Source organism: Methanobacterium spitsbergense, from assembly GCF_019931065.1.
GTDB lineage: Archaea > Methanobacteriota > Methanobacteria > Methanobacteriales > Methanobacteriaceae > Methanobacterium_B > Methanobacterium_B spitsbergense.
Map to the genome: position 1 here is coordinate 1 of NZ_JAIOUQ010000008.1, position 50534 is coordinate 50534.

The following is a 50534-nucleotide window of genomic DNA, read 5'->3' on the forward strand; positions in this document are numbered from 1 at the left end:
AATTATAGGTTAATCGAAATTTTTTTTCACAAACCCCAACACCCATTAACTTGACTGCCTCAAAAATTTTGGTCTAATTTACAAATCTTAAAATTTATAATTGTTTAAGTTTTTATTATTTAGTATTAGAATTTCTTCTTCTTCATATGTTTCTATTGTTTCTGTTTTTATTCCATTCCATATGATTAGGATTCCTTTTGGATTGTTTGAGTTGTTTATGCATTTTTCGAAGTCTTTGAGGTATCCTAGTAGTTTGTACATGCTGTCTACTATGTATTCTCGGCGTTCGGTTAGTTTTATTTCGATTATTTTATATTGTATTTTGTTCTTTTGTTCGATTTCTAGTATTATGTCGGGTAGTCTGCTTCGGACGTTTAAGGAGTATTTTTTTAGTATGTCTTTGTATTGGCTGTTTTGGGCTAAAGGGCAAGGTATTTGTTGGTAGTATATTTTGATAGTGGTTTCTGGGTCTTGGTATTGTGCTGTGTATGGCTTTTTCTGGTGGGCCATTATTAGGTTTATATCTAGTGTTGAATTGGGGGTATTTTTTTGTTTTGTTCCTAATTGGTCGATTATGTGGAATAGTGCATATATTTCGTATAGATCTTCTTCTTTGGTTGGTTTGAGTAATTGGTTTCCTATGAGGGATTTGATTGTTTCTAGTTGGTTATTGTGGAATATTTTATCGTATAGTTCGTAGCATTTGAGGATTTCGTTTCTATATATTCTGTTTCGATGTGTTCTGAGTCTTTGCAGATCTCTTGGTTTGATCCTTTTGGTTTTGGTTAGGTTTTGGATGTAAATATTGTTTAGCGCTTTTTTTATTGTATGATTACTTCCTATTATGTCGTCTTGCCAGTTATCTTTGAGATATTCTATTTCAATATTTTCTTCAGGTTTGATAAATTGAAATGTTTCTGCGATTTCTGCTATGTTAGTTAATATATATTTTAGAATTTGGTTTTCGGGAAGGTCATACATTCTTGAAGCGGGTTTGCACATGAAAATGCTTTTATCATTATATCCTGAGCCATATCTTTCTTTATATGTTAGGTTCCAATCTATTCTGCCTTTTATGATTCCTTGTGATCTTATAACCTCTTTTTGGGTAGAATGAGATAGATTACGCATAAGTTGAGGTAGAATATTTACTAAGTCTTTAACTTCTGCGCTTAAAAGAAAATGTACTCTTTTGAGGATATCTATATGTGATTCTCCGATTTCAAGATTCTCTGGATTGATTTTTAGCTTTGGGGAAGATTCTCTAAATAGGTATAGCCAAAGTCTAGGTTTTATATATTCATAAACCTCTTTTTTATCCCATTTAACATTTGATTTCATAAAAACTTTTTTCCTATTATTTTTATGTTCCCATGTTGAATCCGGTTTCTTTAAAGCGTTTAATAATTTCAGGGTCTTGTTTTAGGTATTCATCTAAGGATTTCCATATTTCTTTTATTTCTGTGAGTAATAATCCTTCTAATTGTGGAACAATGAATGAAATGAAAGCTTGAACTAATATTTCAGTGTTTATGTTGTTCTTAGAATCTGATAATTGTACTCTTGCTTTAACAAATTCACATATGTCTTTTAGGATAGCAGGTCCCATTGGACGGAAGTCATTGATTTTAAGAAGATTATCAATTAAATCTGTATATCCGTTATCGATATCGCTAGTCCATTCTTTTATTAAATTTTTGTAATCAATATCTTCGGGTAAATCAATGTATACAAATGCAAAACGTCGCATAAAAGCATAGGACATTTCAAATAAGGAATTTTTATCAAAAATATTCATTGTAGCGATAATTCTCCAATTATTACCAACAGAATATTCTGCGACTTGTAGACAAGATTTTATTTCCCCGTCATTTGGAATAATTTTTACATGTTCTTTATCTGAAATAAATGGTAATTCTACTCCTTGACCGGATAGAACTGTGAATAGTTGTCCAAATGCTTTATCTATATCCGAACGATTAATTTCATCTATTATAAGTGTTTTATTTTCTTTTATTGCTTGTAAAAATTTTCCTTCATAAAAACTAAGAGAATCATCATTTTCCTCAGGCATATAACCTCCAATGGTATCAAATGTACTCCAATCAGAAGTAGCTGTAGTTAATATATATCCTTCTGAAAACTTTTTTTCGACTATTCCATTGGCAATGTGTTTAGCTAGATCAGTTTTACCAGTACCTGGAGGGCCTGTAAGTAAAATATGTTTACCTGAATTAAGAAGAGCACAAATATTTTCTAATATTCCCTCTTTTAATTTGATATCCTTTGTATCAATATCAAGAGGATTTAAAAATAGAGGTTCCATTTGTTCAACTGAAACTATGGGGTAATTCCATCCTAATTTATCAAATAAACATTCTATTTCATTGGATTTAATCTCTCTTAAAATTCCGCCAGCACCACCAATTGCTCTACCCCATGCACTTCCATTTTTATAAGGAACATTGTTAGCATCTAATAGACATTTATGGATTTCATCAGGTTTATTATCTTCATGATAAATCGGATCAGAAATATCTACTCTAATGGGATAAGGATCATCGGACCATAATACAGAATTACCTTCAAATGTATCAGATTCTATTTTACAAAGAGTAAAGCCAAACTTTGAGGAATATATTAAAAGATAATCTCCCAGTTTTAACTTCGTTGCTTTGGTTCTGTTTTCCTCTTTTATACCCCAAACATTATTATCCATACATATTCCATAATTAGACTGTAAATCCTTACCAATAGTTACCCAATATATTTTAGGCTCATGATCAAAATGACCGACAATTATATCCCAGACTTCATCAAGTTGTAAAAGAGTTAAATCATTTTCTTTAGCTAATTTAACTAAAATTTCATTTATTCGACTATATTCCTCACCAAAACTAATATTTTTATCAAATTTAGGTTTAAAATCTGTTTTATCCATTGCTAACTCTGCTTTACTATTATACACACCATATTCAGTAGGATATACAACTGATAAAATTGGAGTCAATATCGCCCTACCTAATCCTTTAACATAATTATTACCTTTTAATGGCATAAGTTCATTAAAACGTTCATTAATAGGTTTAGACTCATCTAAAAGAATCTTTAAACCTTCTTTTAGTTTATCCATGTCCTGAGTAATAGTGGTGCTTAATCTTTGAATCCCATGCCAATGTTTGTTATTCTTAAATGAAAGAAACGACACAAAATCTTCTTTACTGAGCTTGTCAAGATTATCTGGATGAAAAATATGTCCATATTTTTCAAATACTTTTTTATCTTCTGCTTTATTATAAGATTCTTTAACACTTTTTATAGATTCTACAAATAATTTATAAGCTTCCCAATTAGCAAGACTTTTATAGTAGGGTATAATAGACTCATATGTTTCTAAAATAGCACCAATGTCCTTTTTTATATCTGAATCATTTGATAAATCATCAAATGAGTAAAACCGAGAAATAATATTTCCAGCTTCATATAATCTTGTTTTAGAACTTCTATCTTTTAGATCAATAGGGTTTTCATTGAAACCTTTAGGAATCGTTTTTAAGTTAGTTTTTAAGTTTGAGGCTCTAGATTGTAGTATTTCAAATTTATCTCCTCTAATATTTGTTACTCCTTGATTAAGAGATAGATATATTCCACTCATATCCTTTCTAAATAAATAAACAACATAAAGACCATCTTGAAAGGTAATTGAACATTCGAAATTCCTTATACCCTCCCAAGGAATAGTAGCCCATCTACCTTGTCCATGAGATATCTTAATTTCATAGTTATCAACATCTATAAACTTATCAACGTTATTTTTAAGATTATTAGTAAAATCCGACCTCATTCTCTCTGCAAATTTATTATCTTTAAAATTTTTAACTTTTTCGTTAAGATAATTATCTAAAATCAGTTTAAAATCATCACCAAACATTTCACCCTCCCCCATAGAGGATATTCTAGTTTTTTACTAATAAATTTGTCGCATAAATTAGATTAAGATAATCGATAATGATAGAGCTAAATTTTCAAGGATTTTAGATGCCAAAAGAGCTTTTTGAAGAATCTAATAAGTAAATATTACAAGTCACTAAATCTCTCATTTATTTATGTACCGAAGATTATTATCAATAATATACAATTCGAACAATTTTATAGTCAGAATAAGATTTATAGTTTTTATGAGGGGCATGAAATTATTATTGTTGGTTGATTAGATTAATTATTTAAATTTGAGTTGGATCTACTATGAAAAAGTATAATACAGATTCTATTGGAAATATGATGTCTCAGATATCTCAAAATGAAGTTTATTTACCTGCAATTCAAAGAAAATTTGTATGGAAATATGATCAGATTGAAATGCTTTTTGATTCTATCATGAGGGGTTATCCAATAGGTACTTTTCTTTTTTGGTCAGTCGTAGGTGATACCAAAGATGATTATACTTTTTACAAGTTTATTCAAGAATACCATGGACGAGATAATTTTTTTAACGAAGTGGCCCCTAAACCCGAGCTAAAAAATAAAATAATCGGAGTTCTAGACGGTCAGCAAAGATTAAGTTCAATGTATATTGCTCTTCAAGGTACTTATGCATATAAAAAAAAGCATTATCGAATTGAAAGTAAGGGAGCTTTCCCAAAGAGGGAGATGTATTTAAACCTGTTTCCAACTAAAAAACTTGATGAAAGTATAATTTACGAATTTAAATTTTTATCAAAAGAAGATTACGAAGAATTTGATAAAGATCTACTTTGGTTCAAAATCAGAGATGATCAGTTATGGTTCAAAGTTAAAGAAATTTTAAAATGGGAAAAAGATCCAGATATTGACAAATATTACGACGAATTAATAGAGACTCAACACCTGACAAATGAATTTATTAATTTAATCAAAGAAAACAAAGCTAGAATCAAAAAAATATTGAGAATTCTCCATACAAGACTCACTAATGAAGAGTTAATTAATTTCTATGAGTTAGATGAACAAAATTTAGACGAAATTTTAGATATTTTTGTTCGAGTTAATAGCGGAGGAACACAATTATCAAAATCAGATCTTCTCTTTTCAACTATTGTAGCAAGATGGGAAAAAGCTAGAGATGAAATAGATTTTTTATTGAAAAATATTAATCAAAAAGGGGAAGGATTCGAGTTTGACAATGATTTCATAATGAGAGCCTGCCTTGTGTTAACTGATGCTCCCATAGTTTTCACAGTTAAAAGCTTCAAAAAAGACAATATTTATAAGATAATGGGAAATTGGGAAGATATCAAATTATCAATTGAGAATATGGTTGATTTGTTAGTTGATTTTGGATTTAACGATAAAAATCTCACTTCTTTAAATGCAACTATCCCATTAGCCTATTATTTAATGAAAGGCGGCCAAATAACTAAGAAAACTAAACATGATCTTAAAATTTATCTGATACAAAGCTTAATTCAAAAGATCTATGGTGGTCAGGGAGATAGTGTTTTAACAAACATGAGAGATGCTTTAAGAATAAAAAGCCAAGAAGATTATATCCTTAGATATAAAAATTTTGATCTTGGCAATTTCATTCAGAATCTCGAACTAACAGGTAATAAACGCTTTAAAATTGGTGAAGACGATGTTGAAGACTTATTGGAAAATAAAAAGGGACCATATACATTCATGATACTTTCACTTTTATATCCAAACATCAAATTTGGGCTTGTAAGGTTACACCAGGATCATATCCACCCTGCAAGTTCTTTCACAAATGCAAAACTCAATAAATATGGAATACTCGAAGAAGAATGGAAACATTGGCAATTATTGAAAGACCAGCTACCTAATCTACAAATAATGGAAGGTTCTGAAAACGAAAGTAAAAATAAAACACCATTTAAAGATTGGTTAAAGGGTGAAAATGCTGATGAAATTCCAAATGTTCCAGATATTGACAAATTTTTATCGGATAATTATATCCCTATTAACACAAGTTTAGAATTCCAGGATTTTTTAAAATTCTTTGAAAGAAGAAAAGCCATATTAAGGGATGAAATCAGGAAGAGATTATTTTAATCAGGATATAACATATTTAAGAGGTGGTTAATGTGGATGATTATAATGAAGGGAAAGATCTTTATAAAAATGGAGAGTTTAATAAAGCTTTAATTAAATTCAAAACAGCACAAGATAAGAACCCTGAAAGTTTGGACTGTTTATATGCACTCGGTAGAACTTTTACATTCATTGAGAAATATGAAGAATCACTACTCTATTATAACAAGATTCTTGATATTAACGCTAACCACCTTAAGGCTTTAATTGGAAAATCTTTATCACTTTCATGTTTAAATAAAACAATAGATGCTTTAAGTATAATTGATGATAGTCTACAAAATTCTAATAATGGTTATTTATGGGCGATAAAAGGTCGTTTATTATCATTAACTCATGAAAATAATTCTGAAGTAAAAAATTGTTTTCAAAAAGCTTTTGAATTATGTGATGATACTCCTTTTTTATATTATCAAAAAGCAAAAGCTTGTCTAAATGAGTTAGATTATAAAAAAGCTTCAAATTTTTATAATAAATCAATAGAAAGTATTGAAAATTCTAAATGTGATTTAGATGAAGGAATATACGTAACAAAACTATTAATTATGTTTGATAGGGGTTGGATGTATTCTAGGATAGGCGATTACGCTGAAGCATTAAAATATTGATGAAGCATTAAAAATGAGCAAAAAATCTGTGGTTGGTTTATATTCTAAAGATTTAATGTATTATGAACTTGGTGATCCAGATCGTGCATTGGAGATTATTAATCATTTACTGTATTTGGAACCGGATGATATTTTTTCCTTAATTTTAAAACTTATTATTTATAGGAAGCAAGGGTCTCCTCAAACTGCAATGAAGATATGCAAGCGAATCATTGAAATTGATGAAAAAAATGCATTGGCATGGGCTAATATGGCATGGCTTTACTATACTGAGAATCAATATGAAAAAGTTATCGAAGCTGCAAAAAAGTCTTTAAACATTGACCCTGACAATGCAGATGCTAATGCTTATGCATTATTCTATGGATCAAAAGCTGCTAAAAAAACTGAAAATCTTAATTTGGCAAGTGAATGGGAAGAGAAGTTAAGCGATCTAAATGTGAAAAAGATAATACGTGAAAAAGATCTACAAACTAAACTTATAAAAGAACCATGGCGAATAGAAAAAGTATTAGGTAAAGATATAAAGTTTAAAGAAAAAGAATACGCTCTAAAAGACAGGAAAAGGATTGATTTACTATATAAAAGTATTATAACTGGTGATTTTATAATATTCGAACTTAAAGTTGTTCCTGCTACCAGTAAAACATATAAACAAATTACAGGATACATGGATGCTATAAAAACAATAGAACCTGAAAAAAATGTTAAGGGTATTGTACTAAGCTTAGGGTATGATAAAACCTTTAAAAATTTGATTGATAAAAATCCCCATGTTTCTCAAATGGATTTTAGAAAATTAGGATTAGAAGTTTAAAAATTATAAAAAATTACTATTCAATTCTATTGAAAGAATTAGTATTTACGGGGAAAATTTAAATAATTAATTTATCATGATTTATTTATTCTTTTAATTATATGTGTTACAACCTCAAAAAATCTATTTGTTTGTTCGTCGTTCATTTTTGTTATATCAAACCAGTAGCCATCGTTTATTTCAGTTGCAAAATCTTTTAGATCTTTGTATTCTTCTACGATTGACTCTCCATTAGAAATTTTATTTCTTATGCTGTCGACTGTGACAAAAAGTGCCTGCCCATATGCACTCAAATTGCTGTATCCTCTAATTATATTGATATTATTTTCATCTTTAACAATATTTAATGAAAATCCTTTGGGTGTCCAGAGAACTAATAATTGTTTTTCTTTAGCATAGTCTAAGAGTTTTCGGTAAAAAACTGCTGTTTTTTCATCTAACTGTTCAAAGAAAGTTGTTTCATTTAATATTTCACTTTGAGTAGGTTTCATAGCCTGATATTCAGCAGTTTTCCCCACAAGTCGTGGTATGAGTGTTTTTAATCCTTCACCTACGTATTGTTTGAGTTCGACTGCATAGACTTCTGTAGGATCCATCTGTATGTTAAGAAATTCAACAATGGTTCTGAGTTTCGTAGGTATAATATCTGCAACAAATACTAATCTTATTTTACCCGCCTGTAAGTTGGTTTTTACTTGTTCCCAGAATTCATCTGGACTTATTTCCAATCCCAGCTCCTCTTTAAGTAATTCATTTTGATCCATTGTAGGGTATGTAAAAGTTAAGCTGGATATGATTTTTTCAACAGGGATGTAAACAAGTAAATTAGAAGCATAATCCATCATCTGTCCCACCACTTCTCTTCTTAATCTACCGTCAGAGCTTCTTTTTGTCTCAACGATTGTGGGAATAGCGTCCTGGTCTAAAAATAGATGATCAATTGATAATTTTTCTGATCCCATTTCATCAACAGAATATATATCAAGTTCTCTTTGAACTAATAGCCATCTTCTCGGTATATCCACATTCATTTCATCCCCTGCTAATAAGTTAGGATACTTCGCTACTAGATCTTGTAAAATATCTTCTGAAACATACTCTTTCTCTTCCATCTCAACCAGCTCATTCCCCTCCTGAAGTAGAAAAATCTTTCCTGCCAAAATAAAACCTCCTAATTCCACCTAAAACTTAATGATTATTTATTAAACGATTACATTAATTACTATATAATAAAAGAAATATTTATTTCATATTATATTTAAATAAGGGGTTAAAAAATACGAATTTTAAATTTTTACATTTAATATTGTAGGAGTAGAAGAACCTAAGAATCGTCAATCATGGATATTAGAATTATCCAACTATTCACAGTTTGATTCTGTTTTTGATAATCTAATTTATAAAAAATTATTTATTCGATTTGATGACTTCTTTAAGTTCTTTTATTTCTGAATGAAGTTTGTCTATTTTATTGTGGAGTTCATCGGATTTGTTATCATTATTGCTTTTTACTATTGCTGATGTGATAGTAGCTGTTAAAAAGCTCATAAATCCAATTCCTGTGAACATTATAATTGCTCCTATTACCCTTCCAACATCGGTTTTAGGATAAATATCTCCATACCCTACAGTTGTTACAGTTACTAATAAATACCAAAATGCATCATCAAAGCTGTTTATATCTCCATTTACGCCATATTCCACTAAATAAAGTACCGTAGCACTACTTAATAAAATCAATAAAACAATGAAAATACCATAGTCAATTTTGGTTTTATGTAACAAATCCAATAAATGTCGTATTTCTTTCTTAAATAATGCAAGAATCTTAATAATGCGTATTAATCTAAAATAACGGAAACCAGTACTTATAGGACCAACTAATATCTCAGGGACCATACCAAGAATATCCGTCCAATTACTACGCATAAACTGTTTTTTATCATCCGCTTTCGAAAAACGGTATAAAAATTCAGGAATTAATATCAATACAACACATAGATCAAAATATACAATCATTGTATAGACTTCAGGGCTTACTGAAAAGAACAATAAAGAAGTTAACAAAAAAATATCAGAAAGCATCAATACTAAAATAATCCCCTCTACAAACAAACCTATTTTATAATTCTTCATCCTATCCAATATAACCAAATTCAATAGACTCACCCAAAACTAAATCAATTAAACTATCACTTAACATTTACTATTTTAGTTTCAATTTAATCATATGGATATCACGTTGATTCAGAGGATTAACAACTTTAATATCCATTTTCAATACTTTATATTTTATTTTGAAAGATTTGAGACTAAAGTAAAATCTTTCTATCAAAATAAAATACATCACATTTAATCTGATGCGAAACATATCAATATTATTTGCTACTAAAGAATAATCGAATAATATGCTTATATAATTGTTTTTAACTATTATTTTCAAGATTAGGGGAGAGCTAAATGAGAATTTTAAATTTCAACATTCGATTCGGTGGGGAGAAACGAACATATAAAATTGTGGATTACTTTTTGAACAATGATTTTGATATGATTGTACTCACAGAATTTATTAAAAATGATAACGGTAAAGAAATTATAGCTAAATTAGTTGAGAAAGGGTATAAAACTCAACCATCTAATGAAAATGGTGAGTTCGGTTCATTTATTGCAAGTAAAGAGGAATTTATAACCAAGAATGTTGAGGATATATGGGTTGAAGTTTATATTCCCATCATGGATTTATATGTGCTTGGAGTATATGTTCCAGACAAGTCAGGATCTCAAAAGAATTTATTTTGGAAGAAAATATTAGATTACGCTGAGAAGCAAGTTGATAATAAAGTACTGATAACAGGTGACTTTAACAGTTGCACAAAAGCAGATTCTTCAAATAAAACAGAATACAATGCCAAGGATTTGATGAAACTAGAAGAATTAGGATAATAGACTTGTGGAAGTACAATGCAAAAGAAGAGTCTAGCGGATATACTTGGTTTCACTACTCTGGAACTGGCTTCAGATTAGACTATGCATTCGTTTCATCAAAGCTTGCTGAAACATTAGAGGATGTATCTGTTTATTCAGATTCTCAAATCAGGGAATCTAAAATATCAGACCATTCACCACTGGTAGTTATCTGAATTAAAATATAAATCTTCAATATTTTTTTACTGAAAATGTATAAAATTCTATGAAATTGGCCAACAACTTCTAAATCTATTATTGTTCCTTTTCAAATTCTTCTTCAGTATTAATCATTATCATTTAATTCTGGAAAGTTTCTGGAATATACTAATAGATCAAATTTATATATTAAATATTTTATTGTTCTGGTCATTTTTCAGATAAGGAGGTTGATGGTATGGTTGCTCCACATTTTCTGCAGAATTTTGAGTCTTGATGTATTGGAGCAGAACATTCTGGGCATTTAGATTTCATGCTCACACGTCTTTTCCCAACTAATCTTTCCCATGATTGAATTAGAGATCCTATAGGATCTTCGTCTCCTTTTATCCTTTCATTCAGTTTATCTTCTTTAATGGGAGAACTCTCTACTAATGGTTTTCCACATTCCGTACAAAACTTAGAATTAGGATTATTAAGCACAGAACACCGAGGACAGGAAATATCAACATCGTTTGTAGTAGGAGAACTCTCTACTAATGGTTTTCCACATTCTCTGCAAAACTTAGAATTAGGATTATTAAGCACAGAACACCGAGGACAGGAAATATCTTCATCTTGGCTTATTGATCTATCTAAACGCTTATTTACCATTCAAACACCTCTATAAACATTAGAAAATTAAAGTCTTCCTGCATTAATATCTTGAGCAGTGATATAAGCATCATATAAATTAATGACCCAAAGTATTGGTAGTAAAATCCACCCTATTAATATGAATGTCAATAATCCAGTAACAATTGCACATATAAACAGAATTAGTCCTTTCAATATTTGTCCATTATAAACTTGACCTAGTCCCACAATTAGAAATGATAATAGTACAGCGATCCACGGATTTTTTTCCATACATTAACCCCCAAATTAATTAATATAGAATATTAATACTCAATATATTTAAAATTAACTTTTTAGACTGAAAAATTAACTCTTAGAATATTAGTACATAACAACAACATCTATCATTTATACACACTATTTATTCCCCTCCTTATTTCATTCGAGGACATGAAAGCTTTAGTTTTCTACAATAACCAAAAATGGATGGTATTTAAACAATATCTCTTAATTAATAGTAATGTATTTATCCACAATCATATCACTAATTGTTTATACTCTTATGTTTGAATATATTCATGTTCTAGAAGGGTTTTGATTAATGGAAAAAGTCCACTTCAATCCGGGGTTGAAATGATGATAGTTCGCAAATATAAGTTTAGGCGGGGTTTCTTATGGATGAAAATAAATCAAATAATCTTATAACGTGCAATAAATGTGATGCAGAAGTTCCTGAAGGAAGTAAATTTTGTGTAGAATGTGGGGTGGCCATCGGGACAGTAAATGATATTGTTACAGAATCCTCAGAGGATATTATTAATTGTCCTAATTGCAACGAGGATGTTGAAGCAAGACTTAAATTCTGCCCAGAATGTGGAACTAAAATTCAAACTAATGCTCCTAGCCCACTAAATACATGCACTTATTGTGATGCTGATGTTGAAGTAGGACTTAAATTCTGCACGGAATGTGGGAAAAAAATTAGACATTCTAAAGGAACTTTAAAGAGAGACAAGTCTAACTGGCTTGATAAATCTTTAGTAACTATTAATAAATCAAGTCAGAGTTTACTAAAAAATGTAGACAATCTTATAGATAATAATATAAAAAAATCTCGAGTACCTCCAAACGTTAAAATTGAGCAGTTTAAGCCCGTGCGAATAAAAGGAATCGATAACCCAAATCCCGGGTATTTACTATGTGATCAATGTGGTGGTGTTTATAAACTTAAATCATTTGAAAGTAGAGATGATTTCAGTGTCCATTGCGAATGTGGAGGTAAAATAACATATCTCAAAAATTTGTCAAAAACATGACAAAGTCTTTGGTTTTTAATTTATCTAATGAGTTGATAAAATATGGCCAGTGAACAACTTTTAATGCTAAATCCTAATGAGTATGAACATAAACTGGATAGAAAAGCTCTTGAAACATTAGAAAAAACTCCAGGATTAAAGAAATTCGGCATAAATCAAATGAAAGATGTGGAAAAACAAGTAAGATTAATTCATACTGGTAGCTCAATTAAAGTCACACACAATCATTTTTCTGAAATTCATGAAATATTACAAGAAGCCTGTAATAATATTTACCTTAAAAAAATTCCAGATATGTACATAAATAGCGGTTGGGATATCAATGCAAGTACTATCGGCTCAAAAGAACCAATAATAATGCTCAACTCAGGAGCGGTTGAATATTTAACTCCAGAAGAACTTTTATGTGTAATAGGGCATGAAGCAGGCCATATCAAAAGCGGTCATACAACATACAAAAATATGGTTAATACATTTTCTTATTGGAGTTCGATAATTACTGATATTACACTTGGTTTTGGTGGACTATTGCAAGAATCTTTACAGAAGGCTTTAAACTATTGGAGTCAAATGTCTGAATTTACAGCAGACAGAGCAGGATTACTAGCTTGTCAAGATATTGAAGTTGCCATACATGTTGAAATGAAATTAAGCGGTGTTCCACCAAAACTCTATGATAAAATGGACACCGATGAATTTATAAATCAAGCCAAAGAATTCATGAGCCTAGATTCAGATCTTTCATACAAAACGTATAAAACATTGTTTAATTTGGATTTAGACCATCCTTGGTCCGTTATGAGGGCATTTGAGCTTATGAAATGGGTAGAAAAAGGAAAATACCAACAACTACTTGATATTCATTGCAAAAAGAATATTGAAGATTTAGACAAAATCTGTCTAAAATGTGGGGCTGAATTTAATTGCGATCAAACCTTTTGTGGAATATGTGGATCAAAACATCATCGAACATGTACTGAATGTGGATCTAAAATAAAAGGAAAAGAAAAATTCTGTGGGGTATGTGGAAATGAATTATGGGCTCGTTAAAAGATAGAAGGATATTGACGAACTTCATGAAATCAAACGAATTTCCAGACACATTCACAAATTATTCTAACATAATATTAAAAAAAATCGAAAAAAACTATATTATTCAATTATGTGTGGTAATAAGATGAGTGAATATCCAGATAAGTTAGCTAGTTGGTTAGGAATTTGGGGCGTAATTAATCTAATTTTAGCTTTTCCATATGGAGTTTTAATATTGATTTTTGCTGTCGCAATCTATATAACAAAAAGCCCTATGATAATGAATGCATTTGGTTGGTTATGGTTAATTTTAGCAATACCTCAATTCTTCGCAGGTTTTATGTTTCCGTGGTTGTTTATATTAGCTATAATCAATGCAATATTTGCAATTGGCGTAATTTCAGAAACAAAAAAATATGAAAAGGGGAAAGTTGTAGCTAAGAGTAAATCAGGATATCAAAAAAATTTAAATTTAGATAATAAGAGCAATATGGAAAGTTTATCAAATAATTACTGTTCTGAATGTAATTATAAATTAAATAAAAAGGATAAATTTTGTCCTGATTGTGGTAACAAAGTTTATAGTAATATTTATTAATAATAAAATATTGGGGTAACATGAAAATAAAATGTTCAAACTGCGGACACGAAAGTGAGAAAAACAAAATTTTTTGTACTGAATGTGGAACAAAGATAGAACAAATATCAGAACTTATTGAGTCTAAACAAGTAATAAATTGTCCTAAATGTTCTATAGAATTACCGGCTAATACTAAATTTTGCACAGACTGCGGTACAAAAATTGATCAACAGATAGTTTTAGATCAAGAAATAATATGTCCCAAATGTTCTAAAAAACTTCCCGCCAATAGTAAGTTCTGTAAAGAGTGTGGAACGAAAATTGGATTTGATAATAAATCTCTTAATGAATTTGTAAGTGATGAAACAATTGATTCTATAAAGGAAAGGGGAAAAGATATCAGGAAAGAAGCCGAAAGTTTATTTAAAAAATTAAGAGAATAAAAATATTATACTATAACTCAAATTCAGTGGGGGGATTAAATGGGGTATTTAATTTGTAATAAATGTGGCGGCTATTATGAGCTCAAAAAAGGCGAATCAATAGATGATTTTGATATTTGTGAATGTGGTGGAAAATTTACTTTTATTGAAGAAATTGAAGGATTAACAAAATCGTCAGTTTTAATGATAAAATGTCCTTCTTGTGGAAATAATAATCCCGAAGATTCTAAATACTGTTTATCTTGTGGGGAATATATGAAGCCTATCAAAGGCCGGGAAAATCTTTTAGATTTTTTAGATTTTCCTGCACTTTTCATTATTTCGATTTTAGCAGTGATTATATTCATTTTAAGCTCAATTATCTTCGGTGATCTTGGGAACAACTCTATTTTATTTATTGATAATAATCAACCGGATAATAATCTTCCAAAGGGCATTTATCTAATACTTATTATCTTTATTGGTATATGTGCTGGTCTTTTAGTAAAAGGAAACTATAAAAAAAATGCGTTACATGGAGCACTAGTTTTAATGCCTTCAGTAATATTTGGTGTGGTTTCATTTTACTCTGAAATGAATACTTTATTACAATACATTGCTTCTCCTAATCCAATAATTAGTTTAATGATAGGCAGTTTATCAATTGTATTGTTAATATTAATGATATTAGCATACTCACTTCTTGGTGGAATAGGTGGTCTAATTGGTTCAATCATTCATAACAAGTTTAAATTAGACGATAATAAATTATGGAAACGACTAACGGAAAAAATATACCATAATAAAAAAATTAACATCAAAGAGTTAAGATTTGGTTATTTTTCATTCTTATTGACTATTTTGTTAGTAACTCTTTGGAGTGTATTCGGTTAATGTTAATCTATTATTATTTTTTATAAGTTTTCAATTATATTCACAAGAGTCTGATGCAGTGTAACAAGTCAATAAACAAAAATGGAAATCACAGTTCGGAATTGGACAATGCACTATTCCTTCTTTCACAATTCATCTTCACATCTTAGAGGATTCATCTTCTTAAAAGAATAATCTATTAATCCAATAATTAGTCCTAAATATTATATAATTCGAAATAGTTACGGTAGAATACTCGTTTCAAAAAATATAACGATCTATATTAATACTGAAGTTTTACTTCGGAGAAGTATCACGAAGTTGTAAAATAATATTAGTTTTTCACTTTGATATTTCTTAATTATTCATCATTAATATTAGAAAATATAATACAATAATTGATATACACAGAATCCTAGTAAATCCTTCTTATAAATATGATGTGGATACTATAATCAATTCATTAACTAATAAAAAAAGCACCTGCAGATATAACTTCAAAGACACTATTCTATGAGATGAACCATCAAAATAATTCATCATGAGATAATGAAATCATTTGCGATATATTCAAATTGGATAATTGGATATAACACTATAAAAATAATGTTATGTGTAATGGATTTCTTTGGAGGTTTAAGTGATGTCAGATGAAAATATCGTATACATTGGAAATAAACCAGTAATGAACTATGTATTAGCTGTAGTAACTCAGATGAATACCGGAGTCCCCGAAGTAATGTTGAAAGCAAGAGGAAGAGCAATCAGCAGAGCAGTTGATGTTGCAGAGATTGTAAGGAACAGATTTATGACCGATTTAGAAGTAGGTTCCATAGATATCAGCACAGAAGAAATGACCAGCAGAGAAGGATCAAACAGTAATGTTTCAGCCATTGAAATAAAACTCTGCAAGACAGAATAAATAAGAAATCCATTCAATCCACTTTTCATTTTATGAAGGAGAAACTTCGCTGAATAAAATAAATAATATTACTTTTATAATTTAAAGTATTAAAAAACTTCAGAAAATCAAACACTATATTTTTACAATAGTTGACAATGGTCAAAGTATCTCTACGATTGCTTCCTTTCCATTTTTAATGGTATAAAAGCGTTCAAGCGAGCAAATAATTAATGAATCTTAGAATAGAAGAACGTATGTTGCCTGCATACTTCATTAGTATTCTCAGGAAATTTAGATTTGTAATATTTAGACCATTGGGCTAACAATAAAGAAGTTTAAAGAAGTTATAATTCTAGTTATTTATTTTGGAATTTTTATTCAAATTTAAAATCCAAAATTACCATACAATCCTAACGATTTAATCAAACTAGAAGAATTAGGAATATTGACCTATGGAAGTATAATTCAAATGAGGACTCAGATAGATATACTTGGTATCATAATACCGGAATTGGGTTCAGAATAGACTATGCCTTCGTTTCACCGAAGCTTGGTGAAACTTTAGAGGATGTATCAGTTTACCAATAAAATTAGTAGAAAAAGACTCAAATGTGAGATTGGAATTGAATTTGAAACTTACTTTTCACTATTTTGATTAGTTTGTATAATAGGAAGTTTAAAGGGTAAATGTTTTTTCCTTGGGGAATATGAATAATTATAAATGAAATCTATTTTAAGCCATATTGATCTGTTTAAAAATAAAATAATGGGTATTGTATACGAAATAACCTGAAATATTATTGGTTAACTATAAGATTGATTGAAATTTGTATATTATTAATATAGAATTAATGCCATATTGTTTTATGGAAATTAAAAAAAATTAAATCACGAGAAATTTTATCATGATAACAGTTAAAATAAAAGGAGGTCTTGGAAATCAATTATTCCAATATGCTTTTGGTCGTTCATTATCCTATGATTTAAATACTGAACTATCATTTGATTTATCCTATTTTGATACAGAATATTCTAAATCTTTGAGGCATTCCATTTATGGTCTAAAACTTTTCAATATTAAAGAAAACATTGAAACGATTAACTTTTCAAATGAGATAGATGAAGAATCATCAAAACATAAATATTATCAAGAAGCTTCTTTCAATGAAATAACTGGTTTTCCGTCTTTAAATAATTTCAATAACATACAACTTCCAGCATATTTTGATGGATATTGGCAATCTGAAAAATATTTCATACACAATGAAAACATAATTAGAAATGAGTTAGAATTTAAGATTCCTCTTAATGGAAAAAATAAAATAATTGCTGAAGATATCTTAGATCATAACTCAGTTGCTATGCATATTCGTAGAGGAGATTATCATAATCAACCTCATTTTGGGATGTGTGATACTGATTACTACAATAAATCAGTCTCTTTTATTGAGAAACAAGTTGAAAATCCTAAATTTTATATTTTTTCTAATGATCATCAATGGGTTAAGAAAAATATCCATATTCCACACCCCACATATCATATCACACATAACGATGTTGAAAAGGGGTATGAAGACCTTCGTTTGATGTCATTATGCAAACATTTTATAATAGCCAATAGTTCATTTAGTTGGTGGGGTGCTTGGTTATCTAGAAATAATGATAAAATAGTAACAATACCAAACCCCTGGTTTATTTCTCGCCTACCCGGTACTAGATACATAGATAAGGGTAAACATTTTTATCCTATTAAGAATGATTATAGTGAAGTTTTCAACGATTCTAGTCTAATTTTATTTAGTTTAAACCCATCTAAATATTCCATAGATATTCCTTCAATTAAAAATGTGGATTTAAAAGTTGATAATAATATGTTAAATATCCACACATTAGGAAATAATTCTAAATTATATTTAAAAGAAATTCACAAATTGAATGATAATAATGAAGTTATAATGAAAATATCCCTAAAAACAAAATCCTCTGATCTTATACGATTGAATTATACCACCGAAAACTCTTCCACCTATAATTTTAATAATAGCTTCCATTCCTATTATTATGAAAACGAGGATATTGATATTTACGTATATTTATCAAAAGAAGTTTTGTTAACCAACTTGATGATAGAACCAGCTACAAATAAAGGGTCTAACATTACCATAAAATCATTAGAAATTCGTGAAATTCATAATTCTAAAAATTATTCTTCCCTTTTTTCAAACAACATATCGAACACCATCTCAAAAGTAATAAGTACAGAAAAACATTTGACTGAAATAGATAATAAACTAAAAAAAACAGAATACAAACTTGAACAAACCGATAAGCAACTTAATCAAACACAAAAACAATTGAAAGCATATCATGAATCTTTCATGAAAATGGAAAAAACTGAAAAAAAGATTTTATTTAAATATGATAGTCTTAAGGCCCATTTTTATGAAACTCAATACTTGAACAATAATGGTAGACCAATTATTCAGCGTATAATTTCATGGTTCCCCAGTTTATATATACTTCTCAGAATGAGAAAAAGCGGCATTAAAAATGCTTTAATAAACATGAAAGGGTATCAGTCCATAAAAAAAGAACATCTATTAAATATCGGTTATTATTTAAAAAATAATAGTGATGTAAGAATATCTGGTAAGGATCCTATAATTCACTATATCTATCATGGTTATAAGGAAGGGCGAAAACCTAATCCTACATTTGATGGTGACTATTATCTAGAAATTCATAGTGATGTAAAAACCTTGAATTTAAACCCACTGGTACACTACAGTTTATATGGCATCAATGAAGAAAGAATAACCCATAATCAAGTTAATGATTAAAAATGTATGTTAAATGGATTGAAATCCATTTTTGATATATTGAATAATAATTATGCCATTTTTGCTTAAAAAAAAATAATCTCAAGTTTAGAATATTATGATAATTATAAATCATCATTTAAGTTAATAAAAAAAATTGAATATATACCTATTATTCAGTTAATATAGGGGGTTATTCAAACGTCATTTTGGGAAAATAAGAAATTTTTAATAACTGGCGGCGCTGGTTTTTTAGGTTCTTATGTTGTAGAAAAATTAAAGGATCGAGGAGTAAATGATAAGAAGATTATAGTGCCACGAAGTAAACAAATGGATTTACGGATAATGGATAATTGTTATAAAGTTTGTGAAAATGTAGATGTGGTAATCCATTTAGCTGCTAAAGTTGGAGGTATCGGTTTTAATAGAACATATCCTGGAACACTTTTTTACGATAATGCTATTATGGGTATTCAATTAATGGAAGCTGCTAGACAAGTGGGTGTAGATAAGTTTGTGGCAGTGGGCACAGTCTGTTCTTATCCTAAATTTACTCCGGTTCCATTTACTGAAGAAGATTTATGGAATGGATACCCTGAAGATACTAACGCCCCTTATGGCTTGGCAAAAAAAATGTTATTAGTACAATCTCAAGCTTACAGAAAACAATATGGATTTAACTCTATCTTTCTATTACCCGTTAACTTATATGGTATTGGCGATAACTTTAATGAAGAAAGTTCTCATGTTATTCCTGCTCTTATAAAAAAATTTGTAGATGCTGTAGAGATCGGTGATAAAGAAGTAGAAGTTTGGGGAACGGGAGTTGCATCAAGAGAATTTTTACACGTTGAAGATGCTGCGGAGGGAATTCTACTTGCGACTGAAAAATATAACAAATCCGATCCTATTAATTTAGGAGCAGGATTTGAAATAAAAATAAGTGATTTAGTTGAATTAATATCTAAAATAACCGGTTATACTGGAAAAGTAATATGGGATGATTCAAAGCCTGATGGACAGCCTAGACGATGTTTAGTTGTAAGTAAGGCGGAATCTAAATTTGGGTTCATAGCAGAGGTAAAATTCGAAGAAGGGTTTAGAGATACTATTGATTGGTACATGATGCATAAAAATAGTATTTCATAGTTGATTATTTTAGAATTGTAAATAAAAAAATTCTATTGGTAGAGGATGATAGTTTAGACACCATGGATCTAAAAGTACATTAGAATTTTCTGGTTATGAGATCCTATAGTAGCGTCCAGTGCAGAAGAAGCTGTAGCAAAAGTTTTAGAAATAAAGTAAGATCTTATCTTGATGGATATATCTCTTAAAGTAGATTGTGATTGCATTGAAGCTTCTTCTAAGATTAGTGAATTAAAAAGGATAAGGAATCTATTTAAATAATAATTTCATTATATAATTTGTTATTTTCCATTTGGTTCTGTTCGCATCATTTGGTTTTTGATTTTTCTCAAGTTGTTCATATTCTCTATAAGTTTCAGAATTTAGAATATTTTGATATTTGATCCGGTAATTATTATTTAACATATCAATATCTGAGGGTGAAAAATCCTTTGTTAGAAAATGTTGTTTAATAATATCAAAAAATTCTTTTTTATATTGTTCATCTACTTGATTATAACGATTTAAAATGGATTGTACTTGATAGTTTAAAAATTTTTGCTTATATCTACCCAAATTACTTGTTTCAATCAATATCCCCTCTAATAGGCTGTGCATTTTGATAATATCAAAAAATCTTTCATTTTTTGCATCTATAAATGATCCTTGCCTGTTGATTCTGTAATTATACAGAAATTTCCTCACCAAGGAGATTTTCTTAGCATTTAAGTAGGTCTTGTAGAAAAAAATATTATCTTCAAAATCGATTTTAGGAAATTTTGCTTCAATTACATTTAGAAATTTTGATCTATAAATTTTGTTCCAACAAGTAACATTCACTCCAAAGAACCCTTTTATTAATTTATGATCAAAAACTGTATTATCAAAACTTTCATTGAAAAGATTCAAAGCAAAATAGGGATCAGATGGTTTATATTCCTGTATGGCATCGTCAAATAGATGAGTTAAACACATTACTATATCACTATTATGGGATTTGGCATTTATGTACATAGTTTCATACATTTTTTCATCTATCCAATCGTCTGAATCAACAAAACCAATGTATTCACCAGTTGCACATTCCATACCAGCATTTCTACTTAAGCCAATCCCTTTATTTTCCTGGTTTATAACTGTTATTTGTTTATATTTTTCTGCATATTCCTCTAAAATTTGTGAAGATTTATCTGTTGAACCATCGTTCACACATATAATTTCAATTTCTATTAATGTTTGATTTAAAATACTCTCCAAACATTGTCGAAGATATTTCTCTACATTGTAAACGGGCACTATTACCGAAACTTTTACCATTCTAAATTCTCCATCAAAACAAAAGTATGGTTTATTTACATGAAAAACTTTTTTAACACTTAAATACCTATTATTAAATATAAATTTTATATTTCAAAACCATTAAATCATTTGTCATTAGGGAATATACAAGTTTTTCTAAGAATCATAATTATATAATGGACTATTCAAAATGGGTTTTCAACAACAAAGGAGTGAATTAAAGTAGATAATGTTCTTATAACCGGAGCAATGGGTTTTATTGGTAGTCATTTGTGTCAAAGTTTATAAGTGAAGGATTTGAGGTTTATGGAATTGACAATCTTATAACCGGAGAAATTGGGAATTTGGATAAACTAATGGAATCTAATGATTTCTATTTTATAAAAAGTGATGTTTACAGAAGATTTGTATCTTGAACCAAATTTTGATTTAATACTACATTTTGCATGTCCTGCCAGCCCTGATGATTTTTTGAAATTTTCAATTGAAACCATGAAGGCTAATTCTTTGGGAACATTAAAAACCCTCGAACTGGCCCATTTGAATGATGCCAGATATGTTTTTGCCTCAACATCAGAAGTTTATGGGGATCCTCTTGTAAATCCTCAAAATGAGGGTTACTGGGGAAATGTGAATCCTATTGGTCCGCGTTCTGTGTATAATGAAGTAAAAAGATTTTCTGAAGCACTTTCAATTGCATATCAGAAGAAAAATGGATTAGACGTTAGAATACCAAGAATATTCAATACTTACGGCCCTAATATGAGGATTGATGATGGCCGGGTCGTACCGAACTTTATTATTCAAGCACTTAGAGGTGAACCACTCTCAGTTTATGGAGATGGAAGTCAGACAAGAAGTCTTTGTTATATAGATGATCTTGTGGAAGGAATTTTTAAGATGTCGTTGATTGATGACCTTTCTGGCCAGGTAATTAACCTAGGAAATCCAGAAGAGTACAGTATAATCGATCTTGCTAGGTTAATTATTAAAAAAACAGGATCAAATTCTGATATTATCTTTAAATCCCTGCCGATAGATGATCCAATGCAAAGATGTCCGGATATTAGAATTGCGAAAGATATTTTGAACTGGCAACCCAAAACCATGCTGGACGCTGGTCTTGATGAAACAATTCATTTTTTCAATTATATTAATAATTCCTAGGGAATAGTTATTACTGCATATTTTATTAGGTAATATCTTAATGAATGTTCTTCATAGGTGGGTTGCAACTAGTATTGTAATATAGTCCATCACTTACTGTAAACTGTTTGATGGTCGCTATATACCTTGCGATTTAAACAAAACTGAATAGCTTGAGATTATCTTATAACAAATTATTTTATATTTACATGAATAATTTAAAAATATATTAAAAAATTACTAATATAATTAGTGTAATTTGTAGTTCATTTATTTTTGTCCTAATGGAATATTGTCAAAATTAAGAAAGATTATTCAGAAATGATCAAATTGTACGTGTTTTTGTATCCAAAATTTATGAATTATCCAATAAATAAAAGTTCCAGAAAAATAAAATAATATGTCTAAAGGGTCTGAGATAGCTGTTGGTTTTAAAAAAAGAACCAAATATTCCCAAAGAAATGAACACAATATAATAATTAAAAATAAATATTTAAATGAATACAATTCTTTATCAATTATGGATAATAACAGATTAATATAAGAAAACAGTAAAAAAGGAGCTAATAAATCGTTAAAATAACTATTGAAAAAATAGTGTAATTTAGGATTGTATAAATTTGAAAAAATTAATTCATTAAAATTAAATAATAAAATACTTAATATAAAAATTAAATAATTTTCAAGTCTATAATTTTTTTTCGTTAGATAAATCATATAAACACATCTTATATGGAAATCACCAATAATTTCATTTTTATAATATTAAATAACGGTACAAAAGTAGTAAAATTAGCTTATTAAAGACCAATGGATACCTAAATATAATTTAATACTTTTTGCGATTATTACAAGACCAAAACCAGCAAGTAGTCCTGTTGAAAATCTTAGTACATTATTACTTTCACGAAAACCAAATAATTGACTTATAGCATCAATAAATGTTGGAGCAGTTACAACTGTAGCAATACATACTAAATAAACTGTATAATTAACATGTAAAAAATTGGTTATTAAATAACATAAAAATATACCTAAATAAACACCAGTACACCTCGAACATACTGGAAAATACCATTTTCCAATTCTAAAAGTTCTACTAGGCAATCTATGACATATTGGAAAATTGACCATTGACCATATATTGTTCAAAATAGCATATATTAATTTTTAAAAAAAATCTAAATTATAATAATTAATAAGAAAAAATTTGATAAAAAAAAGTATTAATAATAAGAATGATATTGTTTTTATAAGGGGAGGGGTTAAAATAGGTCTTAAACCATGCAAAACTTGTGGGAAAATGATAAGTACTAGCACTAGCAAATGTCCTCATTGTGGTGAACGTAATCCAACTGCTAAGCCTTTTAATCAAATGGGTACGGCAGAAAAGGTAGCATATACTGGTTTTATGGGTGCAGGTAGTATCTTTTTCATTATATGTGCCATAATAATATTTATAATCCTATTAATGTTGATTTAGAACTCAGAAATATAGATAATATTATCCTCTGAGACATTTTTTTATTAATAATCAATTAAGATGGAATTTTATTGAAGATAAATTATAATCTAAAAGATATAACTGAATATATGTTATTTACACAGATTTTTCTGGAACAATTTTGATATTTAAATTATATTACGCTATTAATTGTTTAGATGGCCATGATTTTGCTGAGATAGCTCAGATGACTATAGGTGAAATCATGCCAGAAAATAAAACTAGAAGCAAACCCAAAACTAAAGAAAAGATGGAACAAATTACTATCAAGTTACCTCCCAAGATGTTAGAAGGATTAAGAAAATTATCAAATATGAGTTACAATCCTATGAGTATGCATATCAGACAAGCCATAGCAGAATATTTAGAGAGAAATAACAACAAGAACTAAAAAATAACAACATGAACTAAGAAATATTGGACTACAGGTGTTTAAATGGGTTATTTAATTTGCGGTAAATGCATGAGTTACTATAAACTGCAATCGGATGAATCTGCAAAAAATTTTGTTGATGACTGTGATTGTGGAAGTGAATTAAGATATGTTGAAAATTTAGATTTTGTTGATCCCAATTGGAAACAAGTCTCAATAAGGAAAAAAAGTACAAGAAGAGAAATTCTAAGAAACAAGATGCAATCCGCGTTTTCTGTCAGAAAAATTGATCTAAAAAACCATTTAGTTCAATTTTTTCAGAATAAATTCGGAAAACGAATCTATAATGCTCAAAATTGGGATAGAATTCATAAAACTCATTATGGGACAGAAACAAGCTTTATCAATTCTATAAAAAATGAGCTTAATTTCCATAATATCCGATGGACTTTGGTAATACCTGTATCAATGGCAATAACTATAATATTAACAATTACACAAGGTATTCTTACTCTATTAATTTTTATATTGTTAGCAGCTGTTGGTTACTTATTTAAAGACCAAATGATTGGAACTAAAAATGCTATTGTCACCGGAGTAATTTCCTTCTTTTTAGGAAGCCTCTTTACAGGCTCATTTCTCTATTTAATACCATTAACCTTATTAGGAGCTATTAATGGGGCTATCTGCGGATGGATAGGCGGATATATAAAAACAAGAATATGATCAAATTTCGTTAAATCACCGTAAACCTTTTTTTTACTTAATAAAAACAAGTATTTAGCAATAGGTAAACCTATGATATCAACGGTAACCACAACAACCACCATAGTTACAACAACTCAACTATTAGAATTTTTTATTGGTTTAATTATTATTTTGTTGATAATTATCTGGATAGTCCTGAGACAAAAGAAGAAAAATCTTAAAAATTAAATTTATCAAACTAAAATTTTTAATATCGGAATATTTTAATGAAATATAAGAATCTGTTGGAATAGAGTTAAAAATCTATTTTTATATATTCATAATCAGTTATTGCTTAATTGAAAATAGGATATAAGATTATGGAAAAAAATACTAAACAAGAGTGGTTTAAGTTTGAAGGAATTGGGGGAGTATCAAAACCAATACGTTGGCAAGGATTGGCTTGTCACGGTATTTTCTTATTATCTTTCTTTTTATTAGCTCGACTTATGATAGTTTATGATGTAAATTCATGGATCTTAACTATTATTTTGGCAATAGCAATTCTCCTATTTTTGACAGTTGCTATTTTAAAAAGTAATTTTAGAGAGATGACCAATGCTTTGAAAATGAAAGAACAGAAAAAACAACTTTATATTAGAATGGGCGTTATATTTGGAGTATTATTATTACTCCAAGGAATTTACATGATTCAATTTGATAATAAGATGGGATATATAATAATCATTTTGGGAGCAATATTGATTTATATCTACTTTAAGTATCGAAAAATTAAAGTTTATTTTTAAGAACGAGATCTCTATAGCTCAAATAAGTAATTAATTCCAATAAAAACTGTTATTTGGGTAGATGAAAATGAAGATAAAACAATTGAACCTTAAACTAACAGAAAAACAGTTCGATCAACTCGAATATCTATCCAACGCAACGGGCAATGTTAGTAAATCCAATCTGATTAGGATTGCAATAACTGAATATGTTATGAAATATATAGACTTGTTAGACTAAAGTAACTATGGAGGGTGTTAAATGGGGATAAGGCTAAAAAGTTTTAGAAGATTTGGTGAGATAGATTTGAGGAATAGTAGGGATATATTATTTGTCGTTGGGCAGGAGGATAAAGAATTCCATGATTCATATAGTGGATTTTTTTCAGATGATGACCCTGATGAAACCATAATAGACAATTTGCTATTACACAAAGGGACTGATCAATTATTAGAAATAATTTATAAAAGCGGAAAGAACAGGTTTTTAAATCTTAGACTCATTCATAGTTACCACTATCAGGAATATTCAAACGAAGAATGATTAACAAAATCCTATATTGAATAAATCATATGATAACCTTTTGAATGCTCTAAAATTCAATGGAAATGTTAATTAAATCTAATCTAATTAGGATAGTAATAACTGAATTTTATAATGAAATATAATGACTTTTAAATGAGGGTTAAAAAAAATATATTTATTCACATCCTAAGTATGATGAACTATTTGATGGATTACTGGATATAAATTCTAAAATGATGAATCTAATAATTAAGATGCGTAATGAATATTATCACATGCCCGAACCAAGAATATAATTATCCAAAACAATTTATTCTTTATTGAAATTGCTTCTTAAAGCTATTTTAATTATTAATTAATTTTTTATTAACAAAATAGAAAAATATAGTAATAAAATGTTATATACATTTATATTAAATAATAAAATATTGTCCTTTTAAGTATCATTTAATAATGGTGGTTAATTTTTGTCTGATAAAAATAATGAGGAAGGATCAAAGGATGATGAAATTAAGTCTAAAGGAAATAGATTTCTTAAATGGTGGATAATAGGGATTATACTTATTTTCTTATTAGTAGGTAGTTATACAGCAGGAATTCTATATGAAAATAAACAATCATCCATAATAAAATATATGGAGCAGATGAGTCCTAATATTACAGAATCCGGGCTTATTGTAGAAGACTTTAATCTCCCCTCAAATATTACACCTACTAAAGTTCTATCAGGAATTTATGTGGATCGTATCAAAGACGTCTCATTATCAGACAGTACATGGGATGTTGATTTTTATTTATGGTTCAAATGGAATAGTAGTGATGTAAATCCTGGTGAAAACTTCCAGGTTATCGATGGCGACATACAAAACAAAGAATTGGTAGATAATTATACCAATGGAACTATACATTATGAAATTTACTATGTCACAGCAAAAATTACCAAATTTTTTGATATCACAAGGTTTCCTGTCGATAATCACATTCTCAACATAGAAATTGAGGATAAAAAAACTGAAAGACAAAACCTAATCTATGTCCCAGAAAATGGAACTTCTGATATAAACCCTAAAGTACAGGTTCATGGATATAGTACTGGTAACATTTTGGTTATAGAAAAACCACACATATACAATTCAAATTTCGGAGACCCACGCCTAGAACAGGGACGAACATCATATTCACAACTAAGAGCTGGTATAGATATATTCCGGCCAGATCTGGGATTTTACTTCAGAATATTCATAGGATTGTTCATAGCAGTTGCAGCGGCTTTAGTAGCATTATTTATCAAACCAACCCAAGCTGAGCCACGTTTTGGACTTGGAGCAGGTGCTTTATTTGTAGCAATAGCAAACAACATCATAACATCGGGTTTAATACCAAAAACCGGTACTCTAACCTTGGCAGACATGGTGAATGACATAGGACTGCTTCTGATTCTTATAACAATTATTGAATCTACTATTTCATTATATATCTATGATGTCAAAGGTGAAAAAAAATTATCAAGAAAACTAGACATAATTTCATTTATCACACTACTTACAATCTATATAGTAATAAATGCCATAATAATAACTTCAGCATGGTAAAAATATCATATTAAAACCCTTAATTCCCCAGATAATTGAATCTTTATTATTTCAAAGAAATTTTTTTTATGTGTTATGCTGATTTTTTTAGTTAAGGAAACTATGGTAAAGTAGATTTACTTCGTTATAAGAGAAATTTCTTAACCCACTGGTCAACTAAATTACGATTTTGAATCTTTTTAAGTCTTCGATAAACAAAAATACTTCATTACACTAATTATTCTATATAAACCAAAGAATATTTAATATTTAAATGAAATATATTAGAGGAGTTGAAAATAATGGTGGTAGTAAAATGGACGCATATAATAAATGGTTTAGTGATAGCAATAATACTTGGTTTAATCCTTGGAATTTTAACATCATGGGGTGACATATTAGGATACTTAATTGCAACAATATATGTTGGTTACTCAGTAAATGGAGATTATATGAATGGAGCTATCCACGGAGCGATCGTTGGTGCTGTTGCAGCTGTAATTGTGCTTATACTTAGTTTAATTGGATTAAGTGCCCTGTTTACTGACGTTGCAGTTGTGTCAGGATTAGTAGCAGTAGTTACAGTACTAATCATTGCGATAATTATTGGAGGAATCATTGGTGCTATAGGTGGAATAATAGGGGGTTTAATAAAAAGTAAAAGTTAATAAAATAAAATATTTATGATTCAAGATTTTTCTAATTTTATTTAATTTATATAATATACTATAAATTTAGTGTTTTTTTTTAAATGTATTCTTTTAAGCGTTCTTTTAAATTTTCTGGAACATTGTTATAAATTAGTTGGGTGGGCATTTCTCCTAGTCCAATATCAATTGCATGGCGGATAAATATCATATCCTTGATGGGTGTCTGGTCAAGTTTTGTAACGTTACTGTTGTACTTATTTTTTTTAACTTACGTTTAATCCCTTTAGAAATAAGTCATTAATTTTAATACTAGATTTTGTGATTTAAAACGAACTATTTAATATTTCCATTTCTTCTGGCTAATATCAACTATTAATTCCATTATTCATTCAACATTATGATTTTCCCGTTTTTTGATGAGTATGCTAAATCACATGCTTAATCTATGAATTGCCCGATAAAAACCGTTTTATTTGGATATTAAATAAAAAAAGAGGGATAAAAATAGATTTTGGAATAAATCTATTTTTTATTTTCTTCTGTTTGCTGCTAATCCTCCTAATATGCTGATAACAGCTATGGCCAATGGGACTATAGGTGTTCCAGTATCCTGCATGCTAATAATGTTAGCGGCTTCTGCAGTGTTTACAGGTACAGGATTTACAGGATTTACTGGGTTTACCGGTACAGGGTTTATAGGATTTATAGGTACGGGGTTTAGGGCGTTGAATGTTATGGATTGTGTGTTTTGGTTGAGTGTTGGGTCGTAGGTGTTGGTTGTGAGTCGTGGGAAAAATATGTATGTTCCAGCATTGAGGGCTCTTACATTAGCCCAGAGGTAGGGGTCTCCAACTACAACATCTCCCAGATTCCAAGTGATGATTCTAGTTGTGGGATTATATGTGAAAGTTCCCAGATCTGTGTTGGCACTGACAAATTCCATGCCTTCTGGTATGGGTAGGGTAAATACTACGTTTTGGGCAGTGTTTGGTCCATTGTTACCTACCTTGAAGGTGAGTTTAATGGTCTCCCCTACTGTGGAATTGGCTTTACTGGCCCAGCTGTTAATGTAAAGATCAGCTTTTGGGTCTTGGATAGCGTAGAGAGTATCAGTTGTTCCATTTTTTATTCCGAAGTAAAGAGTTCCGTCACTATCTATGGCTCCTGCAGTAGTTGGTTCTACATCTAAAGACCATTTCTTTGTTCCATTCGGGTTTAAAGCATAGAATGTACCAACAGCCCCACCATCTCCGAAGTATATGGTTCCATCTGCACCTATAACTGCTTCTCTGCTAATAAATAATGGTGTTTTAAAGTTCCATTTAAATGTTCCATTGGGATTAAAGGCATATAAGTTACCAGTTACACTTCTACCATTTCGGAAGTAACCTCCAACGTATATTGTGCCATCTTTCGCTATTGAAGGTGAAGATTCTAAAAAAACCTCTGTCACTTCTTTAATGGTATAGTTCCATTTAAGTGTTCCATTCGGGTTTAAAGCAAATAAAATACCGTCATTGTTGAAGTTACTCGATAAGTATATTGTTCCGTCGGTTGCTACAGCCGGAGATCCTCGTATATCGCCATATGGGAGGAGATAGTTCCATTTTTTTGTGCCGTCAGGGTTTATTGCAAATAAATTGTTATCATCGCTTCGGAAGTATATGGTTCCATCAGATCCTATAGCCGGAGACGAATCTGCATAATTTCCGATGGTATAGTTCCATTTTTTGGTTCCATCTGGTTTCAAAGCATAGAAATTACCGTTCCAACTAGAATAGTCTGATGCTAAAAATTCGCTTGAGAAGTAGATGGTTCCATCAGTTGCTACAGCCGGAGATCCCGATATATAAACAGATGCTCCTTCGTTAAGGATGTATTTCCATTTCATAGTTCCTTCAGGATTTAAGGCATATAAAAGACCATAAGTCCTGGTGCTGTCATGGAATTCATTGATGATGTAGATGGTTCCGTCGGCTGTTATAGTTGGAGATCCAACGAATTGGTTGTAACAATTTTCATTGTATATTCCGTCGTTAATGGTGTAGTTCCATTTTTTTGTTCCGTCTTTGTTCAAGGCATACAAGTTAGCCATATAATTTGTACCATTATTGAACCGTGTTGGCATGTATATTGTGCCATCTGGTCCTATAGATGGAGCGTATGTTATTCGGCTGTCTATATTTCCAGTTGTGTAATTCCATTTAGTGTTGTTATGTTGAGGTCCCGTGTATTGTGACTGTCCTGTGTTCTGGTTGTCGTGCATCGCTTTAGGGTACTGGTTGTCTGCCAAAGTATTGGGTGATGCAGCCATAGTTGGAGAAAATGAAATAATAACCAGTGTAACTACTACGAGAATGAATAGAAATTGTTTGAACTTGAGTATTTTTGTGATCAACTTTTTTTCACCTCCTTTTACAATTGATAAATCATATTTTCTTATTATTTTTGCCCTGGTTTTTATCAATGAAAAAAGTGTTCAAACCTTTTAAATTAGATTAAAATGGTTTGGTCAAAAAAATTGATTGAAAGAGTTTTAGTTTTATTATAAGGACAATAAGTTTTATTAAACATCATATTATTATGTGTTGTTAAAAAAACTAAATAGGAAAGTTTAAATAAAAAAAACCGGTTTTAGTGACTGTTTTCACAAAAAATTAATATCAATCATCTGAGGTCATGATTGTGTCCTAATATGAAATCAAAATATATATGTGGCATCTTCAAGTACTACTAGATGCTGTAAATCCTCTCCTAAAACTTACATTATGGGATAAGTAGCATCAAACTTATTACACCCAATTCAATTATGTTTTATCTTTTTTCTGATTCAAATAAACTTATTGAACTATCTAAACCGTCTTTACTTGATTCTATGATGTCTATTGCTGACTTTAATTCATCATCCTTATATTTCTGATCAACTATTAAACGATGGATAATGAATCCTATAATAGATAAAATTGCCATAAAAATCAGGATATAGAAAATTAAAACTAATAAGTATTGATAAATTGTTAAATTATCTAATGTAGTAGCTGATAAAATGAAAACTACTAAAAATGCGAAGATAAAACAACTGGCTATGATTAATAATAATTTTTGGTCATCACTTCTATCCTTAAATGATGAATAAGCTGCTATGGACAAGGAAGATCCTGCTAAACTTAAAACTAGAAATTCCGGTATTAAAGCAATAATATCCATTTTTTTTAGCACCTTTTAAATTTTTAATAACATTCTTGTTTCAATACTTCCTCTTTCGTTAAGGGGCGGGCATATTTTATCATTTTACTAAAAGCTTGATCATATATTTTTATTAATTCTGGTTGTGCCTTTTTTATTCCTACTGATCCACGACTTTCATTGTGTCTATCTGGCTTTTCAATGTATAAATGGCTTTTATTAAAAATCATGAAATGTTTTGTAGGCCTTTTTGGCAAGACTAAATATTCAACACCCTTATATTTGTCAAGAAGAGTGTAAATTTCCATCCTATCCTCACAAAATACTTGAGGACCACCTATAATCGTTATTGACTCAAATTTATGATTTGCTGCGTGTTTAATTATCTCTTGTACACCTTCACTGAATTCTCCCACAATTACTTTAAGTTCCAACTCATCAACAATTTTTCCTTTAATTTTAAGATTTTTCAATCCTTCAATCAGATTAAATCTCCACACTCTTCTTTTATATCTTTCCGAACTGTGAAAAAGAACTATTTCATTCCCATACAACTTATTATAATGCGGATTATGCCTATAAATTAATTTAAGCAAGATAATAATTATTAATGTCGACAAACTCATTAATATTAAAATTACACTATAATCAAATTGCATCAATTATCCCCTCAAAAAAATCATTTATCCTGGTCTCTGGTTGAAGCATATAATAATCCCTAAATTTATTAGATATAAAAATAAATCCATCTAAAAACAACACCCTCTGACATAATGTTATCTTTATTATGGTTTATTAACTTTTCATTAAAATAAAAATTAAATATTAATTTACATCTGATTAAGCATTGCATTTTCTTTTTGTCATGTACGTGGAACTTTTTTCAATTTGAACATGATTATATTGTTAATATTTAAATATTCCAATTAAAAGAGTTTTTTGGGAATTAAACGATTTTATTAGGTATTTATTATATTTCAAGTTATGGTAAGTTTCCTAAAAATTTTGCATGGCGAATAAATATCATATCCCCTATGAGTGTCTCGTCAAGTTTAGTATTGTTTCATCATGTTTACTATGATATTCAAAATTTATCTTTTACTTCGTTATGAGAAGTTTAAGAGTTTAAATAATTATTTGTATATTTAATTATAATATTTTTCATTTCAGACTATATCAGAGAATCTTGAAAACAGAATATAATACTATTTAATCATATTAGAAGGAATTAAGATACATTGACTTGTTATGGTATAATTTCAAATGAAGAGCCAAATAGTATACTGATTATACTCCCTCTGGAATTTGTTTAGGAGGAGATTATAACTTCTTTTCTCGAACTTTGCTTAACTTCAGAGGGAGTATGTAGTTATCCCTTGCCCAATTTTGGTATGATTTGGGTGTAAATTATGAACGAATCACGCATGAATTGTGTATAATGCTTTATATCATGTTTAATAGAGGGAGTTTTATGTCATTTTTATCGCTGGTGGTTAAAAATCCATTCAGAAACAAGACTAGAAGTGCCCTTGCCATTACTGGTATTGCAATTGGAATAATTGTAATAGTGGCTTTAGGAATGGTTACGGGAGGCCTTAAGAACTCAACGCAGAGTACGCTTAAGGCAGGTTCAGCTGAAGTGACAGTTGTTCAAGCTGGATCAAACGGAATGGGATCAAGTGGTAGTTTAAACGAAAGTTATGTTACATCTCTACTTAACGTGAGTGGTGTTAAAAGTACAGCTGGAATTTTAAGGGCAACTAATACCTCAACTGAAAGTGCAAGCTCAAACACTAGTCAAGGAGGCGGTTTTGGTGGTGGTCTTACAATAACGGGTATAGACTCAAATAAGTTAAGTCTGGAAGGTATTGATAGTGTCAATGGAACAATATTTACAAACACCAGTTCTGATCAAGTTATAATAGGAAAAACTGAAGCTCAAAGTCTTAACAAAACAGTGGGAGATACAGTAAATCTGTTAGGCCAAAATTTCACAATCACTGGAATATTTGAAACAGGTAATTTCATGACTGATAATGGAATCTTGATGCCACTTTCAACATTACAAAATCTCACAAGTAATGATGGAAAAGTCAGCAATATACTGGTAAAAGTAACAGATAATGCCAATGTAACAACCGTAGGCAATTCAATAACTTCTGCTTATCCTAATGAACTTTCCACAACAACTGCTGCTTCTTCAGCTGATAGAATAAACCAAGGATTAAGTTTCATAGATACGGCTAGTTGGGCAATATCGCTTTTAGCCATATTTATCGGTGCTGTTGGAGTTATTAACACCATGGTAATGACAGTTTATGAAAGAACAAGGGAAATAGGAGTATTAAAAGCAGTGGGATGGAAAAATAGTAGAATATTAGGGATGATACTTGGAGAATCAATTGTACTCACACTCATGGCATTTGTTATTGGATCAGTAATAGCTGTGGTAGGAGTAGAAGTTCTATTAACTCTAGTTCCATCTGTAGGAAACGTTATAACACCCTCCCTTTCAATCGATATATTCCTCAGAGCATTTGCTGTGGCATTAATTGTAGGTGTCATAGGTGGATTATATCCAGCTTACAGAGCAAGTAGATTATCCCCAACGGAGGCTCTGCGCTATGAATAAAAACGAAAACATCATAGAAATTAGAGATCTGAAAAAAAGCTATGATAATGGAAAAATAAAGGCTTTAAATGGAATGAATTTGAAGGTGAAAAAGGGAGAATTCATATCTATAATGGGTCCTTCAGGTTCAGGAAAATCATCTTTACTTAACATGATAGGCGGACTAGACATGGCAGATGAGGGTACCATAAACGTGGCTGGTATTGACATGATGAGAACCAAAAACCTAAACGAATTTCGATCAAAAGAAATAGGGTTTGTCTTCCAAATGCACAACTTGATACCAAACTTAACTGTGGTTGAGAACGTGGAAATTCCAATGTATGAAACCAATACTAATTCCAAAGACATGAGAAAAAGAGCATTGGATATTTTAAAATCGGTTGGTCTAGAAGATAAGGTAGATCAAAAACCGACTAAACTATCTGGTGGACAAAGGCAAAGAGTTGCAATAGCCCGAGCTCTCGTAAACCACCCATCAATTATTTTAGCCGATGAACCTACTGGATCTTTAGATTCTAAAACTGGAGAAGTTATCCTTGACTTGTTGAAAGATCTTCATAAAAAAGAGAACGTAACATTGGTCATGGTTACACATGAACCATACGTAGGAAACATGGCTGAAAGGATTATCACAGTATTGGATGGAAAATGTCTAACAGATAACAAAACATAAAAAAAATCTTTTATTTTTTTTGAATTTATTTAATTGAAATCAAAAAAAAATTTATTGTAAGAAATGATGATGGGGTGGGCCATTGTAAAAGTTGAAAATTAAATCTTAAATAATATATTTTAAGAAGTATAATGGAGTAAAAATATGAATAAAGAGATTTGGTGGGTATTTGCTGGTACTGCAGGGGGACCTAATCGTGTCAGGATTGTTAAGACGTTAAATGAAAGACCTTGTAACGCTCATCAACTTGCTGAAAAACTTGATCTTGATTATAAGACTATACGTCACCATCTGAGAATATTAACAAATAAAAATATGATTGTCGTTGGGGAAACCAAATATGGGGCTTTATATTTCCTTTCAACTAAAATGGAAGAAAATTATGACATTTTAAATGAAATTTTTTGAATTTTATCTTAAAAAATTAAAATGTGAAAAAATTGAAAATTAATATTTAAGAGGATTAGAAAAAAATGGTAGCAGAAATAGGGCCAACAGTGATAATATTAATTTACTTAGCATTTGCAATGGGCCTTGCAAATGTTTGTTTATTATTAGGACTCCTTAATTCATATTGGAAAACATATAAAGAAATAAAATCACAATTCACCATAGGTCTATTGTATTTTGGATCTTTTCTCCTTATTCAAAATATTTTAGTTACAATTGCATTGGTGGTTCCATTAATAGTACATTTAGTACCGTTTGAAATATCCAATTCCGAATTTGGACCCCGAATTTTATTCATCTTAATCAATATGATCCAACTAGTTGCACTTAGTATCCTTTACAAAATAACCAGAAATTAGTAACCTTATGGTTCTTGAACTTTTAACATAATGGGAATTGCTAATCTTGATTTTTATTTGTATTTTGGAATTTAAATAAAATACTAATTACTCGGATTGTAATAATAAAAAAATCATGTAAAATTTTTTAGGTACCAAGACAATACTATAGTAATATGAGAATTTTTAAAAGAAAAAGCAGCATGTGACCAAATATTATCAAAGGGAAGATAATATCAAATATTTTTTAGTTTTTACTAAACATGAGGAATTTGTGTAATAGGAAAATAAGAATATGAGAAAACAAATTAGTTTTGAGGAGGAAGGTGAAGCAGAAATTAAAATTATAGGTATGAATTCCCTTTTTATTGAGATCTTAGTAAAATTAAATTGTTATTATGACCCTAATACTTCATCTTTCACATCTCCAGTTATTAAATTTGAATTTATACACCCTATAAATGAAAAAATTCATGAAGAATTGAAGAGAAAATGCAGAGATGGAAAACAATTTAAAATAATTATTTCCAAACCAGAGGAATATCCCAAAATACTGGAAGGCTGTATTTTGGACCCAAAAAATATTCTAAAAGGCTCTGCTAGTTCAATAACCCAAACGAGAATATAATAACTATCAAGAATGGATTAATAATATCTGAATTTATCTGAGATGGAATATGTAATAACACCTTGAAATTTTTTTAAACTTAAATTAAAATATAAAATTTTTGTAAAATAAAATAAAAAATATTATTTATAGATTTTTACTTCTCATGGAGGCTATTCTACTTGTAATTATTCTTTTTGCGCTTAAAAGATCTTCATCTTTAACTTCGGATTTTTCAATTTCTATTTCAATTTTGTGTAGTAGGTTATGCAATTCCTCTGGTTTACATTTATTTACTTCTTTAAAGAGTTCATTTATAGTATTTTTGTTTTCGGCGGGTTTTCTGAATTTCATGATGTACAATTCCTTTATTTTAATTTAATAGATATTTTAGAAATAAATGTGACCTAAACACCCTATGTTTTATCGGACTTCCACAATAAACTGTTAAATCCTTTAAATACCGTTTCCATCCATGTCTGTTCTTGATTTTTTATCTTTATTATTTAACTTGTTTTTTTGTTTGTATTTCTTTTTAGGATTCATCCAGTTTTCATATCCAATATTATCGGCAAAGCAATGAATATAACAGTATTTTCAGTTGTATATCCTGAAATTTTCTTGAATATCGACATTCTTATTACTGAATTCACAAACATGTATTTCATTTTTTTCGTTGATTTTTTCTATCATAAAACCTTCCATATTTTTAGATATGTTTTTGAGTTAAACTAAAACTTTACTATCAAAAAATATTCCATCTAATAAATTAAGAACATGATCTGCCACTTAATTCGATGAATTTAAATAAAATAGGGTTAATAATTATAATTAGGTGATAAATATGAGTATAATACCAATAGCTCCAATTGGAAGAATAATAAAAAATGCAGGCGGACAAAGAATCAGTGAAGGTTCAAAAGAAGCTTTAGGAAAAGTTTTAGAACAGTGTGGGGAAGATATCTCCAAACAAGCACTTCTACTTGCGAAACACGCTGGAAGAGTGACTGTAAACGCGTCTGATATTGAATTAGCTGTTAAAGAACTTGAATAATTTATATTATATTCTCTTATTTTTTTTGATTTTTAAATATCTAGCAGGGGTACCCGAGTGGACTAAGGGGATAGGTTCAGGGCCTATTGGTGTAGGCCTTCGCGGGTTCGAATCCCGTCCCCTGCACTCCAGTCTTAAAATAGAATTAAATTAGAATATTCAGATATTAACATACATCTTAAATTAACAGCATCAATGCGTAAAAGACATATTCAATTTCTAACTATACGAATAAATGCATGTATCTATGAGTAAACGGATTCATTTATAAGTATAGTCACGTATGTGATGCTAAATCAATATCAATCAATACAGATTCATTGAGAAAGTAAGTATGCAGGCAAAATACTATTTCAAAGTCAATAGTTTTTAAATATCCATATAAAATTGTCTTCGAATGAACAAAATTTGGAAAGTAAGCACAGAATGAGCTTTTTTTACCATCAATAAATATTGCATCTTTATGGTTTTCATTTTTGTTTTATGGAGTTAACGTTTTTGCTCTCTTATTTAGTTTATTGATGTTTTACTATCTAAGTGAAAAGCAGCAAGTGATCAATCAAGGTAAGTAACTTTGGATCTTTAAAAAAATAGAAAAAAGTAGGGAAAATATTATTTTCCTGTTTTGAATCTAAAGTTATATGTTGCTAGTAGGTTGTTACCTGACAAGTCTTTGATTGCTGCTATTGGTATTGTGACTGAGTACCATGTTTTAGGACTTCTTGTTTTTGATGTTTTGATTAGTATACTAATCACGTGCTTAATCAATGAATTGTACGATAAAAGCAGTTTTATTTGGATATTAAATAAAAAAAGGGGGAGAAAAATAGATTTTGGAAAAATCTATTCTTATTTTCTTCTGTTTGCTGCTAATCCTCCTAATATGCTGATAACAGCAATGGCCAATGGGACTATAGGTGTTCCAGTATCCTGCATGCTAATAATGTTAGCGGCTTCTACTGTATTTACAGGTACAGGAGTTACAGGATTTGTGGGTACAGGGTTTAGGGCAATTAAATCCTGATAAGCATCCAAACCACCAATTAACTTTCCCTCATACAAACCACCAATTAAGTTTCCCACATATAATGTTCCGTCTTTTCCTATAGCTGGTGAAGAAAATATACTACCTCCTGCAAAGGATTTCCATTTTAGTTTTCCTGTTGGTTTTATTGCGTATATTTTACCATCATAGCTTCCTATGTATATTGTTCCGTCTTTTCCTATAGCCGGTGAAGATTCTACAGGACCTTCTCCTATTGCATATTTCCATTTTAGTTTTCCTGTTGGTTTTATTGCGTATATTTTACCATCACCGCTTCCTATGTATATTGTTCCGTCTTTTCCTATAGCCGGTGAAGAATGTACACCTATGGGGGATTTCCATTTTAGTTTTCCTGTTGGTTTTATTGCGTATAGGTTACTGCTTCCTATGTATATTGTTCCGTCTTTTCCTATAGCCGGTGATGTAGATATATTACTTTCTGTTGAATATTTCCATTTTAGTTTTCCTGATGGGTTTATGGCGAATAAGCTACCCGTAACGCCAGGGTAGTATGGGTAGTATGCATTTCCTATGTATATTGTTCCGTCTTTTCCTATAGCTGGTGAAGAATTTACACTACCTCCTGTGGTGTATTTCCATTTTAGTTTTCCTGTTGGTTTTATTGCGTATATGTTACCTTCATCGCTTCCTATGTATATTGTTCCGTCTTTTCCTATAGCCGGTGAAGAAAATATATTACTTTCTGTTGAATATTTCCATTTTAGTTTTCCTGTAGGGGTTATAGCATATAAGCCACTCCATTTTTTACCGGGCTTACGATTAAAAGCAGAGCTTCCTATGTATATTGTTCCGTCTTTTCCTATAGCCGGTGAAGAACTAAACCAAGAATTAGAATATAAACCAACTGTTGCGGTGTATTTCCATATTATTTTTCCTGTTGGTCTTATTGCTAATATTTTACCACCCATGGTTCCTATGTATATTGTCCCGTATTTTCCTATAGCAGGTGAAGATCTTACACCACCGTATGTGATGCATTTCCATTTTTTATGATTAGTTTGAGGTCCTTGATATTGTGATTGACCTGTGTTTTGGTTATCGTGGTGGAATTTAGGCTGTGGTGTGTTTGCAAGACCGGCTGCTGAAACTGCACCAGAAAAAATAATAGCTCCTAAGACAATTAATCCTAAAAATAAAACAATTTTATTTAATTTCAATTTCTCATGATTTATAGAAGAATTTCTTCTTTCTATAAATGTTTTCACCCCCCCCCCCCACTAAATGTGTTTTTTTAATTATAATGATATGATTGTAATTTGTTACTATTAATCTAAAATATATGTTACTATTGACAATCAAATGAAAAATAATATTAATGAAAACAAAGTTTTCAGGAAATTTTCAGATAATAAAAGTTTGATTTACCAATAAGATGCATGATCAAAATCAATTAAAAAGTCTATTCATCAAAGAAGTGGAATTAACCCAATCCCTATCCTAACCCTGCATTTTTTATATCATTTTAAATATTTTAGTATTACTTTTCAATTAGAAAATTCAAAAATTTTACCATTTCTACATGAATCAAAAGGTAAGTGTGCAGGCAACACACCCTTATAATTTGGTAAGTATCTTAAATTTATTTATTTTTTTGAACCAGATTTTTATTATTTTTTTTCGTAGATTTACTCATAAATTTTTTTTACTTCAAACTTTGTTTGAAATATCGAAGTGTCCCTAAAGATAACTTTCCTTCCAGATATTATTAATATTATTGGTAATAATTATACTGAAAAATAATTATACTATTAAGATAAATATTAATTATATTAAGTAGTTATTGGAGGGATTTATAATGGATAATGATTTGAGAAGAGAGGTAATATCTAAATCGCCCATTAGTTTTTCTAGCCTTAAAAAACTTAATACCGGTGCTGGGATTTTCCTTTTTGCCCAGGGAATTGTAATGCTTGCTTTAGGTTTTCTTCTTACATGGAATAGGGATATATACACTTTTTATCTTAAATTTAAAATAATTAGTTTAGCTCCACCGACTTTTCAAGTACTACCAGATCCAAATGTTGTTTTTACTGTTACAAACTTGGGAGTAATATTGTCTTCATTTCTGTTGATTTCTGGTATTGCCTTGTTGCTGATTGCTTTTGTAAAAAACAAGACTTATATTGAAAATCTGAAGAAGGGTATGAATCCTTATCGTTGGTATGAATACGCTATTACGAGCTCTATAATGCTGGTGATCATCGCAACCTTTGTTGGAGTATGGGATTTATGGTCTTTGGTGATGATATTTGTCTTAAATGCCATTATGATCATTTGTGGTTTATTAATGGAAAAAATTAATTTCAATACTAAAAAAACAGACTGGTCTGCCTACTTGTTAGGATGTCTTGCAGGATTCACTCCATGGGTAGTATTAGCCGCGTACTTTATAGCGGCACTAGGATCTTCTGACACCAACCCTCCAACATTCGTCTACTTGACTCTTCTATTCTACTTTATAATATTCAACACGTTCTCCATTAACATGATACTTCAATATAAAGGAGTAGGAAAGTGGAAAGACTACTTGTACGGCGAAAGAGTCTACATATTACTAAGTTTCATAGCAAAAACCATTTTGGCCTGGTTAGTGTTTGTAGGAGTATTTGCACCATTCTAATCCCTTAAATATTTTTATAATAATAGTGGGGGATTTGATGACTGAAACACCTAAGTACTCTGTTGAAAAAAAAGATGAAGATATTGAAATCAGAGTATACCCGGGTTATATTCTGGCCCAAGTAGATGTTGAATCAGATTATGATCAAGCAATTGGATTGGGCTTCCGAATTCTGGCAAACTATATATTTGGAGGAAATAAAAAGCGTTCTAATATCCCTATGACTGCTCCAGTTTCCGGGGAAAACATATCGGTTTCAGAAAAAATACCAATGACAATCCCTGTTACAGAAGAAGCTATGCATTCTGAGAAAATTGAAATGACTGCCCCTGTAAGTGAAGAAGTTGTTGATGAACCAGAGAAGATTGAAATGGTCGTTCCAGTAACTGAAGAAGACAGTGGAAAGCATACATATCGAATTTCTTTTACCATGCCATCCAAGTACACTTTAGACACTCTGCCAGAGCCAGAAGATAATAGAATAATCTTTAAAGAAATTAGAAACCAGAAAATGGTTGTGCTTAGGTTCCGTGGTCGTGTTAATCATAAACTCGCCCATAAAGAAATGGAAGAACTCAAAGGATGGCTGGAAAAGGAAGGTATTAAACCAAAATCAAACTATATTGTAGCCCAATATAATAATCCTGCAGTTCCTGGATTTTTCAGGAGAAACGAAGTAATGGTAAAAATTTAAAAAACTCTCCATAATCCATATTTTTTTTATAAAAAATTGTATTATCATATTGTAGAAAAAGTAAAATATTAGTAGTTATTACAATACGTTTATACAGATTTTGAGAAATATATTAATCAGGAAGCTTCATGAAACCAAATTATGATTTATAATGATTTCATTAGCAATAATATTGCGTTGATATTTGCCTTTATAGTTACACCCGCATTAAAATACTTCAAAATTAGTCCATTATTCTATTATCAAGCTGGCATTAAAGAAACAATAATAAGTTGAAGACGATTTTGCTAAATCATATTATTTTTTTAAAAAATTAAAATTTCTGTAAAAATATAGTATTTCTTCAATTATAACTCAATTAATATTTAGTTGAGATTAATAATTTTAAATAATTTGGAATTAAATAAAATACAATTTAAACTAATGATTCTAAGAATTTTAATTTAAGATAATTTTTTCAAATAAAGGGGATTATTGTTCTGGATTATTATCTAGATCATTATACCTGCTTAATAACTGCTTTTCTTCTTCATGTTTAGGGAATTTAAAGTATATAATAACTCCACCAAGTAGTATTGCTATAATACCTGCAGTGTATGCTAGGTGATCTCCAGCTAAGAATGAAATCTTAGCTGATGTTAAAATATTAGCAGAGTATTGTGGATATTGTTGTGCAACAGCTGCTGCACTGCTAAATGATTTTTGAAGTTCTGTTATGATATTATTTGAGATTTGCTGCTGGTCAATACTGGGTAATCCTGCAATTTGATTGCTGAAAGCTTTTGAATATCCTAAAGTTAGTAAAGCACCAAAGATTGAAGTCATAATTGCCCCTCCAAAATCCCTCTGTAAGTCTGCAGTACCTGATGCCATACCTTCCCTTTTAATAGGAACTGAGCCTGTAAGTGAATGTGATGCGGGTGTACCTGCAAATCCCACACCAATACCTACAAATGCATATGCAAGACCTACTTTCCAGTAGGGTATACCATCACCCCATAGAAGCAACATGGTGAGAAAGCCTAGTAAACAGGAAAAGTAACCAACCAGTAAGGTAAATCTTGAACCCTTTGATTCCACTAGTCTGGCTGAAACTGGAGCTATCAGCACGAGGAATATAACTCCAGGTAATATTGCAAGTCCAGAATTAAAGGTAGAATAGTTTAATACATTTTGAAGGAATTGTTGTCCAATATACATGGCACCCATGAGTGAACCGAAAACAATTATCCCTGCACTAGCTGCTACCCAGAAGATCCTTCGACTTGCAATGTTCAGGTCATAAAGTGGAATTTTTATTCTACGTTGACGTAATAAGAAGAAAATTCCAACCATTACTGCAATGAAAATTAATCCAAGTATCAACAACCCCATGTTGGGTACTGGAGCGAAATTAATGGCTAATATCAATGTTCCAAGGAATATGAATGATAATAAACCTCCTTTATTGTCAACTGGGTCTGTTGTTTCATTGATATAGGCGGGAATAAATTTTAAAGCCATAACAAGGGCTACAAGTGCAAGCGGTAAGGTTATTAAAAATACAGAGCCCCATGGCCGCGATATAAGAAGATAACCTGATATGACAGGCCCTAATGCAGCGATAGCTGCACCGACGCCGGACCAGAGTGCTATGGATTTTGTTCTTCTAGGACCTGACCACATAGCAGCAATCAATGCCAAAGTTGTTGGATATGCCATTCCAGCTGCTAATCCTCCAATAAAACGAGCTACTATTAGAATATTAATATCTGGTGCGAATCCTGCAATAATAGAGGCGGGTATGGCAAGTAACGTTCCGACAATTAGCATCATCTTACGTCCATGATGATCGCCCAAAGCACCGAACCACAATACAGATGCCGCCAGACCCATTGAGTATCCTACTGCAACTAGATTAAGCTGAACCTGAGAAGCGTCAAATGCAAACCCTATTGAAGGTAAAGCTACATTGGCTACTGATAGATTTAGATTGGCAACTGCAGCTACAATGATTAAAGTTGCTAGGACTAATTTTCCCTGTTCTTGAGGCCTATGAATAATGATCCGATTCTTACTTTTGTTAGATTCAACTTCAGTATCCATCTTTGATTTTGATGAATATTTTATACTTTTGTTGTTATCCATATTATACACCGATAAATTATTCTCTAGCTTTAATCATCTTCTTTTTTTAATTATATCAACTTCCAAACATTTCAAATGATCCTATTTGATATTTGTAAAAAATAATTTATAAAATATTATTACATATCCTTATCATATGGTTTGTTTTTCTTTTCAGGAAAATCCTAAAAATTTTGTGGAATGCAATACGATCATTAGCTTGTCTTTCAAGCTCAGGATCCTATAGACTAAACCATGATTGTAAAACCAACATATTTATCCTGACTATTAATCATTATTAGTTCTACTGTTATGTTCTGTATTAAAACTTAATCCTGGGTTTTTTAAATAAATCAGATATTAATGCATGAATAAGAGAAATCGGTATTAAAACGGTTCCTAAGATCATGCTGACTTCATATAGCAAATTACTTCTAGGATCAGGTCTGCCTCTCAATCGATTAAAAAAAGAACTCCACGCAATACCATAAACATTTCCAATCATTATAGTACAGATGGAACCAAAGATGCCGTTTGCCTTGGATATTCCATAGATTTCTACAATACGCTGCCACGATTCCAGTGTAGGATTTCCTCTCGTATCTGCATAATGTTGCGCAAACATGACTGCTGCAACTTCACTATTAGGGACATCGTCTATAATTCCAGAAAGCATATTTTGGATTTCTTCATTGTTCATTCCACTCTCAAGAGCCTTTTTTGAGTGGGCGTAAGAACATATTGCACAGCAATTCACTTGAGTCACCGCAAGCATAATTCTTTCAATAAATTTTGGGCTCAATTCCTTTTTTCTTTTAGCTTTAAACATGTATTTCATTGTTCGGATTCCATTATAAAAAATCCAGTAAGATTCCTGAACTGAGTAAAGTTTTTTACCAAACTTCCCATCATTTCTGATTTTATGTTTTTCCTTGATATTCATGAATTATTTCCTTCAATTAGAAGCTTGTACAATTATTATAACGGTTTATCATAAATCTTTAGAGACTAAATTATTATTACATATAAGTTTACAGGAAAATTCAGACAAATTATTTCCACACAGTATATAATAACCCTAACAGAAGATGAATATGACCACTAGGAAACAAATTTAGAGAATGATCACGAGTATTAAACTTAAATATCTGATAATGTATTAATTTATCCTTTCAAAAAATGTTTCAATTTAGAGAAAAATGATTCCTTTCCCACTTCCTCTTTACCATATTTTGAGAAATCATTATTCATGAAATAAATTTGGGAATCAATTAGATCTATACTCCTAATAACCCGCTCATACTCTCCTTTATCATTAATTTTCCGAGCTTTAACATTATCATTAAGCATAATATCTATTATATTCATTAACTGTTTCTTTAAAACTGGTTTTTCAATGGGAAAAGTAAGTTCAACACGTTTTTCAGTATTTCTAGTCATTAAATCACCACTAGATAAATATATTGTGGCATCTTTTCCCATACCAAAACAATAGATCCTTGAATGTTCCAAAAACCTTCCAACTATACTGATTATCTCAATATTTTCAGTTTTACCTGGTATTCCTGGAAGTAAACAACAGATGGATCTAATTATTAATTTAATTTTCACACCAGCATTAGATGCCTTAGATAACATATCAATCAATTCCCTGTCTGTTAGGGAATTCATTTTCATGAAAATACTGGCCGGACGGTTATTCTTTGCATTTTCAATTTCATTGTTGATCTTTTCAATTACTTTGTTTTTAAATCCAAATGGTGCAACCAACAACTTATCATACTCACCATTTAAATTAGAAATTGCCATATTTTTAAAGAACAACATGGCATCTCTTCCAATAGCATGGTTTCGTGTAATAAAACTAAAATCAGTATATAATTTACTGGTTTTTTCATTGTAATTACCAGTTCCCAGTTGTGTGATATATTTGATGTTATTCTTCTCTTTCCGTGTAATCAAACAAACCTTTGAATGGACCTTGTAATCTTCAAACCCATACAAAATCCTACAACCTGCTTCTTCTAATAAACCAGCATAGTGAATATTATTTGCTTCATCAAATCTAGCTCTTAGTTCAATTAAAACAGTTACCTCTATCCCATTTTCACGTGCTTCCAGTAGATATTTTATAATCGAAGAAGATCTTGCCAGTCTGTAGATGGTAATTTTAACAGATACAACATTTTCATCATTAGCTGCCTCTTTTAATAATCTTAAAAATGGTTCTATTGAATCATATGGATAGAATAATAGAAAATCCCTCTTTTTTAGTTGGGGTATAATCTTTCCTTCCCTAACAGTTTTTGGTATTTTAGGATAATATGGATTAAATGATAATTTATGGAATAGAAGTTCATTTTTCTTTTCTATATGACTATACAATTTAAATACATAATCCATATCCAAAGGAGTATTAGAGATTTGCACTTGACTCTGTTGGATATTTAACTTTTCACATAGAAATTTGTTTAATTTAGAGTTAGAATATTTATAGATCTCTAATCGTATGGGTGCTAATCGAGTTCTTTTCTTTAAAATTTTTTTCATATATCCCTTATAATCTTCATCTTCATCAATTTGGGAATCAGATAGGGTTATATCAGCATTTCTGGTAACAGAAACTATGGTTTTAAATTCTATGTCATAATTTGAAAAGATTTCATTAACATATTCATATATTATTTTTTCCAATAATATAAAACGCAATTCATCCTTTGGAAAATAGATTATACTGGGTAAAGTAGATGGGATTGGGATAAGCCCATACAAAGTTAGGCCTTTATCCCTTATTATCAACATGACATTCAGGGATTTGTTTAATAAATGGGGAAATGGATGGTGAACATCAATAACTTGGGGGGATAAAACTGGGAAAATATAGTTAAAGAAAAATTTATTTATAAATTTTCTTTCAACCTTAGTCAGATCTTCAAAATCGAGATCATAGATACCTTCCTCTTTTAAACTAGAATTTATAGATTTATATACATTATTTCGACGTTTGTATAATAATTTAGTCCTTTCAAAGATATCATCAAGTTGATCTTGTGCATTTAAACCAGTTTTATTGTCCCTATAATCCTCATCAATAAGGGATAGATCATATAAACTTCCACATCTTACCATATAAAATTCATCTAGATTACTTGAGAAAATAGACACAAATTTTAAACGTTCTAATAAAGGAACAGAAGAATCCTCTGCTTCTTCTAAAACACGTTCATTAAAGTTTAACCAGGACAGTTCACGGTTTTGGGTAAAACTATAATCCATTTTAGACATGTTTAGTTTACTCCTTTAACATTTTTCTACGTAAATAGCCTTCCCTAACACTGAATTTACTGATCTGTATTTCTTCACAGCCAAAATAGGAAGTAATTGATTCGACTATCAACAATGCAGGAACTAAAGTATGGACCCTAGAGGGTTTGACATGTAATATTTTATAATAGATATAGTTATTATGATTTGATTCATTGAGTTTCAGTTCTTCTTTTAACTGTTTTAACAGTTTAACATCAACTAAATTATTTTTCTTTTTCTGTAAATCTAAATTTACCAGTAATTTTTTAATAGCACGAATACTTCCCCCTACACCACACATAAAAGGAATTTTTTCATTATTTTTAAGACCAATTTTATCCAATTCAAAGTATATTCTTTCTTCAATCAGTTTGCACTCTTTTTTATTGGGTATTATATCAGAAACATAATCATTGAACATTTTTAGAAAACCAATGGGAATACTGTATTTTTTGTATATTTTTCTATCCTTAAAAAGTACAATTTCAACACTACCCCCACCTAGATCAATTAAAATTCCATCATCCCCTTTGATGGTGGGAATCGATCCATAAAAACTTAATTCTCCCTCTTCTTCACCAGATAATAGATCAATTTCTATATTTACCCGATTCTTAATAATTTGTAAAACTTCAGCAATGTTTTCAATATTTCTCAATGATGCTGTAGAAAAGAAGCTGTAATTATCTATTTTTAAATAGTCCAGATCATTTTTCATTTTTTTTAGAACAGTTACTAACTCTTCAATACCGTTATCTGTTAGTTTTCCGTTGTTTATATAAAATAGTAAACCTAAATTTTCTTTTTCAGAAAATTCGACACTTATGACATTATGTCGGTAATTATAAACATTTAATTTTACAGTGTTTGAACCTATATCTACGACCCCATACAACATCAATATAACCTCATATTAAGAAGATTTGAAATATTAAACTAATTCTAAGTTTGTTCTAATTTATTTACAAATACCATATATCACTACAATCTTTCTTAGATATATTAATTTATAGCTTTAATTGACAATAAATTTTAGTATTAATGTTAAAATAGCAAATGATTCATTTTTTTAACTTACTATTACTACTTTATATCCCGAATTCCATTGGAAACCACTAGTTTACTGTTTAATTTAGATGCCCTTGTTTTTGTTTTCTAGATTGATAACAAGAATCTTACTATGAATAGATATAAGTAATATCCATTTAAGAACTTTAGTAAGAACTGATAGGATTAAACAATCCTCTTATTTTTCTATTAATTAATGGATATTATATCAGTTTTAGAATTCCAATCCATATTAACCATAACTTCCGATACTTTTTTACGAACATCCTCATTTTCGTCTTTTAAACTTTGTTTTAAAGGTTCTAAGGCCCTTTCATCTCCTATTTCACCTAGTGCTTCGGCCGCATTAAATCGAAGATCCAACTCTCCATATTTTAAAGTCTGAATAAGAGGGAATACTGCAAGGTTTCCTATTTTAGATACTTCAATCCATTTTGTTTTCGCAATTAAATAATATACATTTTCTTGTCCGCCTTTAGACTTCCAACCAATCTTGTCTAAAGCCTTTGCTGCTTCTAATCTAATATAACTATCTTTGTCCTTTAAAGCATTAATAAGGGGGTTTACTGCCCTTTCATCTCCAATTTTACCAAGAGAATCTGCTGCTCCACATCTAAGATATCTATCTTCATCTCTTAAAGCTTGGATAAGAGGGATAACTGCAGGTTTACCTATCCTATAAAGTATCTCTGATGCCCTCTTTCGAAAAATATCCCCTTTATTGTCCGTTAAAGCCCGGATAAGAGGATCTACTGCCATTTGATTTTCCATCTTAATAAGGGCGTCTGCAACTTCCTCCCTTACCTTACAATCATTACTTGATAATTCTTGTACTAAAAAATCAGAACCATTTCTGTCCACATTAATAATAACATCCATAAATAATTCTGTTAAGTATCTATCACTTTGGCTACGGCAAAACCTAAAATATAAATCGTGTATTATATCTGTAGCTCTTTCATCTCCAATCTTACCGAGTGCTTTAATAGTTGAAATTAATATTTTACGATCATATTTTTCATAGCTTTTTATATCTTTTAAAATGTGTATTAAATGTTCAATTGAATTTTTATCTCCTATTTCCCCCATAAGATTAATATAATAAATCTTAGTATCCCTATTTTGATTATTATACTTAAACATTAAATTCCTTGATGAGTGTTCCCCAATTTTAATAAGAGCAAATTTTACTCCTTCCTCAAGTTTTTCATCTTTCAACGCCATTATAAGAGTATCTACGGCCGGGTCTCCAATTTTAACAAGAGAATTAAAGACTTCATTTCGGACTCTTTCTTCTTCGTCTTTTAAGGATTGGATTAAAGGAGCAATGGCTTTTTCTTCACCTATATCCCCTAAAGAAATTGCTGCAAACATTCGAATATTGCTATCTTCATGTTTAAGTGCTTTAATTAGCCCTTTAATATCTTTTTTTGCCCTTAATTTCTCTATATCTAATTTATTAAATTTAGAACCCATACCCTGGGACCTCCTGAATTTCTATTTAAATTGTTTGATTAATTTATGATATTATTAACTTCAAAAAAAATTTATATAATAATTATTCTAATTTTCTAAATTATATAATAGAATTAATCAGAATTTTTATGAATTATTTTAAAAATGAATTATCAAATATTGTGATTAGAAAGAATAGTGATTACACAATCAGTTCTCTTATTTTCTTCTTTTACGTTCATTTTGTAATAATTCCAAATTTTAACTGCAAAATCCATTATATAATTATTGTTACTTTAGGAAGATATAGCTAACTGTTCAATACTGATAATTATTACTTTATTTTTTGGGGCTGTCAAGTTGTTGGGGGTTGTTGATGTTTTCCGTGTTTTGTTGTCCATT

The 50534-nt window shown here is 30.0% G+C and carries 51 protein-coding genes and 1 tRNA gene; 32 read left to right on the forward strand and 20 right to left on the reverse strand.

Annotated elements, in window-relative coordinates; all coding sequences use genetic code 11:
- Positions 1 to 87: 87 nt before the first annotated feature.
- Both K8N75_RS07610 and K8N75_RS07615 read right to left on the reverse strand, forming a co-directional pair.
- On the reverse strand, positions 88 to 1341 hold the full coding sequence (locus K8N75_RS07610; protein ID WP_223791489.1) for a hypothetical protein: 1254 nt from the start codon (positions 1339 to 1341) through the stop codon (positions 88 to 90).
- A 22-nt stretch (positions 1342 to 1363) separates the two neighbouring features.
- Positions 1364 to 3931: an MrcB family domain-containing protein gene (locus tag K8N75_RS07615; protein WP_223791490.1), complete on the reverse strand. Its 2568-nt coding sequence runs from the start codon at positions 3929 to 3931 to the stop codon at positions 1364 to 1366.
- A gap of 314 nt (positions 3932 to 4245) precedes the next feature.
- Between K8N75_RS07615 and K8N75_RS07620 the strand changes: the two genes are divergently transcribed.
- From K8N75_RS07620 to K8N75_RS07630, 3 genes are read left to right on the forward strand one after another with little or no spacing between them, the layout of a single operon-like run.
- The gene (locus K8N75_RS07620; protein ID WP_223791491.1) at positions 4246 to 6051 is read left to right on the forward strand and encodes a DUF262 domain-containing protein; all 1806 of its coding nucleotides are present in this window, start codon (positions 4246 to 4248) and stop codon (positions 6049 to 6051) included.
- 32 nt (positions 6052 to 6083) lie between these two features.
- On the forward strand, positions 6084 to 6698 hold the full coding sequence (locus K8N75_RS07625) for a tetratricopeptide repeat protein (protein WP_223791492.1): 615 nt from the start codon (positions 6084 to 6086) through the stop codon (positions 6696 to 6698).
- Between the two features lie 13 nt (positions 6699 to 6711).
- A complete protein-coding gene (locus tag K8N75_RS07630; protein WP_223791493.1) occupies positions 6712 to 7515 on the forward strand; it encodes a tetratricopeptide repeat protein in 804 nt (267 codons plus the stop codon).
- A gap of 74 nt (positions 7516 to 7589) precedes the next feature.
- Here K8N75_RS07630 and K8N75_RS07635 read toward each other — a convergent pair whose 3' ends face one another.
- Both K8N75_RS07635 and K8N75_RS07640 read right to left on the reverse strand, forming a co-directional pair.
- The gene (locus K8N75_RS07635; RefSeq protein WP_223791494.1) at positions 7590 to 8675 is read right to left on the reverse strand and encodes a hypothetical protein; all 1086 of its coding nucleotides are present in this window, start codon (positions 8673 to 8675) and stop codon (positions 7590 to 7592) included.
- A 247-nt stretch (positions 8676 to 8922) separates the two neighbouring features.
- Positions 8923 to 9675 (reverse strand): potassium channel family protein, encoded by a 753-nt coding sequence (locus K8N75_RS07640; protein WP_223791495.1) that lies wholly within the window; start codon positions 9673 to 9675, stop codon positions 8923 to 8925.
- A 300-nt stretch (positions 9676 to 9975) separates the two neighbouring features.
- Between K8N75_RS07640 and K8N75_RS07645 the strand changes: the two genes are divergently transcribed.
- Entirely contained in the window at positions 9976 to 10458 is a 483-nt protein-coding gene (locus K8N75_RS07645) for an endonuclease/exonuclease/phosphatase family protein (protein WP_223791496.1), read from the forward strand.
- 5 nt (positions 10459 to 10463) lie between these two features.
- The gene (locus K8N75_RS07650; RefSeq protein WP_223791497.1) at positions 10464 to 10655 is read left to right on the forward strand and encodes a hypothetical protein; all 192 of its coding nucleotides are present in this window, start codon (positions 10464 to 10466) and stop codon (positions 10653 to 10655) included.
- Between the two features lie 193 nt (positions 10656 to 10848).
- On the opposite strand, the gene K8N75_RS07655 is transcribed toward K8N75_RS07650, so the two are convergent.
- Together K8N75_RS07655 and K8N75_RS07660 are read right to left on the reverse strand one after the other, a co-directional pair.
- Entirely contained in the window at positions 10849 to 11292 is a 444-nt protein-coding gene (locus K8N75_RS07655) for a zinc ribbon domain-containing protein (protein WP_223791498.1), read from the reverse strand.
- Between the two features lie 27 nt (positions 11293 to 11319).
- Entirely contained in the window at positions 11320 to 11547 is a 228-nt protein-coding gene (locus tag K8N75_RS07660; protein WP_223791499.1) for a DUF5683 domain-containing protein, read from the reverse strand.
- A 383-nt stretch (positions 11548 to 11930) separates the two neighbouring features.
- Between K8N75_RS07660 and K8N75_RS07665 the strand changes: the two genes are divergently transcribed.
- From K8N75_RS07665 to K8N75_RS07700, 8 genes are all read left to right on the forward strand, one after another.
- Positions 11931 to 12572, forward strand: a complete 642-nt coding sequence (locus K8N75_RS07665; RefSeq protein WP_223791500.1) for a zinc ribbon domain-containing protein — start codon at positions 11931 to 11933, stop codon at positions 12570 to 12572.
- A gap of 42 nt (positions 12573 to 12614) precedes the next feature.
- A complete protein-coding gene (locus tag K8N75_RS07670; RefSeq protein WP_223791501.1) occupies positions 12615 to 13622 on the forward strand; it encodes a M48 family metallopeptidase in 1008 nt (335 codons plus the stop codon).
- Positions 13623 to 13749: 127 nt separating this feature from the next.
- Complete coding sequence (locus K8N75_RS07675; RefSeq protein WP_223791502.1) at positions 13750 to 14202, forward strand: zinc ribbon domain-containing protein; 453 nt, start codon at positions 13750 to 13752, stop codon at positions 14200 to 14202.
- Between the two features lie 20 nt (positions 14203 to 14222).
- On the forward strand, positions 14223 to 14627 hold the full coding sequence (locus K8N75_RS07680) for a zinc ribbon domain-containing protein (protein WP_223791503.1): 405 nt from the start codon (positions 14223 to 14225) through the stop codon (positions 14625 to 14627).
- Between the two features lie 39 nt (positions 14628 to 14666).
- Entirely contained in the window at positions 14667 to 15500 is an 834-nt protein-coding gene (locus K8N75_RS07685; protein ID WP_223791504.1) for a zinc ribbon domain-containing protein, read from the forward strand.
- A gap of 622 nt (positions 15501 to 16122) precedes the next feature.
- Entirely contained in the window at positions 16123 to 16401 is a 279-nt protein-coding gene (albA, locus tag K8N75_RS07690; protein ID WP_223791505.1) for a DNA-binding protein Alba, read from the forward strand.
- Between the two features lie 887 nt (positions 16402 to 17288).
- A complete protein-coding gene (locus K8N75_RS07695; RefSeq protein ID WP_223791506.1) occupies positions 17289 to 19223 on the forward strand; it encodes an alpha-1,2-fucosyltransferase in 1935 nt (644 codons plus the stop codon).
- Positions 19224 to 19433: 210 nt separating this feature from the next.
- Positions 19434 to 20351: a GDP-L-fucose synthase family protein gene (locus K8N75_RS07700; protein WP_223791538.1), complete on the forward strand. Its 918-nt coding sequence runs from the start codon at positions 19434 to 19436 to the stop codon at positions 20349 to 20351.
- 68 nt (positions 20352 to 20419) lie between these two features.
- Here K8N75_RS07700 and K8N75_RS07705 read toward each other — a convergent pair whose 3' ends face one another.
- Together K8N75_RS07705 and K8N75_RS07710 are read right to left on the reverse strand one after the other, a co-directional pair.
- On the reverse strand, positions 20420 to 20557 hold the full coding sequence (locus K8N75_RS07705; protein WP_223791507.1) for a hypothetical protein: 138 nt from the start codon (positions 20555 to 20557) through the stop codon (positions 20420 to 20422).
- A gap of 43 nt (positions 20558 to 20600) precedes the next feature.
- Positions 20601 to 21647 carry a glycosyltransferase gene (locus K8N75_RS07710; protein ID WP_223791508.1) on the reverse strand — a complete coding sequence of 349 codons (1047 nt, stop codon included), beginning with the start codon at positions 21645 to 21647 and terminating at the stop codon, positions 20601 to 20603.
- A gap of 254 nt (positions 21648 to 21901) precedes the next feature.
- Between K8N75_RS07710 and K8N75_RS07715 the strand changes: the two genes are divergently transcribed.
- Both K8N75_RS07715 and K8N75_RS07720 read left to right on the forward strand, forming a co-directional pair.
- Positions 21902 to 22045, forward strand: a complete 144-nt coding sequence (locus K8N75_RS07715) for a hypothetical protein (RefSeq protein WP_223791509.1) — start codon at positions 21902 to 21904, stop codon at positions 22043 to 22045.
- Positions 22035 to 22796, forward strand: a complete 762-nt coding sequence (locus K8N75_RS07720) for an NAD-dependent epimerase/dehydratase family protein (RefSeq protein WP_223791510.1) — start codon at positions 22035 to 22037, stop codon at positions 22794 to 22796. Before K8N75_RS07715 ends, K8N75_RS07720 begins: the two co-directional genes overlap by 11 nt.
- A 771-nt stretch (positions 22797 to 23567) precedes the next feature.
- Here the strand turns inward: K8N75_RS07720 and K8N75_RS07725 are convergent.
- Positions 23568 to 23882: a DUF2085 domain-containing protein gene (locus tag K8N75_RS07725; RefSeq protein WP_255590863.1), complete on the reverse strand. Its 315-nt coding sequence runs from the start codon at positions 23880 to 23882 to the stop codon at positions 23568 to 23570.
- 196 nt (positions 23883 to 24078) lie between these two features.
- On the opposite strand from K8N75_RS07725, the gene K8N75_RS07730 reads away from it, so the two are divergent.
- The 8 genes from K8N75_RS07730 (at position 24079) to K8N75_RS07765 (ending at position 28892) form a co-directional block, all read left to right on the forward strand.
- The gene (locus K8N75_RS07730) at positions 24079 to 24258 is read left to right on the forward strand and encodes a hypothetical protein (RefSeq protein WP_223791512.1); all 180 of its coding nucleotides are present in this window, start codon (positions 24079 to 24081) and stop codon (positions 24256 to 24258) included.
- A 226-nt stretch (positions 24259 to 24484) separates the two neighbouring features.
- Positions 24485 to 24670: a ribbon-helix-helix domain-containing protein gene (locus K8N75_RS07735; RefSeq protein WP_223791513.1), complete on the forward strand. Its 186-nt coding sequence runs from the start codon at positions 24485 to 24487 to the stop codon at positions 24668 to 24670.
- A 45-nt stretch (positions 24671 to 24715) separates the two neighbouring features.
- The gene (locus K8N75_RS07740) at positions 24716 to 25378 is read left to right on the forward strand and encodes an MFS transporter (RefSeq protein ID WP_223791514.1); all 663 of its coding nucleotides are present in this window, start codon (positions 24716 to 24718) and stop codon (positions 25376 to 25378) included.
- Positions 25379 to 25719: 341 nt separating this feature from the next.
- Positions 25720 to 26148: a hypothetical protein gene (locus K8N75_RS07745; protein WP_223791515.1), complete on the forward strand. Its 429-nt coding sequence runs from the start codon at positions 25720 to 25722 to the stop codon at positions 26146 to 26148.
- Between the two features lie 67 nt (positions 26149 to 26215).
- Positions 26216 to 26368, forward strand: coding sequence for a ribbon-helix-helix protein, CopG family (locus K8N75_RS07750; protein ID WP_223791516.1), 153 nt, complete (start codon positions 26216 to 26218; stop codon positions 26366 to 26368).
- Positions 26369 to 26389: 21 nt separating this feature from the next.
- Positions 26390 to 26671: a hypothetical protein gene (locus tag K8N75_RS07755; protein ID WP_223791517.1), complete on the forward strand. Its 282-nt coding sequence runs from the start codon at positions 26390 to 26392 to the stop codon at positions 26669 to 26671.
- A 449-nt stretch (positions 26672 to 27120) separates the two neighbouring features.
- A complete protein-coding gene (locus K8N75_RS07760) occupies positions 27121 to 28245 on the forward strand; it encodes a ligand-gated ion channel (RefSeq protein ID WP_223791518.1) in 1125 nt (374 codons plus the stop codon).
- Positions 28246 to 28526: 281 nt separating this feature from the next.
- Positions 28527 to 28892 carry a DUF5518 domain-containing protein gene (locus K8N75_RS07765; RefSeq protein ID WP_223791519.1) on the forward strand — a complete coding sequence of 122 codons (366 nt, stop codon included), beginning with the start codon at positions 28527 to 28529 and terminating at the stop codon, positions 28890 to 28892.
- 511 nt (positions 28893 to 29403) lie between these two features.
- On the opposite strand, the gene K8N75_RS07770 is transcribed toward K8N75_RS07765, so the two are convergent.
- The 3 genes from K8N75_RS07770 to K8N75_RS07780 form a co-directional block, all read right to left on the reverse strand.
- Entirely contained in the window at positions 29404 to 31272 is a 1869-nt protein-coding gene (locus K8N75_RS07770) for an outer membrane protein assembly factor BamB family protein (RefSeq protein WP_223791520.1), read from the reverse strand.
- A gap of 416 nt (positions 31273 to 31688) precedes the next feature.
- Positions 31689 to 32081 (reverse strand): hypothetical protein, encoded by a 393-nt coding sequence (locus K8N75_RS07775; RefSeq protein WP_223791521.1) that lies wholly within the window; start codon positions 32079 to 32081, stop codon positions 31689 to 31691.
- Between the two features lie 23 nt (positions 32082 to 32104).
- A complete protein-coding gene (locus K8N75_RS07780; protein ID WP_223791522.1) occupies positions 32105 to 32719 on the reverse strand; it encodes a hypothetical protein in 615 nt (204 codons plus the stop codon).
- A gap of 812 nt (positions 32720 to 33531) precedes the next feature.
- On the opposite strand from K8N75_RS07780, the gene K8N75_RS07785 reads away from it, so the two are divergent.
- The 5 genes from K8N75_RS07785 (at position 33532) to K8N75_RS07805 (ending at position 36784) form a co-directional block, all read left to right on the forward strand.
- Positions 33532 to 34692, forward strand: coding sequence for an ABC transporter permease (locus K8N75_RS07785; protein WP_223791523.1), 1161 nt, complete (start codon positions 33532 to 33534; stop codon positions 34690 to 34692).
- On the forward strand, positions 34685 to 35368 hold the full coding sequence (locus K8N75_RS07790; RefSeq protein WP_223791524.1) for an ABC transporter ATP-binding protein: 684 nt from the start codon (positions 34685 to 34687) through the stop codon (positions 35366 to 35368). Before K8N75_RS07785 ends, K8N75_RS07790 begins: the two co-directional genes overlap by 8 nt.
- A gap of 144 nt (positions 35369 to 35512) precedes the next feature.
- On the forward strand, positions 35513 to 35776 hold the full coding sequence (locus tag K8N75_RS07795) for an ArsR/SmtB family transcription factor (RefSeq protein WP_223791525.1): 264 nt from the start codon (positions 35513 to 35515) through the stop codon (positions 35774 to 35776).
- Positions 35777 to 35841: 65 nt separating this feature from the next.
- Complete coding sequence (locus tag K8N75_RS07800; protein ID WP_223791526.1) at positions 35842 to 36177, forward strand: DUF8036 family membrane protein; 336 nt, start codon at positions 35842 to 35844, stop codon at positions 36175 to 36177.
- Between the two features lie 274 nt (positions 36178 to 36451).
- A complete protein-coding gene (locus K8N75_RS07805) occupies positions 36452 to 36784 on the forward strand; it encodes a hypothetical protein (protein WP_223791527.1) in 333 nt (110 codons plus the stop codon).
- 126 nt (positions 36785 to 36910) lie between these two features.
- On the opposite strand, the gene K8N75_RS07810 is transcribed toward K8N75_RS07805, so the two are convergent.
- Positions 36911 to 37117, reverse strand: a complete 207-nt coding sequence (locus K8N75_RS07810; RefSeq protein ID WP_223791528.1) for a hypothetical protein — start codon at positions 37115 to 37117, stop codon at positions 36911 to 36913.
- 490 nt (positions 37118 to 37607) lie between these two features.
- Between K8N75_RS07810 and K8N75_RS07815 the strand changes: the two genes are divergently transcribed.
- Together K8N75_RS07815 and K8N75_RS07820 are read left to right on the forward strand one after the other, a co-directional pair.
- Complete coding sequence (locus tag K8N75_RS07815) at positions 37608 to 37817, forward strand: histone family protein (RefSeq protein WP_223791529.1); 210 nt, start codon at positions 37608 to 37610, stop codon at positions 37815 to 37817.
- 43 nt (positions 37818 to 37860) lie between these two features.
- A tRNA-Leu gene (locus K8N75_RS07820) sits at positions 37861 to 37943 on the forward strand.
- A gap of 486 nt (positions 37944 to 38429) precedes the next feature.
- Here the strand turns inward: K8N75_RS07820 and K8N75_RS07825 are convergent.
- Both K8N75_RS07825 and K8N75_RS07830 read right to left on the reverse strand, forming a co-directional pair.
- Positions 38430 to 38573: an Ig-like domain-containing domain gene (locus tag K8N75_RS07825; RefSeq protein ID WP_223791530.1), complete on the reverse strand. Its 144-nt coding sequence runs from the start codon at positions 38571 to 38573 to the stop codon at positions 38430 to 38432.
- Positions 38574 to 38666: 93 nt separating this feature from the next.
- Complete coding sequence (locus K8N75_RS07830) at positions 38667 to 40088, reverse strand: outer membrane protein assembly factor BamB family protein (RefSeq protein ID WP_223791531.1); 1422 nt, start codon at positions 40086 to 40088, stop codon at positions 38667 to 38669.
- Between the two features lie 590 nt (positions 40089 to 40678).
- Between K8N75_RS07830 and heR the strand changes: the two genes are divergently transcribed.
- Both heR and K8N75_RS07840 read left to right on the forward strand, forming a co-directional pair.
- On the forward strand, positions 40679 to 41503 hold the full coding sequence (gene heR / locus K8N75_RS07835) for a heliorhodopsin HeR (RefSeq protein WP_223791532.1): 825 nt from the start codon (positions 40679 to 40681) through the stop codon (positions 41501 to 41503).
- Positions 41504 to 41540: 37 nt separating this feature from the next.
- Positions 41541 to 42197 (forward strand): SOUL family heme-binding protein, encoded by a 657-nt coding sequence (locus tag K8N75_RS07840; protein WP_223791533.1) that lies wholly within the window; start codon positions 41541 to 41543, stop codon positions 42195 to 42197.
- A 471-nt stretch (positions 42198 to 42668) separates the two neighbouring features.
- Here the strand turns inward: K8N75_RS07840 and K8N75_RS07845 are convergent, their stop codons facing one another.
- The 5 genes from K8N75_RS07845 to K8N75_RS07865 all read right to left on the reverse strand — a co-directional run bounded on the left by K8N75_RS07845 (position 42669) and on the right by K8N75_RS07865 (position 50153).
- On the reverse strand, positions 42669 to 44324 hold the full coding sequence (locus K8N75_RS07845) for an MFS transporter (RefSeq protein ID WP_223791534.1): 1656 nt from the start codon (positions 44322 to 44324) through the stop codon (positions 42669 to 42671).
- A gap of 301 nt (positions 44325 to 44625) precedes the next feature.
- The gene (locus K8N75_RS07850) at positions 44626 to 45246 is read right to left on the reverse strand and encodes a carboxymuconolactone decarboxylase family protein (protein ID WP_338038036.1); all 621 of its coding nucleotides are present in this window, start codon (positions 45244 to 45246) and stop codon (positions 44626 to 44628) included.
- Positions 45247 to 45467: 221 nt separating this feature from the next.
- Positions 45468 to 47588 (reverse strand): polyphosphate kinase 1, encoded by a 2121-nt coding sequence (gene ppk1, locus K8N75_RS07855; RefSeq protein WP_223791535.1) that lies wholly within the window; start codon positions 47586 to 47588, stop codon positions 45468 to 45470.
- A 7-nt stretch (positions 47589 to 47595) separates the two neighbouring features.
- Complete coding sequence (locus K8N75_RS07860; RefSeq protein ID WP_223791536.1) at positions 47596 to 48507, reverse strand: Ppx/GppA phosphatase family protein; 912 nt, start codon at positions 48505 to 48507, stop codon at positions 47596 to 47598.
- Between the two features lie 359 nt (positions 48508 to 48866).
- Positions 48867 to 50153: a HEAT repeat domain-containing protein gene (locus tag K8N75_RS07865; RefSeq protein ID WP_223791537.1), complete on the reverse strand. Its 1287-nt coding sequence runs from the start codon at positions 50151 to 50153 to the stop codon at positions 48867 to 48869.
- Positions 50154 to 50534: the final 381 nt, after the last annotated feature.

What these genes read in the sequence shown, in the direction of transcription:
- K8N75_RS07610 (WP_223791489.1), bottom strand. Translation starts at nt 1,341, where the DNA reads ATGAAATCAAATGTTAAATGGGATAAAAAAGAGGTTTATGAATATATA.
- K8N75_RS07615 (WP_223791490.1), bottom strand. Translation starts at nt 3,931, where the DNA reads ATGTTTGGTGATGATTTTAAACTGATTTTAGATAATTATCTTAACGAA.
- K8N75_RS07620 (WP_223791491.1), top strand. Translation starts at nt 4,246, where the DNA reads ATGAAAAAGTATAATACAGATTCTATTGGAAATATGATGTCTCAGATA.
- K8N75_RS07630 (WP_223791493.1), top strand. Translation starts at nt 6,712, where the DNA reads ATGAGCAAAAAATCTGTGGTTGGTTTATATTCTAAAGATTTAATGTAT.
- K8N75_RS07645 (WP_223791496.1), top strand. Translation starts at nt 9,976, where the DNA reads ATGAGAATTTTAAATTTCAACATTCGATTCGGTGGGGAGAAACGAACA.
- K8N75_RS07655 (WP_223791498.1), bottom strand. Translation starts at nt 11,292, where the DNA reads ATGGTAAATAAGCGTTTAGATAGATCAATAAGCCAAGATGAAGATATT.
- K8N75_RS07660 (WP_223791499.1), bottom strand. Translation starts at nt 11,547, where the DNA reads ATGGAAAAAAATCCGTGGATCGCTGTACTATTATCATTTCTAATTGTG.
- K8N75_RS07665 (WP_223791500.1), top strand. Translation starts at nt 11,931, where the DNA reads ATGGATGAAAATAAATCAAATAATCTTATAACGTGCAATAAATGTGAT.
- K8N75_RS07670 (WP_223791501.1), top strand. Translation starts at nt 12,615, where the DNA reads ATGGCCAGTGAACAACTTTTAATGCTAAATCCTAATGAGTATGAACAT.
- K8N75_RS07675 (WP_223791502.1), top strand. Translation starts at nt 13,750, where the DNA reads ATGAGTGAATATCCAGATAAGTTAGCTAGTTGGTTAGGAATTTGGGGC.
- K8N75_RS07680 (WP_223791503.1), top strand. Translation starts at nt 14,223, where the DNA reads ATGAAAATAAAATGTTCAAACTGCGGACACGAAAGTGAGAAAAACAAA.
- K8N75_RS07685 (WP_223791504.1), top strand. Translation starts at nt 14,667, where the DNA reads ATGGGGTATTTAATTTGTAATAAATGTGGCGGCTATTATGAGCTCAAA.
- albA (WP_223791505.1), top strand. Translation starts at nt 16,123, where the DNA reads ATGTCAGATGAAAATATCGTATACATTGGAAATAAACCAGTAATGAAC.
- K8N75_RS07695 (WP_223791506.1), top strand. Translation starts at nt 17,289, where the DNA reads ATGATAACAGTTAAAATAAAAGGAGGTCTTGGAAATCAATTATTCCAA.
- K8N75_RS07705 (WP_223791507.1), bottom strand. Translation starts at nt 20,557, where the DNA reads ATGCAATCACAATCTACTTTAAGAGATATATCCATCAAGATAAGATCT.
- K8N75_RS07710 (WP_223791508.1), bottom strand. Translation starts at nt 21,647, where the DNA reads ATGGTAAAAGTTTCGGTAATAGTGCCCGTTTACAATGTAGAGAAATAT.
- K8N75_RS07730 (WP_223791512.1), top strand. Translation starts at nt 24,079, where the DNA reads ATGATAAGTACTAGCACTAGCAAATGTCCTCATTGTGGTGAACGTAAT.
- K8N75_RS07735 (WP_223791513.1), top strand. Translation starts at nt 24,485, where the DNA reads ATGCCAGAAAATAAAACTAGAAGCAAACCCAAAACTAAAGAAAAGATG.
- K8N75_RS07740 (WP_223791514.1), top strand. Translation starts at nt 24,716, where the DNA reads ATGGGTTATTTAATTTGCGGTAAATGCATGAGTTACTATAAACTGCAA.
- K8N75_RS07745 (WP_223791515.1), top strand. Translation starts at nt 25,720, where the DNA reads ATGGAAAAAAATACTAAACAAGAGTGGTTTAAGTTTGAAGGAATTGGG.
- K8N75_RS07750 (WP_223791516.1), top strand. Translation starts at nt 26,216, where the DNA reads ATGAAGATAAAACAATTGAACCTTAAACTAACAGAAAAACAGTTCGAT.
- K8N75_RS07755 (WP_223791517.1), top strand. Translation starts at nt 26,390, where the DNA reads ATGGGGATAAGGCTAAAAAGTTTTAGAAGATTTGGTGAGATAGATTTG.
- K8N75_RS07765 (WP_223791519.1), top strand. Translation starts at nt 28,527, where the DNA reads ATGGTGGTAGTAAAATGGACGCATATAATAAATGGTTTAGTGATAGCA.
- K8N75_RS07775 (WP_223791521.1), bottom strand. Translation starts at nt 32,081, where the DNA reads ATGGATATTATTGCTTTAATACCGGAATTTCTAGTTTTAAGTTTAGCA.
- K8N75_RS07780 (WP_223791522.1), bottom strand. Translation starts at nt 32,719, where the DNA reads ATGCAATTTGATTATAGTGTAATTTTAATATTAATGAGTTTGTCGACA.
- K8N75_RS07785 (WP_223791523.1), top strand. Translation starts at nt 33,532, where the DNA reads ATGTCATTTTTATCGCTGGTGGTTAAAAATCCATTCAGAAACAAGACT.
- K8N75_RS07790 (WP_223791524.1), top strand. Translation starts at nt 34,685, where the DNA reads ATGAATAAAAACGAAAACATCATAGAAATTAGAGATCTGAAAAAAAGC.
- K8N75_RS07795 (WP_223791525.1), top strand. Translation starts at nt 35,513, where the DNA reads ATGAATAAAGAGATTTGGTGGGTATTTGCTGGTACTGCAGGGGGACCT.
- K8N75_RS07800 (WP_223791526.1), top strand. Translation starts at nt 35,842, where the DNA reads ATGGTAGCAGAAATAGGGCCAACAGTGATAATATTAATTTACTTAGCA.
- K8N75_RS07805 (WP_223791527.1), top strand. Translation starts at nt 36,452, where the DNA reads ATGAGAAAACAAATTAGTTTTGAGGAGGAAGGTGAAGCAGAAATTAAA.
- K8N75_RS07810 (WP_223791528.1), bottom strand. Translation starts at nt 37,117, where the DNA reads ATGAAATTCAGAAAACCCGCCGAAAACAAAAATACTATAAATGAACTC.
- K8N75_RS07815 (WP_223791529.1), top strand. Translation starts at nt 37,608, where the DNA reads ATGAGTATAATACCAATAGCTCCAATTGGAAGAATAATAAAAAATGCA.
- heR (WP_223791532.1), top strand. Translation starts at nt 40,679, where the DNA reads ATGGATAATGATTTGAGAAGAGAGGTAATATCTAAATCGCCCATTAGT.
- K8N75_RS07840 (WP_223791533.1), top strand. Translation starts at nt 41,541, where the DNA reads ATGACTGAAACACCTAAGTACTCTGTTGAAAAAAAAGATGAAGATATT.
- K8N75_RS07845 (WP_223791534.1), bottom strand. Translation starts at nt 44,324, where the DNA reads ATGGATAACAACAAAAGTATAAAATATTCATCAAAATCAAAGATGGAT.
- K8N75_RS07850 (WP_338038036.1), bottom strand. Translation starts at nt 45,246, where the DNA reads ATGAATATCAAGGAAAAACATAAAATCAGAAATGATGGGAAGTTTGGT.
- ppk1 (WP_223791535.1), bottom strand. Translation starts at nt 47,588, where the DNA reads ATGTCTAAAATGGATTATAGTTTTACCCAAAACCGTGAACTGTCCTGG.
- K8N75_RS07860 (WP_223791536.1), bottom strand. Translation starts at nt 48,507, where the DNA reads ATGTTGTATGGGGTCGTAGATATAGGTTCAAACACTGTAAAATTAAAT.
- K8N75_RS07865 (WP_223791537.1), bottom strand. Translation starts at nt 50,153, where the DNA reads ATGGGTTCTAAATTTAATAAATTAGATATAGAGAAATTAAGGGCAAAA.